At 73.9% G+C, this 55,302-nt stretch carries 52 protein-coding genes (1 of these 52 only partly in view); 28 read left to right on the top strand and 24 right to left on the bottom strand.

Translation table 11 applies throughout. The features are described from left to right. Both ABT084_RS00260 and ABT084_RS00255 read right to left on the bottom strand, forming a co-directional pair. Window positions 1–919, bottom strand: partial view of a thiamine pyrophosphate-dependent enzyme gene (locus ABT084_RS00260; protein WP_351037214.1) — the 5' portion only. It extends 809 nt beyond the left edge of the window; 919 of the gene's 1,728 nt are visible here — the first part of the coding sequence; it begins with the start codon at window positions 917–919; its stop codon lies off the left edge, out of view. A gap of 47 nt (window positions 920–966) precedes the next feature. Beyond that, window positions 967–2,550, bottom strand: coding sequence for an FMN-binding glutamate synthase family protein (locus ABT084_RS00255; RefSeq protein ID WP_351037212.1), 1,584 nt, complete (start codon window positions 2,548–2,550; stop codon window positions 967–969). A 131-nt stretch (window positions 2,551–2,681) separates the two neighbouring features. Here ABT084_RS00255 and ABT084_RS00250 point away from each other — a divergent pair, with 131 nt between their 5' ends. Beyond that, on the top strand, window positions 2,682–3,326 hold the full coding sequence (locus ABT084_RS00250) for a nucleotidyltransferase domain-containing protein (RefSeq protein WP_351037211.1): 645 nt from the start codon (window positions 2,682–2,684) through the stop codon (window positions 3,324–3,326). Window positions 3,327–3,328: 2 nt separating this feature from the next. On the opposite strand, the gene ABT084_RS00245 is transcribed toward ABT084_RS00250, so the two are convergent. The 3 genes from ABT084_RS00245 to ABT084_RS00235 form a co-directional block, all read right to left on the bottom strand. Further along, window positions 3,329–4,291 carry an anti-sigma factor RsbA family regulatory protein gene (locus tag ABT084_RS00245; protein ID WP_351037209.1) on the bottom strand — a complete coding sequence of 321 codons (963 nt, stop codon included), beginning with the start codon at window positions 4,289–4,291 and terminating at the stop codon, window positions 3,329–3,331. Beyond that, window positions 4,288–5,094 (bottom strand): MEDS domain-containing protein, encoded by an 807-nt coding sequence (locus ABT084_RS00240; RefSeq protein ID WP_351037207.1) that lies wholly within the window; start codon window positions 5,092–5,094, stop codon window positions 4,288–4,290. The genes ABT084_RS00245 and ABT084_RS00240 overlap by 4 nt, the downstream gene beginning before the upstream one ends. A gap of 98 nt (window positions 5,095–5,192) precedes the next feature. Next, window positions 5,193–6,656 carry an APC family permease gene (locus ABT084_RS00235; protein WP_351037206.1) on the bottom strand — a complete coding sequence of 488 codons (1,464 nt, stop codon included), beginning with the start codon at window positions 6,654–6,656 and terminating at the stop codon, window positions 5,193–5,195. Between the two features lie 178 nt (window positions 6,657–6,834). On the opposite strand from ABT084_RS00235, the gene ABT084_RS00230 reads away from it, so the two are divergent. Next, window positions 6,835–8,004 carry an ROK family protein gene (locus ABT084_RS00230; RefSeq protein WP_351037205.1) on the top strand — a complete coding sequence of 390 codons (1,170 nt, stop codon included), beginning with the start codon at window positions 6,835–6,837 and terminating at the stop codon, window positions 8,002–8,004. A gap of 32 nt (window positions 8,005–8,036) precedes the next feature. Here the strand turns inward: ABT084_RS00230 and ABT084_RS00225 are convergent, their stop codons facing one another. Then, window positions 8,037–9,005: an MBL fold metallo-hydrolase gene (locus tag ABT084_RS00225; protein WP_351037203.1), complete on the bottom strand. Its 969-nt coding sequence runs from the start codon at window positions 9,003–9,005 to the stop codon at window positions 8,037–8,039. Window positions 9,006–9,087: 82 nt separating this feature from the next. Here ABT084_RS00225 and ABT084_RS00220 point away from each other — a divergent pair, with 82 nt between their 5' ends. From ABT084_RS00220 to ABT084_RS00205, 4 genes are all read left to right on the top strand, one after another. Beyond that, a complete protein-coding gene (locus ABT084_RS00220; RefSeq protein WP_351037201.1) occupies window positions 9,088–9,945 on the top strand; it encodes a LysR family transcriptional regulator in 858 nt (285 codons plus the stop codon). 133 nt (window positions 9,946–10,078) lie between these two features. Continuing rightward, window positions 10,079–10,777, top strand: coding sequence for a 2Fe-2S iron-sulfur cluster-binding protein (locus ABT084_RS00215; protein ID WP_351037199.1), 699 nt, complete (start codon window positions 10,079–10,081; stop codon window positions 10,775–10,777). Further along, window positions 10,774–11,781, top strand: a complete 1,008-nt coding sequence (locus tag ABT084_RS00210) for an FAD binding domain-containing protein (RefSeq protein ID WP_351037197.1) — start codon at window positions 10,774–10,776, stop codon at window positions 11,779–11,781. Before ABT084_RS00215 ends, ABT084_RS00210 begins: the two co-directional genes overlap by 4 nt. A 59-nt stretch (window positions 11,782–11,840) precedes the next feature. Continuing rightward, window positions 11,841–13,943, top strand: coding sequence for a xanthine dehydrogenase family protein molybdopterin-binding subunit (locus tag ABT084_RS00205; protein WP_351037195.1), 2,103 nt, complete (start codon window positions 11,841–11,843; stop codon window positions 13,941–13,943). A gap of 14 nt (window positions 13,944–13,957) precedes the next feature. On the opposite strand, the gene ABT084_RS00200 is transcribed toward ABT084_RS00205, so the two are convergent. Next, window positions 13,958–15,010 carry a glycoside hydrolase family 26 protein gene (locus ABT084_RS00200; protein ID WP_351037194.1) on the bottom strand — a complete coding sequence of 351 codons (1,053 nt, stop codon included), beginning with the start codon at window positions 15,008–15,010 and terminating at the stop codon, window positions 13,958–13,960. A gap of 198 nt (window positions 15,011–15,208) precedes the next feature. On the opposite strand from ABT084_RS00200, the gene ABT084_RS00195 reads away from it, so the two are divergent. Next, on the top strand, window positions 15,209–15,775 hold the full coding sequence (locus tag ABT084_RS00195) for a TetR/AcrR family transcriptional regulator (protein ID WP_351037192.1): 567 nt from the start codon (window positions 15,209–15,211) through the stop codon (window positions 15,773–15,775). A gap of 161 nt (window positions 15,776–15,936) precedes the next feature. Next, window positions 15,937–16,845 (top strand): MBL fold metallo-hydrolase, encoded by a 909-nt coding sequence (locus tag ABT084_RS00190; RefSeq protein WP_351037190.1) that lies wholly within the window; start codon window positions 15,937–15,939, stop codon window positions 16,843–16,845. Between the two features lie 16 nt (window positions 16,846–16,861). Here ABT084_RS00190 and ABT084_RS00185 read toward each other — a convergent pair whose 3' ends face one another. Continuing rightward, window positions 16,862–17,755, bottom strand: coding sequence for a LysR family transcriptional regulator (locus ABT084_RS00185; RefSeq protein ID WP_351037188.1), 894 nt, complete (start codon window positions 17,753–17,755; stop codon window positions 16,862–16,864). A gap of 211 nt (window positions 17,756–17,966) precedes the next feature. Here ABT084_RS00185 and ABT084_RS00180 point away from each other — a divergent pair, with 211 nt between their 5' ends. Continuing rightward, window positions 17,967–18,440: a cupin domain-containing protein gene (locus ABT084_RS00180; RefSeq protein WP_351037186.1), complete on the top strand. Its 474-nt coding sequence runs from the start codon at window positions 17,967–17,969 to the stop codon at window positions 18,438–18,440. Here the strand turns inward: ABT084_RS00180 and ABT084_RS00175 are convergent. Then, window positions 18,434–18,835: a VOC family protein gene (locus tag ABT084_RS00175; RefSeq protein WP_351037184.1), complete on the bottom strand. Its 402-nt coding sequence runs from the start codon at window positions 18,833–18,835 to the stop codon at window positions 18,434–18,436. The genes ABT084_RS00180 and ABT084_RS00175 overlap by 7 nt on opposite strands. 109 nt (window positions 18,836–18,944) lie before the next feature. Between ABT084_RS00175 and ABT084_RS00170 the strand changes: the two genes are divergently transcribed. From ABT084_RS00170 to ABT084_RS00160, 3 genes are all read left to right on the top strand, one after another. Then, window positions 18,945–19,946 carry a helix-turn-helix transcriptional regulator gene (locus ABT084_RS00170; protein WP_351037182.1) on the top strand — a complete coding sequence of 334 codons (1,002 nt, stop codon included), beginning with the start codon at window positions 18,945–18,947 and terminating at the stop codon, window positions 19,944–19,946. A gap of 188 nt (window positions 19,947–20,134) precedes the next feature. Continuing rightward, window positions 20,135–20,593 carry a hypothetical protein gene (locus tag ABT084_RS00165; RefSeq protein WP_351037180.1) on the top strand — a complete coding sequence of 153 codons (459 nt, stop codon included), beginning with the start codon at window positions 20,135–20,137 and terminating at the stop codon, window positions 20,591–20,593. A 212-nt stretch (window positions 20,594–20,805) separates the two neighbouring features. After that, the gene (locus ABT084_RS00160) at window positions 20,806–22,392 is read left to right on the top strand and encodes an alpha/beta hydrolase (protein ID WP_351037178.1); all 1,587 of its coding nucleotides are present in this window, start codon (window positions 20,806–20,808) and stop codon (window positions 22,390–22,392) included. On the opposite strand, the gene ABT084_RS00155 is transcribed toward ABT084_RS00160, so the two are convergent. After that, complete coding sequence (locus ABT084_RS00155) at window positions 22,379–23,590, bottom strand: serine hydrolase domain-containing protein (RefSeq protein WP_351037176.1); 1,212 nt, start codon at window positions 23,588–23,590, stop codon at window positions 22,379–22,381. The genes ABT084_RS00160 and ABT084_RS00155 overlap by 14 nt on opposite strands. A gap of 117 nt (window positions 23,591–23,707) precedes the next feature. On the opposite strand from ABT084_RS00155, the gene ABT084_RS00150 reads away from it, so the two are divergent. After that, entirely contained in the window at window positions 23,708–24,133 is a 426-nt protein-coding gene (locus ABT084_RS00150; RefSeq protein ID WP_351037174.1) for a DUF3592 domain-containing protein, read from the top strand. 91 nt (window positions 24,134–24,224) lie between these two features. Beyond that, the gene (locus ABT084_RS00145; protein ID WP_351037172.1) at window positions 24,225–24,689 is read left to right on the top strand and encodes a PPOX class F420-dependent oxidoreductase; all 465 of its coding nucleotides are present in this window, start codon (window positions 24,225–24,227) and stop codon (window positions 24,687–24,689) included. Between the two features lie 37 nt (window positions 24,690–24,726). Here ABT084_RS00145 and ABT084_RS00140 read toward each other — a convergent pair whose 3' ends face one another. Next, window positions 24,727–25,116, bottom strand: coding sequence for a cupin domain-containing protein (locus tag ABT084_RS00140; RefSeq protein ID WP_351037510.1), 390 nt, complete (start codon window positions 25,114–25,116; stop codon window positions 24,727–24,729). Window positions 25,117–25,193: 77 nt separating this feature from the next. On the opposite strand from ABT084_RS00140, the gene ABT084_RS00135 reads away from it, so the two are divergent. From ABT084_RS00135 to ABT084_RS00120, 4 genes are all read left to right on the top strand, one after another. Beyond that, window positions 25,194–25,634, top strand: coding sequence for a MarR family winged helix-turn-helix transcriptional regulator (locus tag ABT084_RS00135; RefSeq protein WP_351037170.1), 441 nt, complete (start codon window positions 25,194–25,196; stop codon window positions 25,632–25,634). Between the two features lie 93 nt (window positions 25,635–25,727). Beyond that, a complete protein-coding gene (locus ABT084_RS00130; RefSeq protein ID WP_351037168.1) occupies window positions 25,728–27,047 on the top strand; it encodes an MFS transporter in 1,320 nt (439 codons plus the stop codon). Window positions 27,048–27,052: 5 nt separating this feature from the next. After that, window positions 27,053–28,291, top strand: coding sequence for an anhydro-N-acetylmuramic acid kinase (locus ABT084_RS00125; RefSeq protein WP_351037508.1), 1,239 nt, complete (start codon window positions 27,053–27,055; stop codon window positions 28,289–28,291). 239 nt (window positions 28,292–28,530) lie between these two features. Then, window positions 28,531–29,694 (top strand): agmatine deiminase family protein, encoded by a 1,164-nt coding sequence (locus tag ABT084_RS00120; protein WP_351037166.1) that lies wholly within the window; start codon window positions 28,531–28,533, stop codon window positions 29,692–29,694. 64 nt (window positions 29,695–29,758) lie between these two features. On the opposite strand, the gene ABT084_RS00115 is transcribed toward ABT084_RS00120, so the two are convergent. From ABT084_RS00115 to ABT084_RS00100, 4 genes are all read right to left on the bottom strand, one after another. Continuing rightward, a complete protein-coding gene (locus ABT084_RS00115) occupies window positions 29,759–30,187 on the bottom strand; it encodes a hypothetical protein (protein WP_351037165.1) in 429 nt (142 codons plus the stop codon). A gap of 80 nt (window positions 30,188–30,267) precedes the next feature. Next, window positions 30,268–30,483, bottom strand: a complete 216-nt coding sequence (locus ABT084_RS00110; RefSeq protein WP_351037163.1) for a hypothetical protein — start codon at window positions 30,481–30,483, stop codon at window positions 30,268–30,270. A gap of 117 nt (window positions 30,484–30,600) precedes the next feature. Beyond that, window positions 30,601–32,331: a PP2C family protein-serine/threonine phosphatase gene (locus tag ABT084_RS00105; RefSeq protein WP_351037161.1), complete on the bottom strand. Its 1,731-nt coding sequence runs from the start codon at window positions 32,329–32,331 to the stop codon at window positions 30,601–30,603. A gap of 179 nt (window positions 32,332–32,510) precedes the next feature. Next, on the bottom strand, window positions 32,511–32,882 hold the full coding sequence (locus ABT084_RS00100) for a ribosome maturation factor RimM (RefSeq protein WP_351037159.1): 372 nt from the start codon (window positions 32,880–32,882) through the stop codon (window positions 32,511–32,513). A 206-nt stretch (window positions 32,883–33,088) separates the two neighbouring features. On the opposite strand from ABT084_RS00100, the gene ABT084_RS00095 reads away from it, so the two are divergent. Continuing rightward, a complete protein-coding gene (locus ABT084_RS00095; RefSeq protein ID WP_351037157.1) occupies window positions 33,089–33,262 on the top strand; it encodes a CsbD family protein in 174 nt (57 codons plus the stop codon). 207 nt (window positions 33,263–33,469) lie between these two features. Beyond that, a complete protein-coding gene (locus ABT084_RS00090) occupies window positions 33,470–34,834 on the top strand; it encodes an NAD(P)/FAD-dependent oxidoreductase (RefSeq protein ID WP_351037155.1) in 1,365 nt (454 codons plus the stop codon). Between the two features lie 130 nt (window positions 34,835–34,964). Here the strand turns inward: ABT084_RS00090 and ABT084_RS00085 are convergent, their stop codons facing one another. Then, on the bottom strand, window positions 34,965–35,210 hold the full coding sequence (locus ABT084_RS00085) for a protealysin inhibitor emfourin (protein WP_351037153.1): 246 nt from the start codon (window positions 35,208–35,210) through the stop codon (window positions 34,965–34,967). A 344-nt stretch (window positions 35,211–35,554) separates the two neighbouring features. On the opposite strand from ABT084_RS00085, the gene ABT084_RS00080 reads away from it, so the two are divergent. The 4 genes from ABT084_RS00080 to ABT084_RS00065 all read left to right on the top strand — a co-directional run bounded on the left by ABT084_RS00080 (window position 35,555) and on the right by ABT084_RS00065 (window position 42,838). Next, window positions 35,555–37,003 carry a DUF11 domain-containing protein gene (locus ABT084_RS00080; RefSeq protein ID WP_351037151.1) on the top strand — a complete coding sequence of 483 codons (1,449 nt, stop codon included), beginning with the start codon at window positions 35,555–35,557 and terminating at the stop codon, window positions 37,001–37,003. A gap of 80 nt (window positions 37,004–37,083) precedes the next feature. Continuing rightward, window positions 37,084–39,234: a hypothetical protein gene (locus ABT084_RS00075; RefSeq protein ID WP_351037149.1), complete on the top strand. Its 2,151-nt coding sequence runs from the start codon at window positions 37,084–37,086 to the stop codon at window positions 39,232–39,234. A 77-nt stretch (window positions 39,235–39,311) separates the two neighbouring features. Further along, window positions 39,312–41,402 (top strand): DUF11 domain-containing protein, encoded by a 2,091-nt coding sequence (locus ABT084_RS00070; protein ID WP_351037147.1) that lies wholly within the window; start codon window positions 39,312–39,314, stop codon window positions 41,400–41,402. A 203-nt stretch (window positions 41,403–41,605) separates the two neighbouring features. Beyond that, window positions 41,606–42,838 carry a serine hydrolase domain-containing protein gene (locus tag ABT084_RS00065; protein ID WP_351037145.1) on the top strand — a complete coding sequence of 411 codons (1,233 nt, stop codon included), beginning with the start codon at window positions 41,606–41,608 and terminating at the stop codon, window positions 42,836–42,838. Between the two features lie 66 nt (window positions 42,839–42,904). On the opposite strand, the gene ABT084_RS00060 is transcribed toward ABT084_RS00065, so the two are convergent. After that, window positions 42,905–43,909 carry a BtrH N-terminal domain-containing protein gene (locus ABT084_RS00060; RefSeq protein ID WP_351037143.1) on the bottom strand — a complete coding sequence of 335 codons (1,005 nt, stop codon included), beginning with the start codon at window positions 43,907–43,909 and terminating at the stop codon, window positions 42,905–42,907. Window positions 43,910–44,083: 174 nt separating this feature from the next. On the opposite strand from ABT084_RS00060, the gene ABT084_RS00055 reads away from it, so the two are divergent. From ABT084_RS00055 to ABT084_RS00045, 3 genes are all read left to right on the top strand, one after another. Then, window positions 44,084–45,202, top strand: coding sequence for a DUF5954 family protein (locus ABT084_RS00055; protein WP_351037141.1), 1,119 nt, complete (start codon window positions 44,084–44,086; stop codon window positions 45,200–45,202). A gap of 117 nt (window positions 45,203–45,319) precedes the next feature. Next, on the top strand, window positions 45,320–47,407 hold the full coding sequence (locus ABT084_RS00050; protein ID WP_351037139.1) for an FUSC family protein: 2,088 nt from the start codon (window positions 45,320–45,322) through the stop codon (window positions 47,405–47,407). 532 nt (window positions 47,408–47,939) lie between these two features. Further along, a complete protein-coding gene (locus ABT084_RS00045) occupies window positions 47,940–48,332 on the top strand; it encodes a hypothetical protein (RefSeq protein ID WP_351037137.1) in 393 nt (130 codons plus the stop codon). Window positions 48,333–48,351: 19 nt separating this feature from the next. On the opposite strand, the gene ABT084_RS00040 is transcribed toward ABT084_RS00045, so the two are convergent. Genes ABT084_RS00040 through ABT084_RS00030 form a run of 3 tightly spaced genes read right to left on the bottom strand, consistent with a single transcriptional unit; the run spans window position 48,352 to window position 50,281 of the window. Continuing rightward, entirely contained in the window at window positions 48,352–49,005 is a 654-nt protein-coding gene (locus ABT084_RS00040; protein ID WP_351037136.1) for a phosphatase PAP2 family protein, read from the bottom strand. Beyond that, window positions 49,002–49,607: a phosphatase PAP2 family protein gene (locus ABT084_RS00035; protein WP_351037134.1), complete on the bottom strand. Its 606-nt coding sequence runs from the start codon at window positions 49,605–49,607 to the stop codon at window positions 49,002–49,004. The genes ABT084_RS00040 and ABT084_RS00035 overlap by 4 nt, the downstream gene beginning before the upstream one ends. Beyond that, on the bottom strand, window positions 49,604–50,281 hold the full coding sequence (locus ABT084_RS00030; RefSeq protein ID WP_351037132.1) for a DedA family protein: 678 nt from the start codon (window positions 50,279–50,281) through the stop codon (window positions 49,604–49,606). The genes ABT084_RS00035 and ABT084_RS00030 overlap by 4 nt, the downstream gene beginning before the upstream one ends. A gap of 244 nt (window positions 50,282–50,525) precedes the next feature. On the opposite strand from ABT084_RS00030, the gene ABT084_RS00025 reads away from it, so the two are divergent. Next, window positions 50,526–51,467 carry an NAD-dependent epimerase/dehydratase family protein gene (locus tag ABT084_RS00025; RefSeq protein ID WP_351037130.1) on the top strand — a complete coding sequence of 314 codons (942 nt, stop codon included), beginning with the start codon at window positions 50,526–50,528 and terminating at the stop codon, window positions 51,465–51,467. A 45-nt stretch (window positions 51,468–51,512) separates the two neighbouring features. Here ABT084_RS00025 and ABT084_RS00020 read toward each other — a convergent pair whose 3' ends face one another. From ABT084_RS00020 to ABT084_RS00005, 4 genes are all read right to left on the bottom strand, one after another. Next, window positions 51,513–52,751 (bottom strand): cytochrome P450, encoded by a 1,239-nt coding sequence (locus ABT084_RS00020; protein ID WP_351037128.1) that lies wholly within the window; start codon window positions 52,749–52,751, stop codon window positions 51,513–51,515. A gap of 25 nt (window positions 52,752–52,776) precedes the next feature. Next, window positions 52,777–54,168: an NAD(P)/FAD-dependent oxidoreductase gene (locus ABT084_RS00015; RefSeq protein ID WP_351037126.1), complete on the bottom strand. Its 1,392-nt coding sequence runs from the start codon at window positions 54,166–54,168 to the stop codon at window positions 52,777–52,779. Continuing rightward, the gene (locus ABT084_RS00010) at window positions 54,161–54,415 is read right to left on the bottom strand and encodes a ferredoxin (protein ID WP_351037506.1); all 255 of its coding nucleotides are present in this window, start codon (window positions 54,413–54,415) and stop codon (window positions 54,161–54,163) included. The genes ABT084_RS00015 and ABT084_RS00010 overlap by 8 nt, the downstream gene beginning before the upstream one ends. Window positions 54,416–54,540: 125 nt before the next feature. Further along, complete coding sequence (locus ABT084_RS00005; RefSeq protein WP_351037125.1) at window positions 54,541–55,188, bottom strand: hypothetical protein; 648 nt, start codon at window positions 55,186–55,188, stop codon at window positions 54,541–54,543. Window positions 55,189–55,302 lie beyond the last annotated feature (114 nt).

Here is a 55,302-nt window from a genome sequence, read left to right as displayed (position 1 = left end):
GGCCGACGTCCACGGGCGTCCGGCGCCCCAGGTGCTCCTCGCGCGCGTCGACCTGGACCACCTTGACGTCCTGCGGGTACCACTCGCGGTACGGGAAGTCGGTCCCCAGCATCAGCAGCGCCTCCCCGCTGTCGAGGGCGTGGACGGCGGCGGGGTTGCCGATGAGGCCGGTCTGGCCCACCTGGAAGGGGTTGTCGTCCTCGAAGCCCTCCTTGGCCTTCAGGGTGAGCACCATGGGCGCCGCGAGCAGCTCGGCGGCCTCCAGGACCTCGGTACGGGCCTCGCGGGCGCCCTGGCCGACGAGCAGGGTCACGCGGGACGCCTCGTTCAGCACCGCGGCGGCCCGGACGAGCGCCGGGTCGTCGGGGCGGGTGACGGCGCGGTCGAGGGCGAAGCGCGTGGGCCGGTCGTCGGTCAGCTCCTGATCCCCTAGGTCGCCCGGCACGGTCAGGACGGCCACTCCGCCCCGCGTCACGGCCGCGCGTACGGCGGATTCGAGCACGCGGGGCATCTGGTCCGGGGAGGTGACGGTGGCCCGGTAGACGGCCACGTCACGGAAGAGCAGGTCGTTGTCGACTTCCTGGAAGTAGTCACTGCCGATCTCGGCGAGGGGTACCTGCCCGCAGATCGCGAGGACGGGGGCGTGGCTCTTGGCGGCGTCGTAGAGCCCGTTCAGCAGGTGGACGGAGCCGGGCCCCACCGTGCCCATGCACACCCCGAGGGTTCCGGAGAGCTGGGACTGCGCCCCGGCGGCGAAGGCGGCGGCCTCTTCGTGGCGGCAGCCGACCCACTCCAGGCCGTCGGTGGTGCGGATGGCGTCGGTCAGCGGGTTCAGGGCGTCCCCGACGACTCCGAAGACGTGCTGGACGCCCAGCTCCTTGAGTGCGTTGACGATCACGTGGGCGACGGTGCGTGCCACAGGAGTGCCCTTCGGTCCGGTTCCGGCCGCTCGGTGCGCGTGCCGGGTCAGCTGCTGAAGCGGTCGGGATCGGCCGCCATCCAGTCGCCTGCCCAGCCTTCGGGCGGAGATGCGAGGAGTTGTCCGGGAGCGAGCCAGGTGTGGAGGTCGGCGTACGAACGGACGGTGTGCGGGTCGACCCGGTGCATCAGCATGTGGGGCCGCAGGTCACGGGGGCTCTCCGCGCCCATCGACGCCATGATCTGCAGGGCGCTCTTGACGGTGGCCTCCTGGTAGCGCCGGACGCGCTGCGACTTGTCCCCGACGTCCACGGCACGGGCGCGCCGGGCGTCCTGGGTCGCGACGCCGACGGGGCAGGTGTTGGTGTGACAGCGCTGCGCCTGGATGCATCCGATCGCGAACATCATGGCGCGGGCGGAGTTCGTGTAGTCGGCGCCCTGGAGGAGGCGTTTGACGAGGTCGCTGCCGGTGGCGACCTTGCCGGAGGCCCCGATCCGGATGCGGTCGCGCAGTCCGGCGCCCACGAGGGCGTTGTGCACGGTCATCAGCCCCTCGCTGAGCGGCAGGCCGACGTTGTCGGCGAACTCCAGGGGGGCGGCGCCGGTCCCGCCCTCCGCTCCGTCGACGATGATGAAGTCGGGTGTGACGCCCTCCTCCAGCATGGCCTTGCAGACGGCGAGGAACTGGCGGCGCGAGCCGACGCACAGCTTGAAGCCGACCGGTTTGCCGTCGGCGAGCTCGCGCATCCGGGCCAGGAAGCGGACCAGCTCGCGCGGGGTGGAGTACACGCGGTGGTACGGCGGTGAGATCACGGTCTTCCCCTGGGGCACCCCGCGCACCTTCGCGATCTCGGAGGTCACCTTGGCCCCCGGCAGGACGCCCCCGATGCCGGGCTTGGCGCCTTGGCTGATCTTCAGGGACACGCACTTGACCTGCGGGTTCGCGGCCTTTTCGGCGAACAGGCGCTCGTCGAAGTCCCCGTCGTCGGTACGGCAGCCGAAGTATCCGGTGCCGATCTCCCACACGAGGTCCCCGCCGGGCCGCAGGTGGTATTCGGAGAGGCCGCCCTCGCCGGTGTCGTGGGCGAAACCGCCCATCCGCGCACCGGTGTTGAGGGCCAGGATCGCGTTGGCCGACAGGGAGCCGAAGCTCATCGCGGAGACGTTGAGCAGGGCCATGTCGTACGGCCGGGTGCAGTCGGGGCCGCCGATCCGGACCCGGGGCGGGTCGGTCCGTACCGGGAGGGGGGCCATGGAGGGGGCGAGGTATTCGCTGCCGGGCCGGTAGAGGTCGAGTTCGGTGCCGAACGGCTCCTCGGCGTCGGTGCCCTTGGCCCGCTCGTAGACGATGCTGCGGACATCGCGGTCGAAGGGGCGGCCCTCGACGTTGCGCTCGATGAAGTACTGCTGGACCTCCGGCCGCAGCGTCTCCATGGCGAACCGCAGGTGCCCGAGGAGCGGGTAGTTCCGCAGGATGGAGTGCCGCCGCTGCAGGAGGTCGTGCACGGCGGTCAGCGCGAGCAGCAGCAAGGGCCCGGCCGCGGCCCACCACCAGGGGGAGAAGAGGACCGCGGCGAGCGATGCGAGCACCGCCACCACGCCGAGCAGGATCACCAGAAGTATCTTCAGCACACTCTGCGTGTGTCCGAATTACCGGGGTCCAATCGGCGGGGCCCGTACCGGTGGGTCGCCCCGCTCGTCCCACGCCTACCGGCGGGCCGATCGGCCCGGTGGGGCCCGGGGCCGCCCGGTAATCTGGCCGGATGACCCACGGATTGCCCTCGGGCGGAGTCGAGATCACCGAAGCCGAGGCGCAGGGCCGGTGGGCGGCCGCCTGGAGCCCGGCCGAGGTGGCGGAGCGGCTGGCGGGTGTCTCGGCTCCCTGGTACGTGGCCGGGGGCTGGGCCGTCGACCTGTTCCTGGGCGGGCGGACCCGCGCGCACAGCGACCTCGAGATCGCCGTCCCGGCGGCCCGGTTCGGCGAGGTCCGGGACCGGTTTCCCGGGTTCGTCTTCGATGTCGTGGCGTCCGACCGCGTCTGGGAACTCACCCCGGAGGTCGCGGACCTGACACATCAGACCTGGCTGCGCGACCCGTCGACCGGGAACTTCCTGGTGGACGTCTTCCGCGAGCCGCATGACGGCCCGACCTGGATCTGCCGTCGCGACCCGTCGATCCGGCTGCCGTACGCGGACGTCGTCCGCCGCACGCCCGACGGGATTCCCTATCTCGCACCGGAGCTCGCGCTGCTGTTCAAGGCCAAGGCGACCCGCCCGAAGGACCAGCGGGACTTCGACGGCGCGCTCGCGCTGATGGACGACCGCCAGCGGCGGACTCTCGCCGGCCTGCTGGCCCGGGCGCATCCGGGGCATGTCTGGCTGACGACCCTGCGGGCGCACGGCGGCTGACGCTACTTCGGGACGTCCATGTGGAGGCGGATGGTGGTGCCCTGCTCGCGGACGGAGCGGATCTCGACCAGGTCGCAGAGCTGGTGGGCGAGCCAGAGGCCGCGGCCGCCGATCTGCTCGGGGGTCGGGCGGGTGCGGCCCGTCATCGGGTTGGCGATGTATCCGGCGTCGCGGAACTCGCACAGGAACGTCGACTCCTGGGTCCAGGTGCGCAGCGTCCCGCGGCCGCCACCGTGGCGGATGCTGTTCGTCGCGATCTCCGTGACGGCGACGGCCAGTTTGGGCAGCCGGCCGGGCGCGACGCCGGCGTCGGACGCGCACTGGGACACCTTCGAGCGGATCGCGGCCAGGTCACCGTGCGTGTAGCTCAGCTCCTGGTAGGGGTCGCAGGGACCGGCGAGGGCGTCGAAGGCGTAGTCCTCGGCCGGGAGGTAGCCGTCGTTGCGTTCGTACCGGCCTTCCCGGCGGATCAGCGGGTGGCAGCGGGACATGGACTGCAGGGCGGCCGGGTCGTCGTCGGCGGCGTCGTAGGGGCACAGCATCGACCACGTGGGGCTCTGCGCGAAGGCCCGGTTCAAGAGCCATTCGTGATAGCGCAGTTCGGAGAGGTGCGCGGCGCTGCGTGCCCGGCGCCAGTCGGTTTCGCCGATGCCCCGTACCGGCCTGTCGCCCTCGCCCCGCTCCTTCATCCAGTCCGCCCAGGCGGCGATGAGCCGGCCGGGGTTGGAGCCGGCGGCGGTCGTGTCGACGAAGGTGACGGCGGGGTCGTCGGAGAGCTCGCCGCGCAGCAGGGACGTCTTGTGCTCGGGCACGGCCACGACCACCGCCTCGCCGCAGTCCAGGGCCTCCTGGATGAAACCCAGAGTGCCGGACAGGAACTGTGCGTCACCTCGGTAGGGGTACAGCTCGTGGCGGAAGGCGGCCTCGTCCTGGCCGGGCGGCGTCGTCGGCACGGCCTCGGTCATGCGCTCATCACCACCGGAAGTCCGGCGGTCGAGTAGCCCGCGAGTTCCCAGCACAGGCGCACGGTGTCGTTGGCGCCTTCCACCACGATCCGGCGGTCCGGCAGGTGGCGGGCCGCGTCGAGGAGCGCGTGCATGCCCGCGGCGTCGATCATGTCGAGGGTGTCGAAGCGCAGCGTCACCCGGGGAGCGCGTCGTACCGCTGCGCGGACGGCGCGGTTGAAGGCCGCCGCGCACTCAGAGTCGATCACTCCGTCCACGCTCCAGCTGTCGGCGCCCGTGCTGAACATCCGGAAGGCCGGACGTCCGGCGCGTGTGCCCATCTCCTGCGGATGCACACCTGCCACGTCTTCCAGCATAGGCGTCCGCCACTGGGCCGGTTTGAAGGCGCACACCACGATGGCGCCGGTTTCCGAGGCGAACTCGTCGAGCCCCATCTCCTGGGCCACCAGCTCCTCGGCGCCGCCGGGGGCCGTCGCGGGCATCCGCTCGGCGAGGACGCGCACCGACCGGTAGCCCTCGCGGGCCGCCGTACGCGCCTCGCGGCGCACGGCGGCGAGCAGGGAACCGGGATCCGTGGCACTCGGGAAGTCGAGGACCACCGAGGCGGAGGGCACGGCGTCGCGCCGGAGGCCGGAGGCGGCGCCGGTGGAACCGAGGACCACGATCTTGTCCCCGTACAGCGCCCCGTCCGCCACGTAGGCCCGCGCGTCCCCGGGGAACGGGGCGGCCGCCTTGACGAGCCAGCACACGTGGTCACCGAGCTCGACCTCGTCGAACGTCGCCAACGCCCGTGCCGTTCTCACCCGGCCGCCCCTCTCCTGCGCTACGGTCCGCGCCGCGGACACCCCCTGTCCAGCGGATACCGCAGGATACTGTGCCCCGGTCCGCCCGCCTCACTCCCTCAGGGCGCGGGAGCGGGGGCCGCCGCGGCTTCGGCGGCCTCCACGTACTCCTCGCGGACCTCGCGCGGTCCGAAAGGCGACACCTTCTCGACGCGGGACCAGACGACGAAGGCGACGCAGCCGAGGGCGAGCCACGCCAGCGACCACTCGATGGGATGGCGGCCCGGCGCGTTGTGGTCGGCGTACCCGTAGATCACCAGCCAGCCGACGAGCGCGACCGCCGACGGCAGGGGGTACAGCCACATCCGGTACGGGCGCGGCAGGGTCGGCTGGCGCTTGCGCAGTACGGTCACGGCGGCGATCTGGGCGAGCGCCTGGACCAGCACCATCACGGTGGTCAGCAGCTGGATCAGGGTGACCAGGTCGGTGTGCCGGCCGATGAGGAAGCCGACGGCCGTGATGACGCCCATGGTGGCGAGCCCGAGGACGGGGAACCGGTGCCGGGGGTGCATCCGGGCGTACGAGCGGAAGAAGACCCGGTCCCTGGCGGCGTCGAACGGCACCCGGGACCCGCCCAGGAGGCCGGTGAAGACCGACGCGAAGGCGGTGATCAGGATGAGGACGGTCACCACCTGGGCGGCGCCCGCGCCCCAGGTCTCCTCCAGCACGGCGGAGGCGACCGAGGTGGCGGCGATGTCCTTCGGGTCGAGCATCCGGTGCCAGTCGATCACGCCGAGCGCGCCGACCTGGAGCAGCAGGTAGATGGCCATGATGCCGAGGACCGACCGGATGATGGAACGCGGCAGGGTCCGACCGGGGTCCTTGATCTCGGCGCCCATGTAGGCGGCGGTGTTGTAGCCGAGGTAGTCGTAGATCCCGATGGTCAGACCGGCCGCGAAGCCGGACCAGAAGGCGGTGCCGGTGACGTCGAAGGCGCCGGAGGGGTAGTCGAAGGCGCGCGCCGGGCTGAAGTGGGTGACGGCGGCGAGGATGACGAGCACCACCGCGGCGATCATCACCACCCACATCACCGTGGTGATCCGCGCGATGTGGGCGATGCCCCGCCACAGCAGCAGGACGACCAGGGCGATCACCCCGAGGCCGATGAGGTCTCCGGCCGTCTGGCCGAGACCGGGCGCGAGGTAGCCGAGGTACTGGACGAAGCCGACCACCCCGGTGGACATGATGAGCGGAATGAAGATCATGGCCGTCCAGACGAACAGGAACGGCATGAGGCGGCCGGTGCGGTACTGGAAGGCCTGGCGGAGGTAGACGTAGCTGCCGCCCGAGCCGGGCAGGGACGCCCCGAGTTCGGCCCAGACGAGTCCGTCGGCGAGGGCGAGGAGCGCGCCCGCGAGGAACCCGATGACGGCTTGCGGGCCGCCGAACGCGGCGACCATCAGCGGGATCGTGACGAACGGACCGATGCCGCACATCTGGCTCATGTTGATGGCGGTCGCCTGGAACAGGCCGATCCTGCGGGCGAACCCGCCGTTCACCTTCGGGGGTGGGGACACGGGCATGAGAGGGCTCCCTGGGCGGGTGGTGCGCAGGACGGGACGGCGTCCGTGGGGGCGCGCACGGAGACCGGTCCGGCCTCCTGGGCGCTTAAGTTAGGAACCTTTACTTACGCGCGTCAAGGGGTCGGGAGCGCCGGGACACGGGGAGTCGGCCGGTCGCGGGGGATGCCAGAATGATCCCGTGACGGTCGTCGGTGGCGGGAGTGCGGAGCGGCCCTGGAATCCGCAACGCCAGCGCAGCGCCAACGAGCGTCTGCTGCTGGACCGTCTGCGTACCGGCGGACCCGCCTCCCGCGCCCAACTCGCCCGCGACACCGGCCTGTCCAAACCGACGGTGTCCAGCGCCCTCGCCGCCCTGGCCCAGGCCGCCCTGGTGCGCGAAGCCGGCACCCACTCGCCCGAACGCGGCCGGACCTCCGTGCTCTACTCCCCCGACCCCACCGCCGGATACGCGCTCGGCATCGACATCGGCCGGGGCTGGGTACGGGTGGCCCTCGCCGACCTCGACGCCACCGTGGTCGCGCGCTCCGCCGTGCGCAACGACGCCCGCGGCTCCGGTGCGCTGGCCGACCTCGTCGTGGGCGCGGCCCGCGGCCTCGTGGAGCGGTCGGACGCCGACCCGGCCAAGGTCACGCACGCCGTGGTCGGCACCCCCGGCGTCTACGACGAGGCGTCCCGCCGCGTGCGCTACGCCCGCAACCTGCCCGGCTGGGGGCGCCCCGGCCTCGCCGACCGGATGGGCGACGGGCTCGGGCTGCCGGTGGCCTTCCACAACGACGCCAACCTCGCCGCCCTCGGCGAGTACACGTTCGGCGTCGGCGCGTCGAGCCGGGTCTTCCTCTACCTGATGATCGGAACGGGCCTCGGCATGGGGATCGTCACCGACGGCCGGATCTTCACCGGGGCGCACGGAGGAGCGGGGGAGATCGGGTTCCTGCCGTGGGCCGGACGCCCTCGCGGCACCAACGCCGAGGCCGTCGCCTCCGCGGAGGCCGTGGTCGCGGCCGCCCGCGAGCGCGGGATGACCGGGCCGCTCACCGCCGCGGACGTCTTCGACGCCGCCCGCGCCCGGGTGCCCGCCGCGGTCGAGGCGGTGGAGGCCGAAGGCGAGCACCTCGCCCTCATCGTCTCGGCCGTGTCCGCGGTCCTGGACCCCGACCTCGTCGTCCTCGGCGGCGGCCTGGGCCAGAGCGCCGACCTGCTGCTGCCGACCGTACGCCGCGCCCTGCGGACGCTCACCCCGCTGCGGCCGAAGGTCACCGCCGGTGTGCTGGGCGAGGACGCCGTCCTCATGGGCGCGGTCGCCACCGCCCTGGACGCCGCGCGTGACATGGCGTACCAGCGCCGCTGATCCCCCGGCGGGGAGCGAGGTCGGCCCGGGCGTCACGCGCCGTGCTCGGCGCACAGGCACCCCACGCCCCGCTCGATCCACTCCTGCCCGGTCCACTCGGGATGCCGCTCGGTCAGCAGCGCCCGTACCTCGGCGACGATCGCGTCCGGGCCCATCGCCGCGTCACGCCGCCGCCAGGTCTCGTCGCGCAGCTCGCGCAGGTAGTCGGCGACGGCGGCGAGCACGCCGGGGCCGCCGAGGTCGCCGTGCCCCGGCACCACCACCCGGGGGCGGCGGGCGGCCAGCCGGTCCATCACGGACAGCCAGCGCACCCCGGACACGTCCGTGTCGTACGGCGGGAACCACGGGAAGATGGCGAACTGCCCGGTCTCGGCCAGGTCCCCGGTGAACAGCACCTCGGCGTCCGGCACTTCGACCACCTGGTCGCCCCGGGTGTGCCCCCGGCCGGTGGGACGCAGCCGTACGGTCCGGCCGCCGAGGTCCAGGTCGTACCCGGCGTCGTCGTAGACCACGTCCGGTGCGGGCACCGGTACGCCGTCGAGGTGGCGGGCGACGGGCCCGCCGAGGCCTCGGAACATGTCCAGGTACCCCGGCCCCTTCGCCGCGAGGTCGTCCGCCTGGGCGCGGTTGACCAGGTAGGTCGCCCGGCCCGCGAACACGTGGGCACCGAAGGCGTGTTCGGGGTGGAAGTGCGTCGTCGTCAGGTACAGCCGGCGGCCCTTCGCCACCTCGAGCGCGAAGGCGAGGAGCCGCTCGGCATTGGCGGTGCCCAGGCCGGTCTCGACGACCAGGACGGCCCGGGTACCGCCGATGACACCGATGTTGGGCACCAGCCCGACGCGTTGGTTCGGGATCACCAGCAGGCCGGGGGCGATCTCCTGGGCGCCGGACGGCTGTACGGCGGGGTCGGGCATCTCGGCGTGCCCCGGGGCGTCCATCGGCTCGGACGTCGGGTCGGACGTCGGGTCGGACATCGCGTCGTACATCGGTTCGTCGGTCATGCTCCGATTCCACCGCCCGGGCGCGGCCGCCGTCCAAGACCGCTTGGGGCGCGCCGATGCCGTACGGGTATCGTCACCGGTCATGGAGCTGCGGACGCTGCGCTATTTCGTGGCCGTCGCCGAAGAACTGCACTTCGGCCGGGCCGCCGCCCGGCTGCACATGAGCCAGCCGCCGCTGAGCCGCGCGATCAAGCGGCTGGAGGCGGACGTCGGCGCCGTCCTGCTGCACCGCTCCCCCGCGGGCGTCGCCCTCACTCCGGCCGGGACCGCGCTGCTGGAGGGGGCGCGCACCCTGCTCGACCAGGCCGATCAGGTGCGCGTGCGCGTCGCGGCGGCGGCCGGCCCGGCGGCCCTGACCGTAGGGATCCTGGGCGACGGCTCCGACGGCGGCGCGATCCGGCTGGCCGCCGCGTACCGCCGCCGGCACCCGGGCGTCGAGGTCCGCGTCCGCGAGACCGACCTGACCGATCCGACCTGCGGTCTGCGCGCCGGTCTCGTCGACATCGCCCTGACCCGCGCGCCGTTCGACGAGAGCGGCCTGACGGTCCATGACCTGCGGGCCGACCCGGTGGGCGCCGTGCTGCGCGCGGACGATCCGCTGGCCCGCCGCGGCCGTCTCGAGCGGGCCGACCTCGCGGACCGGCGCTGGTTCCGGTTCCCGGACGGCACCGACCCGGTCTGGCAGGCGTACTGGAACGGCGGCGAGCCCCGCGAGGGCCCGGTCGTGCGCGCCGTCCAGGAGTGCCTGCAGGCGGTGCTCTGGAACGGCACGGTCGGGATGGCCCCGCTCGGACACCGGCCGCCCGAGGGTCTGGCCGTCGTACCGCTGACCGACATGGCGCCGAGCCGTGTGGTGGTCGCGTGGAACGAGGGCGAGGCGGACACGAATCCGCTGATCCGCTCGTTCGTCCGGATCGCCACGGCCTCCTACCGCCGCTGAACGGATCGGGCCGCGGCGCGTGACGGCGCGCCCAGCCGCCCGCACGTGTGGAATGCCGGAGGGTGGGCAGTCGACGGGACACATCCTGTAACGGACATTAAGGACAGTCGTGGCTGCGAGCGGAAATCATTCCATGCCCCGGGCAGGCGCCGGAAGTCCCGCCGGACCCGACCCGGGCGGCCGGCCGCCCGGCGGACCCGAGGGCGACGGTTTCCGCTCGCGCGTCGCGCTGCGCGTCAACGGCACGGACCACCTGCTCGACCTGGACCACCGCGTCACCCTCCTCGACGCCCTGCGCGAGACGCTCGACCTGACGGGGTCCAAGAAGGGCTGCGACCACGGCCAGTGCGGTGCCTGCACCGTCCTCGTGGGCGGCCGGCGCGCCAACAGCTGCCTGCTGCTCGCCGTGGCGCAGGACGGGGCCGAGGTCACGACCGTCGAGGGTCTCGCCGACACGTCCACGGACGCCGACGCCGACGCCGGGACCGACACCGACACCGAGACCGACACCGACGCCGACGGGGCGCTGCACCCGCTCCAGCGGGCCTTCCTCGCGCACGACGCCTATCAATGCGGCTACTGCACTCCGGGCCAGCTCTGCTCCGCCGTCGGCGTGCTCGGGGAAGCCGCCGCCGGGCACCCCTCGCACGTCACCGACGTGGCGGCGGCGCACGGCCCCGTCGCCCTGACCCGCGAGGAGATCCGCGAGCGGCTCAGCGGGAACCTCTGCCGCTGCGGCGCCTACAACGGGATCGTCGACGCCGTCGCCGAAGTCGGCGCCCGGTCCGCGCCGACCGCTCCCTCCGCCCCGAGCCCGGACGTGATCGCGTGAAGCCCTTCGCCTACGTACGGGCCACCAGCCTCCAGGAGGCCGTGGCCGCCCATGCCCGTCACCCGGGCTCGCGCTACCTCGGCGGCGGCACCAACCTCGTCGACCTCATGAAGCTCGGGGTCGAATCGCCGGGCACCCTCATCGACCTCACCCGGCTCCCCCTGGACCAGGTCGAGGAAACGGGCACGGGAGGCCTGCGCGTCGGAGCCACCGTCGCCAACAGCGACCTGGCCGCGCACCCCCTCGTACGGGCCCGCTACCCCGCGCTCTCCCAGGCCCTGCTCGCCGGGGCGTCCGGGCAGCTGCGCAACATGGCCACCACCGGCGGGAACCTGCTCCAGCGCACCCGCTGCCCGTACTTCCAGGACGTGTCCAAGCCGTGCAACAAGCGCGAGCCCGGCACCGGCTGCGCCGCCCGCGACGGCGTGCACCGCGACCTCGCCGTGCTCGGCCACTCCGCGCACTGCGTCGCCACGCACCCCTCGGACATGGCCGTGGCCCTCGCCGCCCTGGACGCCGAGATCGAGCTGTACGGGGACGAGCGCGGCCCGCGGCGCGTCGCGGCCACCGGGTTCCACCGGCTGCCCGGGGACCACCCGGAGCGGGACACCGTCATCCGGCCCGGGGAGATCATCACCGCCGTGGTGCTGCCCCCGGCCGCCCCCGGCGCCGTGTCCCTCTACCGCAAGGCCCGCGACAGGGCCTCGTACGCCTTCGCCCTCGCCTCGGTCGCCGCCGTACTGCAGCTCGCCGACGGCCGCGTGCGGCACGTCGCCCTCGCCTTCGGCGGCCTCGCCCACCGGCCCTGGCGCGCCACCGTCGCCGAACAGCTGCTGGCGGGCTCCGCGCCCACCGACGAAGCCGTACGCCGGGCGGTGGACGCGGAGCTGGAGCAGGCCCGGCCGCTGCGCGACAACGCGTTCAAGGTCGGCCTCGCCCGCAACCTCGCCCACGACGCGCTCACGGCCCTCGTCCGCGCCGCGGGCGGCGAGCCTCCCGCGTAACCGGCGGGACCCGAATGAGACGTCCTGGCCGCCCGCACCGATCAGAAAGGGAGCCCGTCATGCGCCCCACCACCGCCCTCGGCAGCCCCGTGCCCCGCCGGGAGGGACGCGAGAAGGTCACGGGAGCCGCGCGCTACGCCGCCGAGCACACCCCGCGCGGCTGCGCCTACGCCTGGCCGGTCCCCGCGGAAGTCGCCCGCGGCCGCGTCGTCTCCGTCGACGACACCGCCGCCGTGGCCGTGCCCGGGGTCGTCGGCGTGCTGACCCCGTTCAACGCGCCGCGCCTGGGCCCCTCCGACGACCCCACGCTCCAGCTGCTCCAGGACCCCCGCGTCCCGCATCGCGGCTGGTACGTCGCCCTCGCGGTCGCCGACTCCCTGGAAGGCGCGCGGGCCGCCGCGGCCGGGGTGCGGGTCGCCTACGCCGGCGAACCGCACGACGTCACCCTCCGCGCCGACCATCCCGGCGCCTACACCCCGGAGCAGGCCAACGGCGGGCACCCCGCCCACCGGGAGCAGGGCGACCCGGACACGGCCCTGGCGGCCGCGGCCGTGCGGGTCGACTGTGCCTACGCGGTGGCTCCCCTGCACAACCACCCGATGGAGCCGCACGCCGCCACGGCCGACTGGGACGCCGAGGGCCACCACCTGACCGTGCACGACTCCAGCCAGGGGGCGGGGCCCGTCCGGGCCGCGCTGGCCTCCCTGTTGAAGCTTCCCGAGGACGACGTCACCGTCGTGTCCGAGCACGTGGGCGGCGGCTTCGGCTCCAAGGGCACCCCGCGCCCCCACGTGGTGCTGGCCGCGATGGCCGCGCGCCACTTCGGCCGGCCCGTCAAGCTCTCCCTCCCGCGCGGCCACCTGCCCGCGACGGTGGGGCACCGCGCCCCGACCCTGCACCGGATCCGGCTCGGCGCCCGCGCCGACGGCACCCTCACGGCCCTCACCCACGAGATCACCACCCACACGTCGCGCGTCCGCGAGTTCGTCGAGCAGGCCGCCGTGCCCGCCCGTGTCATGTACGCCGTACCGGACATCCGCACCACGCACCGCGCCGTCGCCCTGGACGTACCGACCCCGTCGTGGATGCGCGCGCCCGGGGAAGCGCCCGGCATGTACGCCCTGGAATCGGCCATGGACGAACTGGCCGACGCCCTCGGCATCGACCCCATCGAGCTGCGCGTACGCAACGAACCCCCGACCGAACCCGACAGCGGCCGCCCCTTCAGCAGCCGCCACCTCGTGGAGTGCCTGCGCGAGGGCGCGGACCGGTTCGCCTGGAGCGCCCTGCGCACCCCGCGGCGTGAGGGCCCGTACCTGCTGGGCACCGGTGTGGCCGCCGCGACCTATCCCGTGCTCGTCTCCCCCTCCACGGCCCGCGCGCACGCCCGGCCCGACGGCGGCTTCCTCGTCGAGATCAACGCCACCGACATCGGTACGGGCGCCCGTACCGTCCTGGCCCAGGTGGCCGCGGACGCCCTGCGGGTCCCGCTCGACAGCGTTTCCCTCGCCCTCGGGCACACCGGGCTGCCCGCGGCGGCGCTCGCCGGCGGGTCCGCCGGCACGGCGTCCTGGGGATGGGCCGTCCACGACGCCTGCACGGCGCTGACCGCGCGCCTGGAGCGCCACCACGGGCCGCTGCCGGCCGAGGGCCTGTCCGCCTCGGCCGACACGACGCAGTCGGCCAAGCAGAAGTCCCCCTACGCCCGGCACGCCTTCGGCGCGCACTTCGCCGAGGCCCAGGTCGACACGGTCACCGGAGAGGTACGCGTCCGACGGCTGCTCGGCGTCTTCGCGGCCGGCCACATCCTCAACCCGCGCACCGCACGCTCACAGTTCAAGGGCGCCATGGTCATGGGACTGGGCATGGCGCTGACCGAACACAGCACCATGGACCGGGAGTTCGGCGACTTCGCCGAGCGCGATCTGGCCGCCTATCACGTGCCCGCGCACGCCGACGTGCCGGACATCGAGGCGCACTGGATCGACGAACACGACAAGCACCTCAACCCGATGGGCAGCAAGGGGATCGGCGAGATCGGCATCGTCGGCACGGCCGCCGCCATCGGCAACGCCGTCGCCCACGCCACGGGGCGGCGGCTGCGCGAACTGCCCCTGACACCCGACCGCGTGCTCGCCGCGCTGCACCACCGGAGCGGCTGAGCGGGCGGGCCGCCTCAGCCGCGCCCGGGGTGCACGCCCGGGAGGTTCCCGGCCGCAGGACGTACGGACCGCGCGCGGCCGTGTTCGGTGGACAGGAAGTCCCGGAACACGCCCGCGGAGCGCGGGTTCTGGGCGCACTGCCACACGCCGTGCGGGCAGTAGTCGGTGATGCTGTGGTAGAGCGGCCTGTGGTCGGCGATCCACGCCAGCATGTCCCCCATGAACTCGGGGTTGTCACCGTTGCGGAACAGCCCCCACTCGGGGTATGAGATCCGCTTGCCGTGCGCCCGCGCGAAGTCCACCTGGTGCTTCAGTCCGTAGGGCTGGGTGACGTAGTCCGCGAAGCTCTCGCCGGGCGGCTGGTCGTAGGAGTCCATGCCGACGATGTCGACCACGTCGTCCCCGGGGTAGCACGTGGTCCAGGCGATCGCGTCACTGCCGCGGTTCGGGGCGAAGTCGAACCGGAACCGCTGCCCCTTCACCCCGCGCATGGCGGCCACGATGTGCCGCCAGTACCGCTTCCAGCTCTCCGGGTCGGGGCGGCACCGGTGGGTGTAGTTGAAGCCGTTCATCTCCCAGCCGAGCACGATGACGGTGTCCGGTACTCCGAGGCCGACCAGCCGCTCGGCCAGCCGGCGGAAGTGGTGGTCGTTGCGGCCCTGCGCGCCGGCCCGCAGCAGCTCGGCGACCTGGGCGTCGGGGACGCCCCCCTCGTTGTGGTCCAGCATGGGCACGTTCAGGACGAACAGCCGGTCGCCCCGCGCCCCGCGCCACCGCGCCCAGCTGCGCAGGGACTCGGGCGCCCCCTCGATATTGGCCCAGGTGTCGCCCGGCAGGTAGGTGTGCCCGGCGCGCAGGTCGGCGCCGCCGAGCCAGCGGGAGAGTTCCTGCATCCTGTCGACGCCGACCGAGTCGTAGTGGAGGTAGGCGCCCACCGCGACGTCGGGCCCGGCGTTGTGGCCGGACGCCTTCCGCGGGGGCGTGGCGAGGGTGCTCCCGGTGGCGAGCAGGACGGCAGCGACCGTACTCAGGCAGGCGGCCGCCAGCCAGCGGCGTCGATGGGGCATGCCGTCTCCACACGTTGCGCGAAAGGAAAGGATGCGTCTGCAGCGACGATGGCACCGATCCCGGCCGACGGCCTGCCAAGTACACGAATGATGAGCCATTCGCGGCAACCGACCGACCCGCGACGGCTTTCGATCAGGTCGGAGCCCGGCTCGGCCGACCCGGTTCGAAAGCTCATTCGTAGCGTTAAGGTGAATGCCATGAGTGTCAGGCCCGCAGCGCGTCCCGGGGGCCGCAGTGCCCGTGTCCAGCAGGCCGTGCACGCGGCCGTGCGGTCCCTCGTCGAGGAGCGGGGGCGCGAGGGGCTGACCGTGCCGATGGTCGCCTCGCGGGCCGGGGTGACGCCGTCCACGGTGTACCGGCGCTGGGGTGACCTGCAGGAACTGCTGGCGGACGTGGCGGTCGAGAACCTGCGGCCCGACGGCCCTCCGGCCGATCTCGGGTCGCTGCGAGCCGACCTCGACGCCTGGGCGCGGCAGTTCCTGGAGGAGATGTCCTCGCCGCCCGGCCGCGCCTACGTCCGGGACGCGCTGAGCGGCGCTCCGGACGGGCGCGGCGCCGACCAGTGCTCCGCGTACGCCGCCGAGCAGCTCGCCGTGATCCTCGAGCGCGGCGAGCGGCGCGGGGAGCGGGCACCGGGGCTGGAGGACGTACTGGACCGGGTGGTGGCTCCGATGATGTACCGCATCCTGTTCCGCCCGGGACCGCTGACGGCCGATTACGCGCGCGCCCTCGTCGCCGCGGCGTGCCGCGAACCCGGCGCCTGAGTCCCGTGAGCAACTAAAGCTAAGAATTTGCGTTTTGGGGAGCTGTCTGATGATCTATCTGTCAGCGAAGCGACTCAGCGCGACTCACCGTCGTGGAGCGAGCGGCCCCGTCCCCGCACCGGGCGGCGCCGCCGCCCGCGCCCACCCTCAGGAGCGTCCACGTGTCCCACTGGCAGATCGGTGACATCGCCGTCCACCGCATCGACGAGCTCACCCTTCCCCCCGCCACCGGACCGTGGCTGCTGCCGGACGCCACTCCCGAGACGGTCGCCGGGATCGACTGGCTCCGGCCCTCCTTCGCCGGGCCCGACCACGGACTGCGCCTGGCCGTGCACACCTTCGCGCTGGAGATCGCCGGTCTGCGCGTCCTCGTCGACACCGGCGTCGGCAACGGCAAGACCCGGGCCAACCCGGCCTGGAACGACCTCGACACCGACTACCTCGCCCGGCTGACCGCGGCGGGCTTCGCGCCCGAGGACGTCGACTACGTGATCCTCACCCACCTGCACGCCGATCACGTGGGCTGGAACACCCGCACCGGTCCCGACGGCACCTGGCGGCCCACCTTCCCGCGCGCCCGCTACCTCACGGCCCGCGCGGAGGACGCCTACTGGTCCGGGGCCGAGATGGAGGAGAGCCGGCGCCTGATGCTGGACGACTCGGTGGAGCCCCTCCGCGCGGGCGGCCAACTCGACCTGGTGGACGTGGCGGAGGAGGGGACTGAGGTCCTGCCCGGGCTCACCCTCATTCCCACCCCCGGGCACACGCCGGGGCAGATCGCCGTCGCGCTCGACAGCGGCGGGCACCACGCCGTCATCACCGGCGACTGCGTCCACCACCCGGTCCAGCTCGCAGATCCGGCCATCTGCAGCTGCGTCGACATCGACCCGGCCGCCGCCGTCCGGACGCGCACCCGCCTGCTGGAACGTATCGCAGACACGGACACCCTGTTGCTCGGCAGCCACTTCCCGCCCCCGACCGCCGGGTTCGTGCGACGGGACGGGGACGCCTTCCGCCTCGTCCCCGCCCCGGATCCGTCCGGCGCCGTCGGCGCCGGGGCGCGTCCGTGACCGTGACCGGCGGTCTTCAACTCCCCGTCGGTGCAGGGGCCGCAGCCGCGAGGAGCCCGCGCAGCGCGGGGCCCGGCGGGCCGGGGAGGACGGCGAGCGAGGTGGTGACGGCCGGGGACGCCAGCGGGCGGATGACCGTACCGGCGACCTCCGGAAGGCCGGTGACCTGGTAGAAGACCGTCCAGGACGGCGCGCGGTCGCCCTCCGCCCCGATCGCGGTGAGCGTGTCCTGGAGGTCGGTGAACGGCGGACCGGCGGGCGCGTCGGCGCCGGCCGCCGCCCTGACCGCGCCCGTCACCAGGTCGTGGAACGGCGCGTTCCGGGCCCGCTCGGCCAGCCGCAGCGGCAGACCGGCCAGGTCCCGGAGGGCCGGCAGGGCCAGGGCGGCCGCCGGGTGCCGGGCGGGCAGGGCGACGTACAGCGGGTCCTCCCAGAGCGGGATCAGCTCCAGCCCGGGAGCGGCCGGCAGGGCCCGGACGAGCGCGGCGTCGAGCGCGCCGGCGCGGACGGCCGCCAGCCGGTCCGCGACCGGCAAGCCGCGCACGCGCACCCGGAGGCCGGGGGCCGACTCGGCCAGCCGGGCCAGCAGCCGGTACACCCGGTCCCCAGGTCCCCGCACGGTGCCCAGGCGCAGCGTGGCGGTGTCGCTCGCGGCGATCTCCGCGGCGATCCGCCGGGTCCGGTCCGCGGCGGCGAGCACCTCCCTCGCCTCCGGCAGCAGCCGTTCCCCGGCCGCGGTGAGGGTGACGCGGCGGGTGGACCGCTCGAAGAGGGTGAGGCCGAGCTCGCGTTCGAGACGGCGCACCTGCTGGCTGACGGCGGACTGCACGATGTGCAGCCGCTCGGCGGCGCGCGAGAAGCCGCCCTCCTCCACCACGGCGACGAAGTACCGGAGTTGTCGCAGCTCCATCCCACTCCCATTCATCACGACCGGTGATCTCTGTAGGTCGCGAACGGTTCTGGTTCGCCCGTTCTTCCCCGGGTCGAATGGAGGTGTCGGATCGGCACGGAGGACGGGAGCGTCAGCGATGGCAGCGGACAGGGCAGGACAGCACGCGGGTACGGCGGCGACGAGGGTGACGGGGGCGACAGGAGCTACGGGTGCGACGGGAGCTGCGGCGGTGGTCGTGCGGGCCGAGGACGCCGAGTACGTACCGCTCCCGCACGGCGGTGGTTTCACCCTGCTGACGGACGGCGGCCCGCTGGGCGCCAACCGGCTGACCCTCGGGCCCGGCGCGCCCGGGGCCCGGCCGCATTTCCACGCCCGCTCGGCGGAGTTGTTCCACGTGCTCGCCGGGACGGTGGAGTTCTGGCTGGACGGCGCCGTCGAGGCGGTCGACGCGGGAGGCGTGGTCCTGGTCCCGCCGGGCTCGCCGCACGCCTTCGGCGCCACCGCGGACGGCCCGGCCGAACTGCTGGCCGTCCTCGGCTCAGGGGTGGCGCGGTTCGACTACTTCCGGACCCTGGGCCGCGTCCAGCACGGCCTGCAGCCCTTCACCGACCTGCTGCCGGACCAGGACCGCTACGACGTCCACTTCCTCGACCACGCTCCCGGTCACACACGAGACGCCGGGCCCGGGGCGCGGACCTACTGAGCGGCGAACTTCGCCATCGCTGCCGGGGTGACCGGGGTGAAGAAGTTGACGAGGTTGCCGTCGGGGTCGCGGAACAGGAGCGCCCGGTTGCCCCAGGGCATCGTGGTCGGCTCGTTGACGAAGTCCGCCACGAAGCCCGTGAGGTTCCGGTACACGCCGTCCACGTCGTCGACGAGGAACTCCAGGATCACGCTGCGGTTGTCGGCCGGCCGGGCGGAGCCGGGCGCGAACAGCGGGACGGTGCGGGTGCTCGCGAGGGCGAGGGTCGCCGCGGGGGTCCTGAGCTCGGCGAAGTCCTCGGTGGCCCAGTGCGCCCGCACTCCGGTGGCGCGCTCGTAGAAGTCGACGAGGCGGGCCACGTCACCGGTGATGATGCGGAGGGATACGAAATTCATGGGGATATCTCCTGCTTGGTCTGTTCTCAGCGTCTTCATCGCCTTCTTGGTGCACGCTACGACCCATACCGGACAGAACCTGCCCGGTATGTGCGAGAGACTTCGCGACATGCCCCGCCCCGTCGCCCGCGTCCTCGCCCTGCTCGAACTCCTCCAGTCGGGAGGGATCCGGACCGTGACCGAACTCGCCGACCGGCTCCAGGTCGACGAACGCACGGTGCGGCGGTACGCCGCCCACCTCGTCGACCTCGACGTGCCCGTGGAGTCGGTGCGGGGCCGCTACGGCGGCTACCGGCTCGCCCCCGGATACCGCATGCCCCCGCTCATGCTCAGCGACGACGAGGCGCTCGCCGTGCTGCTCGGTCTGGTGGCCGGTCAGCGGGCCGGCCTGACGACGGCCACGGGCACGGCGAGCGACACCGCGGCGGCCAAGATCCGGCGCGTACTGCCGGAACGGCTCGGCCGCAGGCTGGACGCGGTGCTCGCATCGCTCGCCTTCACCGCGCCGGGCGGCGGGGCGGCCGTACCGCAGACGGCGGTGCTGCTCTCGATCGCCGATGCCGTGCGCCATCACCGGCCGGTCGCGATCCGGTACGTCGCCTCCGACGGGCACCGCAGCGAGCGCACCCTGCATCCGTTCGGGCTCGTCGCGCACGCGGGCAAGTGGTACGTGACGGGGGCGGATCCCGCGATCGGCGAGGACCGCACCTTCCGGCTGGACCGCGTCACCGACGCGAGGACCCTGCCGGGCTCGTTCGAGCCGCGCGCCGGGCTGGATCCGGCCCGGCACGTCCTCGCGGGCTTCGCCACCGCGCCGTACCGCCATGAGGTGACCCTGCGCGTCATGGGGACGGCCGAGCAGGTCGGCGCCCGGCTTCCGGCCGGAATCGCGGTCGTACGGAACCTGCCCACGGCGGGCGGCGCGGAGGCGGGCCCCGAACAGTGGTCCCGCGTCGAACTGCGCGCGGAGCGGCTGGACTGGGTGCCCGCGGTGCTCGCGGCCATGGACCTGCCGTTCGTCATCGAAGGGCCGGACGAACTCCGCGGCCTCGTCGAGGGTCTCGCGGACCGCCTCGCCCGGTCGGCCCGGCGCGGGCCGGATCACGACTGAGGGCGAGGGAGGACCCCGGCGCCCCAGGGCGGGCCCCACTCGCCTCGCCCCGGGGCGAGATGGCCATGGGGCGGACGGGAAGCGTTCAGGTCTTGATCAACTTGCGTTTGAATGACATGTGAAATATCACATGTCATGCACACCGTCCGGACAACCCTTGGACGGTGATCCACACCATGGAGGACACCATGAACCGCTTAGCGCTGCTCGCCGCCGGGACCGCCGGTCTGGCCGTTTTCGCGATCACCCCCGCCGGCGCCACCGCGCAGCCCGCCGATACCGTCGCGACCGTCACCTCCTGCGGCCACTCGGGCCTCCAGGCGGGGCTGTCCACGCGGCTGTGTGCCGCGGTCACGGGTAACACCGTCGAGTTCTACGGCACGGTCGGCCTCGCCGGCCCGCCCTCCCCGGGCAGCCCGGCGCCCACGCCGAAGGAGCTGATCACGACCCTGTCCGCGGAGGTGATCGGCGCCGGCGCCGCGCCCGGCACCCAGACCAAGTGGGTCACCTTCACCGCGGCGAACCTCGAGGTGCACGGCCCGGTCAGCACCGTCCCGTGCGGCTCGACCATCCGCGGCACCTTCGGCGTGGCCTCGTTCCCGCACCCGGCCCGCCCGGTGGTCCACGAGGTCACCATCACCTGCTGAGCCCCTGACGCGCGGGCGGGGCCGCGGTCCGGGCCGGGGCCGCGGCCTCTGCCGGGGCCGCGGTCCCGGGCGGGGCGGGAGGGGGAGCGGGGTCCTCCTGCCCGTGGGCGATGTGCCGTGCCGGGCCGGATTCCTAGCCTCGGGACACGCGCTCACCCGCAGCGGTCGACTCGTACGAGCGCACGCGCCGACCCCGCCCGCCAAGGAGACCCATGACCGCCCTCAGCCCCGCCGCACGCCTCGCATCCGCCGTGGGCCTCGCCCTCACCGCCTGCCTCGCCGCCTCGCCCGCCCCCGCCACGGCCGCCGCCCCCGCCACGGCCGCCGGCCCCGCCGCCCCGGGCGCCGGGTCCGGGCTCGACCGGTACTACCAGCAGCGCCCCGGCTGGGGCACCTGCGCCACGGGCCCCGCCGACACCGCGGGCCGGGCTCTGGACGAGGCCGGTGTGCGGTGCGCGGACGTGACCGTACCGCTGGACTACGCCGACCCCGGGGGCCGGACGATCACGGTGGCGGTGTCCAGGCTCCAGGCGACCGACACCCGCCACCGGATCGGTTCGATCCTGCTGAACAACGGCGGCCCGGGCGGACCCTCGGTCCAGTCACCGCCGGACGTCCGCAAGGCGATGAAGGAGGTCGGCCCGCGCTACGACATCATCGGCTTCGACCCGCGCTTCGTCGGCCGCAGCACCCCGCTGGACTGCGGCTGGACCGTCGGCACGTCCTGGTTCTCGGCGGGCGCGGGCCGGGCGGGCTTCGACCGCCAGGTCGCGCTGCAGAAGGACCTGGCCAGCAAGTGCCGCGCCACCGACCCCTCGGTGCTGGCGCACATCAGCACCCGCAACACGGCCCGCGACATGGACGTCATCCGCGGCGCCCTCGGCGAGCGCAGGATCTCCTACCTCGGCTACTCGTACGGCACCTACCTCGGCACCGTCTACACCCAGATGTTCCCCGGCCGCTACGACCGGGTCGTGCTCGACGGGGCCATCAACCCCGCCGACTACGGGCCCCGGTTGCTGAAGGGATCCGAGCGCGAGAGCGAGCGGGCCCTCTCGGACTGGGCCGCCTGGGCGGCCCGGCGGCACGACACCTACGGTCTCGGGCGCACCCGCGCCGAGGTGCTCGCCACCACCGGGCGGGTGGTCGCGGCGGCCGCGCGCGCACCGCTGACCGTGGGCGTCGGCACCGACACCTTCCGGATCGACGACAGTCAGGTGCCGGTGCTCCTCTACAGCGCCATCGGAGACGACAGGGACCCGACGCGGGCGTTCCTCGGCGAGCAGATGTCCGTACTGGACAAGGCCGCGCGGGGCGCGGCGCCGAGCGCGCTGTCGCCGGGCTTCGCCGCGACGCTGCGCTACCTGCTGCACGGCGGGGCCGAGCCCTCGGGCGTACAGGCGGCGGTCCTCTGCGGGGACGTGGCCGCCCCGCGCGACCCCGAGGTGTACTGGCGCGACATCGAGCGCGGCCGCGCCGCGCACCCGCTGTTCGGGCCGATGAGCAACAACATCGGCCCGTGCGCCTTCTGGGACCGGCCCCGGGAGGAGCCCACCCGCGTCAGCCGTGACGCCGCGGTGCTGATCGTCGCCGCCACCGGTGACCCGCGCACCCCGTACAAGGGCAGCGCCGAACTGCGCCGCCTGCTGCCGAGTTCCCGGATGGTGACCCTCGAGGGCGCCAACCGGCATGCCCTCTTCGGGCGTTACGGCAACGGCTGCGTCGACGATCGGGTCACCGCGTACCTCGCCACCGGAAAGCTCCCGGCGAAGGACCAGACCTGCGTCAACGCGGCTTGAGCGCGTGCCCGGGGGCCAGGGCCGCGGAGATGCGTTCGGCGATGGTCTGGGCCGAATTGCCCGCGGGGCTCTTGGGGCCCTGCGTCACGGTGACGGAGATCGCGAGCTTCTGCGCCGGCAGGTAGGCCTGGATGCCCGCGTAGCCCGAGAAGGAGGGGTTCGTCAGGATCCAGCCGTCGGCGATGAGCACGCCCAGGCCGAAATGGTGGGTCGCCGTGTTGGCCAGCAGGCAGACACTCGCCGGGCAGGAGGACGTGGCGTGGCCCAAGCCGATGGTGCCCGGGTCCAGTTGGGTCTTGAAGGACTTCGCGGAGAGCAGCTCGCCGGTTCCGACGGCGTGCGCGGACCGGTCGAGATCGCAGATGTTCTGCACGAGGACGGCGCCGGGAGCGGTGGTCCACGAGGGGTTCCAGTAAGTGGACTCCTCATAGATGCCGCGTTCGGAGGTGAAGGCGTGCAGGGCCGGTTCGGGGATGCGCGGTGTGGACTGGTTGCTGGTCTGGGTCAGTCCGAGCGGTCGCATCACCTGCTCCGAGAGCAGCCGGTCCAGCGGAAGCCCGCTGATCTTCTCGAGCGCGGCGCCGAGGAGCGCGAAGTTGGCATGCGAGTAGCTCCAGTTGGTCCCCGGCTTGTAGAGGAGCGGTTGCCGCGTCGCGTAGCCGGTGATGTCGGCGGGCGTCCACGCGCGGAACGGCGCCGCCTCGAGTTCCTTGAGGAAGGCGGGGTCCGTGACGTAGTCGTGCAGGCCGGAGGTGGAGTCGCCGAGCATCCGCAGGGTGATCTCCGAGCCGTGGGGTACGTCCGGCAGCCAGCGGGACACGGGGTCGTCGAGGGAGGCCTTGCCCTGCTCGACGAGGCGGAGCAGGGCGACGCCCATGTAGACGATCGCCACGGAGCCCGTGCGGAAGTGCATCGCGGGGTCGGCCGGGACACCCGTCATCGACTGTCCCAGCGCCGTGGTGAGCACCTCGCGGTCACCGGAGGAGACGCGCAGGATCACCGCGTTCAGGCCCAGTTCCTTCTGGGCCCCCTGGGCGATGGACAGGACCTTGGCCGCATCGCCCCGGGCGGGGCCGGGCGAGGTGACGCAGGCCCCCGCCGCCGGCGCGGCCGACGCGGAGCCCGCCGCGGTCCCGGCCGGAAGGGCGGTGCCCAGCAGGCCGGCGATGCACAGCAGGACTGTACGAGGACGCCTCACCGCTTCAGTATGAGCGGGCCCCGAACGCCCGCAACCGGGGTCCGCCGCGACGGCCGGGGCCGAGCCGGCGGCCCGCCTCGGCGCAACCAAAACCCCTGCTCAGGCGTCGCACACCGTATGCGACGCGAATGGCTCTTCTCTCTCATCCCCCTAATGATCGGCGTGGTCTTCCTGCCCCTCGGCGTGTACGGACTCCGCCGCGCCCGGACGATCCGGCGCTCGGGCGTCACCGCGAGGGCCCGGATCGTCCGCCACGACGTCAGGCGGGACGACGACGGGGCCACCTACCACCACCCGGTCGCCGCGTGGACCACGGCGGACGGCCAGGAGTGCGAGCACGCGTCCCGCCTCGGGCGCGGGCGTGTCCGGGCGGGCTTCGGCGTGGGGGCCGCCGTCCTCGTCCGCTACGACCCGCGGGCGCCCCGGCGGTTCGAGATCCAGGGCTGGGACGCGCCGACGGTCGACCGCGTGTTCACCGCGGTGGGGTCGCTGCTCACCGGGGGCACCCTGATCGTGCTGCTCGTCCGGGTGCTCACGCTCTGACGCCCCCGAACCGGTGAACTCCCGCCGCTGTGGCCGCAGTCGCAGATCGGGGCCATGGAATGACGGGCTGTTCAACGGGGTTGACCGTTCCATGAGCCAAGGACCCGCACCCCGGACCCTGTCCGACGAGGAACTCTCCGCGCTGCTGGGCGCGCACCAATTCGGGACCCTCGCCACGAACAAGAGCAGTGGCCACCCCCACCTGACCACGATGCTCTACAGCTGGGACCCCGCGGCCCGCGTCGTGCGCTTCTCGACCACCGCCGACCGCGTGAAGGTCCGCCAGCTGCGGCGCGACCCGCGCGCGGCGCTGCACGTGCCGGGTGGCGACGTGTGGTCGTTCGGTGTCGCGGAGGGCGAGGCCGAGGTGTCCGAGCCCACCACCGCGCCGGGTGACCCCGTCGGCCGGGAGCTCCTCGCGATGATCGCGCAGGACGCCCGGCCGACGGGAGCGGCCGAGGAGGAGTTCCTGGCGCGGCTGGTGGCCGAGCGCCGGGTGGTCGTCCGGCTCACGGTGAACCGGCTGTACGGGACGGCCCTGGACGTCTCCGGCTGACCTCCCGGCGGCGGCCGTCCGACCGGGCAGGGCGGGCCTACCGGACCTGGGCCCCGTTGGCCCAGGGCGGCGTGAGAACGCTGCCGTCGGCCAGCTCGGCGGTCAGCCCGACGCGGGTGGTCACCCACATGTGGGCGGGCTGGTCGGCCGTGTTGGCCAAGGACAGCTCGCAGCCCGCCGGAGCCACCGCCGCGTCGCCCGCGCCGAGTACGGCGCTCTCGCCGCCGATGGTCATCCGCAGGCTCCCGGAAAGGACGTAGAACGTCTCTTCCTCGCTGATCGTGTGGGCCGGGCCCACCATTCCGGCCGGGATCTCGGCGCGCCACGCGGCCAGGTCCCGGCCGCCGGAGTCCGGGCGGACGTAGGACACGAAACGGCCGCCGTGAATCTCGTACACGACGGCCTCCTCACGGTGGATGAACGGCATGACTGCCTCCATGGGCTCGATATAGACAAGAAGCTTGTCCATGAAGACAAGCAGCTTGACCAGTTATAGTCAAGCCCATGGATGACGCTCTGGCCTTCTCCGCACTCGTGCTGGCACTCTCCGGGCAGTTGGTGCAGGAGATCCACGCCCGCGTGTCCCAGCAGGGGTTCGAGGACCTCCGGCCCGCACACGGCTTCGCCTTCGCCCGCATCTCCCCGGGCGGCGCCACCACCGCCGACCTGGCCGAGCACCTCGGGGTGACCAAGCAGGCCGCGGCGCAGCTGGTCGAGGAGCTGGTCCGCAAGGGGTACGTGGAGCGGCACCCGCACCCCCACGACGCCCGCGCCCGGCTCCTGGCGCTGACCGAGACCGGCCGGGCCGCCACCCGCGCCGCCGACCAGGCCGCCCGGGACGCCGTCGCACCCCTGCGGGAGGCGCTGGGCGAGGCCCGCTTCGGCGAGCTCGTCGCCGACCTGACCCGGCTCACGCCGCCGGGGCCGATCCGCCCCACCTGGTAGGCCCGCGCGGGAGGGGCACGCGGGCCACCGGGCGCGTACGGCATACGGGGGACGGGACTTGTGGAGCCGGTGCGCGCTCCGCACGCTTGCTCCATGACCACACCCGCCCCCGGTCCGGTGCGGCCCGCTCCGACGGTCCGGCCGGGCAGCGTCCGCCGGGCCCTGGTGGCCGGGTCCGTCGGGAACTTCATCGAGTGGTACGAGTTCGGCGTCTACGGCCATGTCGCCACCCTGATCGCGGCGCACTTCTTCACCCCCGAGGGCGGGAGCGGCGCGGAAGGGCTCGTGAAGACGTACGCGTCCTTCGCCCTCGCCTTCTTCTTCCGGCCCGTCGGGGCCGCGGTGTTCGGCCGGCTCGGGGACCGGATCGGCCGTCGCCCGACGCTCATCCTGGTGATCTGCCTGATGACCGGCGCCACGACCCTGATCGGCCTGCTGCCGACGTACGCCACCATCGGCGCGGCCGCGCCGTGGCTGCTGACGATGCTGCGCGTGCTCCAAGGGCTGTCGGCGGGCGGGGAGTTCGGCGGCGCGGTGTCGATCATGACGGAGTGCGCACCGCCGGGCCGCAGGGGGCGGTACGGGGCGTGGCAGTCGTTCACGGTGGCGCTCGGCCTGCTCGCGGGGGCGGGGGCGGCGGCGCTCCTGGCGACCGTACTGACCGCGTCGCAGCTGCACGACTGGGGGTGGCGGCTGCCGTTCCTGCTGACGCTACCGCTGGGGCTCGGCGCGCTCTGGCTGCGGTTGCGCCTGGACGAGACCCCCGCCTTCGCGGCGGGTGCGGCCCGGGAGACCGGGCCCGGGCGGCGGCCGCCCGCCGGGGAGACGGTCAGGGCCGTGGCGCTGGGCGTCGGGCGGCTGACGGGGTGGTCGGCGGCGGGTTACACCTTCCTGGTCGTGCTGCCCTCGTACCTCCAGACCACGCTGCACGCAACGTTCCAGCAGGCGCTCATCGCGACCGCGGTGGCCAATCTGGGGTTCGCCGCGTCCATCCTGCCCGCCGGTGCGGCGAGCGACCGGCTCGGGCGGCGGGCGGTGATGCTGACGGGGGCGCTGCTGGTCGCGGTGCTCGCGCTGCCGCTGTTGCACCTCGTACGGGATCCCGGCGCGCCGGTGTACGTGAAGGGGGCGGCGCTCTTCGGCGCGGGGGCCGCCGTCGGGCTGATGGCGGGGCCGGGGCCCGCCATGCTGGCCGAGATGTTCCCGACGACGGTGCGCTACACGGGGCTCGGGCTGGCGTACGCGCTGTCCAACGCCGTGTTCTCGGGCTGCGCGGGATTGATCATCACCGAGGCCGTCGAGCGGACCGGGGACGCCGACATTCCCGCGTACTACGCGGCGGCGGCCTGCGCCGTCAGCGCCCTCGCACTGCTGACGCTGCGCGGCGGCGTCCACGAGCGGGCGCTGCGGTGAGCGCCCTGCGGGTGGTCGGGCTGATGTCGGGCACGTCGTACGACGCCATCGACGCGGCCGCCGCCGACCTGGCCGTGGACGGGGACACGCTGGTGCTGACCCCCCTGGGCCTGATCAGTACGGCGTACGACGAGGAGCTGCGGGCGGAGCTGGCCGGGGCCCTGCCGCCCGCCGGGGTGGATCTGGCCACGGTGTGCCGGCTCGACACGCGGATCGGGCAGGCCTTCGCCGCGGCCGCCGTACGGGCCGACCGCGAGCTGTGCGACGGACGCGCCGACCTGATCGCCTCGCACGGGCAGACCGTCTACCACTGGACCGAGGCCGACCGGGTGCGCGGGACGCTCCAGATCGGCGAACCGGCCTGGATCGCCGAGGCGACCGGCCGCCCCGTCGTCTCCGGGTTCCGCACGCGGGACGTGGCCGCCGGAGGGCAGGGCGCGCCCCTGGTGAGCGTCGTCGACGTGATGTGGCTGCGGGGACGGCCGGGGGTGCCCGTGGCGCTGAACCTGGGCGGAATCGGGAACGTCACGGTGGTTCCCGACGGGGCGGGTCCCGACGGAGCGGGTGGCGCACCGCTGGCCTTCGACACGGGGCCCGCCAACGCGCTGATCGACGCGGCGGTGCGCGAGCTGGCGGGGCGCGACGCCTCGGCCGGCGCGGCGTACTCCATGGACGTGGACGGCGCGCTCGCCGCGCGGGGCAGCGTGCACGCGCCCCTGCTGCGGCGGCTGCTGGACGAGCCGTACTACGCGCGGCCCGCGCCGAAGACGACCGGCAAGGAGCTGTTCCACCTGCCCTACCTGCGGACGGCGCTGGACGCGTTCGGGCCGCTGCCTGCCGAGGACGTCGTCGCCACGCTGACCCGGCTCACGGCGCGGACCGTCGCCGACGCCGTGCGGCCCTTCGGGGCGACGGAGGTGATCGCGTCGGGCGGCGGGACGCGCAACCCCGTGCTGATGGGGTGGCTGCGGGACGAACTGGGCGCGGGCGCGCCTGGAAGCGCGGGCCGAGGCGATCGCGTGGCGCTGCGGACATCCGACGAACTCGGGCTGCCGTCGGGCGCGAAGGAGGCGTACGCCTTCGCCGTGCTCGGCTGGCTCACCGCCCACGGCCTCCCGGGCACCGTCCCGTCCTGCACCGGCGCCCGGCACGCGAGCGTTCTCGGCTCGGTCACGCCCGGCGGGCCCGGTCTGCGCCTGCCGGAGCCGCCGGCGACGGCTCCGACCCGCCTCGTCGTCGCGTAGCGCGCCCGGGGGCGCCGGGCCGCGGCTCGGCTGCCCGACCTGACACGGCCTGGCCCGGCCCGGCTCCGCCACGGCTCCGACACGGGCCCGGCCGCACCCTCCGCACCTTGACTGAATTTCCAGTCAGTGCAAGACTCGCCTCGGCGTGGAGTCCGTTTTGTGGGCCTACGCCTCACCTCCGTACCTGCACCTGCCCTGGCCGGATGCCTCTTCCGCCAGCCCACGACCGGAGTCCCCCCATGCCCTTCCTCCCCCTCAGCCGTCGGACCGTCCTGCGCGGCCTCTCCGGAGTGGGCGCCGCGCTCATGGGCGCCTCGGCCTGCGGTTCCTCCGGGTCCGGAGCCCGGGCCGGAGCCACCGCCGGGCCCGCCGGATCCGCCACGGCGGTCGGCGCGCGACGCCTCGGCGCCGAGTGGGAGAGCCACACCCGCACCTTCATGGCGTGGCCCGCCCTGAACTCGGTGTGGAAGCAGGACCTGTCCTCCGTCCGCGAGGACATCGCGCGCATCGCCCGGGCCGTCGGAAAGTACGAGGCGGTCGTCATGATGGCCCGGCCGGATCAGGTGGACGCCGCCCAGCGGGCGTGCGGCTCCGCGGTCGAGGTCATCCCGCTGCCGGTCGACGACCTGTGGGCGCGCGACATCGTCCCCGTCTTCGTCGAGGAGGGTGGCAAGGTCGTCGGCGTCGACTTCAACTTCAACGGCTGGGGCAACAAGCAGGAGCACGAGAACGACGGTGCGGTCGGCCGCACCCTGCTCCAGAAGTACGGCATCGCCCGGGTCCAGGCCCCCCTCGTCGCCGAGGGCGGCTCCTTCGAGACCGACGGCGAGGGCACCCTGCTGATCACCGAGAGTTCGATCGTCAACGACAACCGCAACCGCGGTAAGAACCGCGACACCATCGAGGCGGAACTCAAGACCACGCTGGGCGTCCAGAAGGTGGTCTGGCTGGCCGGGGTGCGCGGCCAGGACATCACCGACGCCCACGTGGACAGCCTCGTACGCTTCACCGAGCCCGGTGTGATCCTGCTGGACCGCGCGCATCCCACCACCCCGGCGGACTCCTGGTCGCGCTCGGCCGACCAGGCGAAATCCGTCCTGTCGAAGGCGACGGACGCCCGCGGCCGGCGCTTCGAGGTCATCGACCTGCCGCAGCCCGACCTGGACCGGATCACGGGCAGGGGCGACGACTTCGTGTCGACGTACGCCAACTTCTACGTGGCCAACGACGCCGTGTTCATGCCCACGTTCGGGGACGGCAAGGCGGACGACCGGGCCCGCGGCATCCTGCGGGAGCACTTCCCCAAGCGGGACGTCGTACCGGTCTCGATCGACACGATCGCCTCGGGCGGCGGCGGCATCCACTGTTCGACCCACGACCAGCCCGGCAAGCCGGCCGCCTGACCGCACGCATCCCGCCCGCGCCCCGCGGAGCCCCACCCACCGGCGGGGCCGCGGGGCGCGGCCCTCAGAGTCTTGCGCGCGTGACGGACTGGGCGGCCCGTACGGCGACATTGGTCGCGTCCTGCAGGACCGGAGCGGCGGGCTGCCCGCCCCCGGTCAGCGTCCACCCGCAGACGGCCGCCCAGGCGAGGGCGGCCGAGGCCGCCTTCGCGCGCTCCCTGTGGCGGGCCAGGAAGGTACCGAAGAGCAGCGCGTCGCCCGTGTCGACGGCGACCCGGCAGCAGACGGCCGCTCGCAGTGCCGCGCCCGTGGGGGCCGTCACCATCGCGGCGCCGATGACGGCGTCACGCACTCCCAGGGCCCGGATCAGCAGGGCCGAGGAACCCCGGTCCGGCAAGCCGCAGGGGCGGGCCAGGAGACCGGGGCGGCAGGCGACCGCGACGCCGTATCCGAGGGTGGCCACACCCATCGCGCGTGCCGCCGCTGTACGCATTCAGCTCACTCCGTCCACTGGTCCGGGCGATCCGGGCCCGCGCGGGCTCTTCCCGGGGCGGGCGGTCCCGGATCGCGCCGTCACTGGTCCTCGCCGTCCGGGCGGGCCTGTTCCTCGCGGCCGATGCCCGGACGCTGACGCTTGGCCTCGTGGCCCCCCGCGTCCGCGGAGCCGTCGTCCGAGCGGCCCACGACGGCGTCGTCCGCCTGCTTGCGGGCCGCGCGGTCGCCGCTCTCACCCTCCGCCTGGGACGGAGTGGTGCGCGGGTTGTCCTTGGCCTTCTCGTGATCGGTCATCTGGTCCTCCCTCGATGGTGCCGGTTTCCAGCCACTACCCCGCCCTGCCGGTCTCAGACGAAGCGGCGGGCACGGGCGGAGCGCTCCCGGCGCGATCGTGCGGTCCGCGGGCCCCCGTCAGTCGAACCCCAGGGCCACCAGACAGGTGTCGTCCTCGTGGTCCTCCACGACGAAACTGCCCATGACGCGGTCGAGCGTCTCCTGCGGGGTGAGCCCCGCGCAGGAGACGAGGACGGCCATCAGCGCGGCGATCCCCTCGGTGATGTCCTCTCCCCGCCGCTCGACCAGTCCGTCGGTGTAGAGCAGGAGCAGGTCCCCGGGCCGCAGCCGCACGGTCGCGGTGGCGTAGGCGTGGCCCGGTACGAGGCCGAAGAGGGGCCCCCGGTGTCCGGTGTCGAGCGCCTCGGCCCGGCCGTCGCGGAGCAGCAGGGGGGCCGGGTGGCCCGCGCACGCCCAGCGCAGGGTGTGCCCGGCGTCGATGTGTCCGATGATCCCGGTCGCCGTCTCCGCCGCCGGGTCGGCGCACAACAGTTCGTTGAGCCAGGTGGTCAGCTGCCCGGCGTCGGTCCCGGGGGCGTGGGCGAGCCCCGCGAGGGCGTGCCGCTGCTGGGCCATCCGGGCCACGGCGCGCAGCCCGTGACCGCAAGCGTCGCCGACGGCCAGGAGAATCCGGCCGTCGGGCAGCCGCCGGCACTTGTACCAGTCGCCCCCGACGGCCTCGGACTCGGCAGGCAGGTACGCCGTCGCGAGGGAGAGCCCGAGCTCGGCCAGCTCCGCGGAGTGCGTGGGCAGCAGGGCCTCCCGCAGGACCGAGGCCACCCGGCGCTCGGCGGCGGCCTCTTCCTCGAGCAGCTCCCCGTAGCGCCTGCTGGACGCCAGTCTCTGGCGGCTGCGCACCTGGGCCGTCAGGTCCCGGGCGATGAGGTGGACGGCCCACGGGAGCCCGTCCGTGGCGATGACGGGGTGCCCCACGAGGTGCACCGTACGGACCTCCCCCAGCACGCTGAAACGGATCTCCCCGCCGGGCGGCTCCTCTCCGTCGAGCAGCCCCGTCAGCAGTCGGCCGAAGCGCCACACGTCCTCCAGGAGGACCGCGTCGCACAGCTCGGCCAGCGACAAAGGCCGACCGGTCTCCGCCCGGAAGATGGCGGCCAGCCCCTCGGACCAGGCGACGTCACCGGAGAGCAGGTCCCAGGTGCCCCAGCCCATCGAGGCGATGTACTGCGCGTCGAGCGAGAGCAGCTCGGTGCGGTTGCGGGCGGGCCGCCAGGTGGCCAGGACGTTGCCCCCGCAGGACGCCGCGTCGTAGAGGAGCGGGGTGCGGTGCAGCCCGTCCGTCCGGTGCTCCGTGTAGTCCACCGCGTACGCCCGTAGCGCGCGGCCGCTGCTGAGCACCTCGGACAGCGCGCCGATCAGCCCGCCGGCCGCCGCCCCGGGCTGGACCTCGAGGAGGCGGCGCCCGGCGTGACGGTCGGGGGCCTCCAGCCATTCGGCGGCGCGGACGTGGTTCCCGGCGCGGACGGTGAAGTCGACGGTGCGGCCCGTGCCGTCCCGGACGGGGACGAGCAGCGCGGCGGAGACCGGGATGGCGGGGAGCGTCGCGCAGATGCACCCCCAGGGATCGTGCTCCGCGCCCTCATCCCCGGCCGCTCCCCCGGTCCCGTCTCCGCAGGAGTGCGCGCGGTCCGGGCTGCCGCCGCACGCGCACGCCGTGCCCGCCTCCTCCGGGGCGCCGGCGCCCTCGCCCGTCCGTACGCCCGCGTGGCGCCGCGCGGCGCTGCGCAGCCCCTCCACCTCGCGCGCGATCAGCTGCTTGAGCACCTCGGGGTCCCTCGGGGTGAAGGGCATCGTCAGTCAGTCCTCGGCGTCGGAAGGCGCGGGCCGTCCTGCGGGTGCAGCGTGGCCGTGCGTAGTCCCTGCCAGCATTGCGGGTCGGTATGCGCGAGACCCGCATTTGAGCTGGTCGGGAGTTCCGCGCCGATCGTCCCGGGCGGTGCGTCGGGCGGTGCGTCGGGCGGGCGGGCGGATCAGGCGGCGGGGCGGCGGGCGAAGGACGCGCCGAAGCCGTAGTACGTGCTCAGCTCGGAGCGGTAGTCCGCGGCGCCGAGGTGCTTCTCCCGGTCGAACTCGGGGGCGTCCTTGATCTCGGACTTGGTGAGGTCGACGTAGATCCGCCGCGCGTCCTCGTCGACCTTCGTGATGGCACGGACCGGGAGGAGGACCTCCTTGCCGAAGATCCACACGCCGGTGTCGACCACGAGGTAGGACGACCCGACTTCGTCGGAGTGCTTGTCGACCTTGCCGATCGGGCCCTCGGTCGCCTCGACCTTGTAACCGGTCAGGTCCATCCCCGGGCGGAAGCCCGAGGTCCGCCGGTACGCCCACACATTTCCGTTCACGAAAAGCAACTCCCTCATCGAGACATGCGGTACATGCGGTCCACCTGTGCCCGGCTGCCCCCTCTGATCATGCGGAAACCCCCCGCGTATGAGGGGCGATGAAGGACGCTCCGGTGGAACGGGGGCGTTTAGCGTCCGGCGGACGGGTCAGAAGCGCTGACGTAAGACGTTTCCTCACGCACAGCACGCATAGGGAGTGATGACCGGTGTCGGGTGAGCAGAAGAGCGAAGCCAAGACCGAGCAGGCCAAGGGCAAGATCAAGGAGATCGCGGGCCGCACCGTCGGAAACGAGCGGCTGGAAGCGGAGGGCCGCGGCGAGCAGGCGAAGGGCGACGCGCGCGAGGCCAAGGAGAAGATCAAGGACGTCTTCAAGCACTGACCTCCTTGATTCCCTCGACCGCTTGACCTTTGACCGCTGACCGCACCGACGGGGCGGAGTCCGGACCGGCTGACGGTTCGCCTCCGCCCCGTCGGCGTTCGTGCTGTTTCCGGCCTGTTCCGGCCCGTTCCCGCCCCGCGGGTGCATGTCGCCGCGGACGGGGCAGGCGGGCGGATGACCTGGCGGCCCTGAGAAAGGACGGACACCGTGGCGCGACCGAGGATCCTCGTAGTGGGCGCGGGCTTCGCAGGAGTGGAATGCGTCCGACGTCTGGAACGCAGGCTCTCCCCCGACGAGGCCGACATCTCCGTGGTCACACCGAACGCGTACCAGCTGTACCTGCCCCTGCTCCCCCAGGTGGCCTCCGGCGTCCTGACGCCGCAGTCCATCGCCGTCTCCTTGCGCCGCAGCAGCCGGCACCGGACCCGGATCATCCCCGGTGCGGCGATCGGCGTGGACACCCGGGCCAAGGTCTGCATCGTCCGCAAGATCACCGGTGAGGTGACCGACGAGGCCTACGACCACCTCGTCCTGGCGCCCGGCAGTGTCACCCGCACCTTCGACATCCCCGGCCTCCTCGAGAACGCGCGGGGCATGAAGACCCTCGCCGAGGCCGCGTACCTGCGCGACCACGTCATCGCGCAGCTGGACCTCGCGGACGCCAGCCAGGACGAGGCGGAGCGGGCCGCCCGGCTGTGCTTCATCGTGGTCGGCGGCGGCTACGCGGGGACCGAGACGGCGGCGTGCCTCCAGCGGCTGACCGACAACGCCGTCAAGCGCTACCCGCGGCTGGACCGACGGCAGATCAGCTGGCACCTGCTGGACATGGCGCCCAAGCTGATGCCCGAGCTCGGCGACTCCCTGGGGCGGGCGGCCCTGGACATCCTGCGGCGCCGCGGCATCCAGGTGTCGCTGGGGGTGAGCGTCGCCAAGGCGGGACCGGAGGAGGTGACGCTGACCGACGGGCGGGTCCTGCCCAGCAGGACCCTCATCTGGACGGCGGGCGTGGCCGCGAGCCCGCTGATCGGCACGATGGACGCGGAGACCGAGCGCGGGCGCCTGGTGGTGACACCGGAGATGACGGTGCCGGACGCCTCGGGCGTCTTCGCCCTGGGGGATGCGGCGGCCGTACCCGACCTCGCCAAGGGCGAGAGCGGCGCGATCTGCCCGCCGACCGCGCAGCACGCCCTGCGGCAGGGGCGCACGCTGGCCGACAACGTGATCGCCTCGCTGCGTCACCAGCCGCTGCGGCCGTACGTGCACAAGGACCTGGGTCTGGTGGTCGACCTCGGCGGTACCGACGCCGTGTCGAAACCCCTGGGCATCCCGCTGCGCGGCCTGCCCGCCCAGGCGGTGGCCCGCGGCTACCACTGGTCGGCACTGCGGACGAACGTGGCCAAGACCCGGGTCATGACCAACTGGCTGCTGAACGCCGTGGCCGGGGACGACTTCGTGCGCACCGGATTCCAGTCCGCGGCGCCGCGCACCCTGCGGGAGTTCGAGAGCACCGACGCGTACCTGACACCGGCGCAGGTGCGCGAGCACACGCGGGGCCTGCGCGCCGCCGGCTGAGCCGTCGGCCAGGGCGGCCGGGGGCGGTCGAGGGGGCGTCGTACGTCCGGCCGGGCTCGGCGCCCCTACGCGAGGGACCCGGCCGGGGTGGTGACCACCCCGGCCGGGTCCTTGTCGTGCACGGCGGGCGTCAGGCCCCTTCGGAGAGGACCCCGCGGATCAGTTCGCGCTGGTCGCCCGTCAGGCCGGTCTCATCCACTTCGAGCACCTGGTCGTCGACCGTGATCCGGTAGTGGAAGCCGTCCGCGACCGGCGGCGGCAGGACGCGCCGGGCGAGTCCTTCCCAACGGGCGGCGTCGGCCCGGGCCGAGGTGTCGACCTCCCGTGCCTTCTTCACGCCCGTGAGGCCTCCCGAGCGAGTGACGGTTATCAGCATGATCGTTCCCCTTCGGACGTCGGTTTCTTCCCCCACGGGCACGGCGCTCGGCCGGCCGCCCATCGGCGGCCGTGGCAGCGGCGGTCCGCGGAGCCTTGGTCCTGTCGTCGCCTGCCCCGGAATCGGCGGCCTTCCCGGTGAGCGGCGGCCGCCACGCGAAATGGGCCTGTTCGTGTCGGCACCTGGCCGATAAGGGCGCAAGCCCGGAACTTTCCGCCGACGGACTGAATGTGATCACCCATTAGCTACAAATGATCACTGCGCGTGCGCCACCGTCGCTATTTGTGTGAAGAGATGACCACACCGCTCCACTCCGGGGAGCCGGATTCTCCGAAGGGCGCCCGATGCGACGTGTTACCCACAACCGGTCCGGTGGCTCGTACGGGCGCGCCCTGACCGCGGTCTGCGCGGTGACGGCCTGCTGGTTCCTGCCCCTGGCTCCGGCGGTGGCGGCCACGGCGCCCGCGCCGGTACCCGTGCGGGGACCCGTACCCGTGCCGGTACCCGCGCCAGTGCCGGTCCCCGCGCCCGACACCACGACGGCCACCGCCCCGCGGTCGGCGGACACCGCGGACCTGGAGGTCTCCGGCGTGCTGCGGCCCGGCGCGTCCGGCGCACGGGAGCAGCGGCAGGGCGCCGCCCCGGCGGTGCGGGAGACCTTCGACTACGTCGTGACGGTGACCAACCGCGGGCCCTCGACCGCCCGCCAGGTACGCGTCACCGACCGGCTGCCGGCCTCCCTCGAGTTCGTCTCGTCCCGCGACGGCTGCACCGCGAGCGGCCGGACGGCGGTGTGCGGGCCGCTGGCCACGCTGCCCGTGGGCATGTCTCACGCCTGGGTGATCACCGTACGGCTGGCGCCGGGCTACGCCGGGGACGGCGCGGACATCGTCAACGAGGCCGTCGTCGACGCGGCGACCTCGGACCCCGATTCCCTCAACAACCACACCTCGCTGACGGGCCTGAAGATTCCGCCCAGCGCGCGGACGGCCGACCTGTCGCTCCGGAAGACGGCGTTGCTCGCGAAGGGCCGCGAACACGTCAGGCCCGGCGAGAAGTTCACGTACCTGATCACGGTGCGCAACCAGGGGCCCGGTACGGCCCGCCAGGTCAAGGTCACCGACCGCTTGCCGGCCTCGCTGACCCTGCTCTCCTCGCCCGACGACTGCGTCGTCGCGCCGGGTGAGGAGCGGCTGGTGGAGTGTCCGGCGCTCGACCGTCTGGCGGCCGGCGGGACGGCGGAGTTCAGGCTCACCGTCCGCGCTGCCGACGGGAGGCGGGCCAACCCCCCGGCGAACAGGTGCACACCCCTGCGGAACATCGCCCGCGTCGCCGGCGCCAGCTTCGATCCCGACCTGTCGGACAACGCCAACGACCCGGATACGACGGGTCCGACCGGTGGCCGGCTGTGCCTGGTGTCCGGCCGGGGCGAGGAGCACCACGGCGGACACGGCGACGATGACCACGGCGGCGACGACCACGGCCACGGCGGGCACTGCGACGACGAGCACGGCGACGACGGGGGCGAGGACCAGCACGGTGGCCACGACCACCCCTGGGACCACGACGACCAAGGCGACGAGGGCGGCCAGAGCGACCAGAGCGACCAGAGCGACCAGAGCGACCAGAGCGACCAGAGCGACGATAAGGGCGGCCCGGACCACCACGGCGGTCGCGGTGACCTCGCCGACTCGGGCGCCCACGTCCCGGAGTGGCTGCTGTGGGCCCCGGCCTCGCTCGTGACCGGTGGAGCGGCGCTCCGGACGGCCTTCCGCAGACGATCGCGAGCGTGACCGGGTTGCGCCGGGCCTTCCGCAGCGGACGTCCTCCGGTGGGCGTGCCGCGGAGCGAGCAGATGAGGAACCACACGGGTATGACAGTGTCCTGGAGCACCTGGTGGCGAAAGGCCGCCGTGCCGCTGGCGTGCGCGGCCGCCCTGCTGCTGCCGCTCACGACGTCGGCGGTCGCCGCGGGCGGCGGGCACGCGGGCGGCGGGCACGCAGGCGGCGGGCACGCGGGCGGCGGGCACGCGGGCGGACACGGACCCCGGGCGCTCACCTTCCCCGTCAACGAGACCTTCGACAGCTCCACCAACCTGGGCACCACCAGCGGCAACGCGAGCTACCCCGGCGGGGGCTGGCTGAGGCTCACCTCGACGAGCTCCTCCCAGGCCGGGACCTGGAAGATGAAGGACTCCTTCCCCTCCAGCCTCGGCATCGTGGCCGAGTTCAGCTACGCCACCTACGGGGGAACCGCGTTCGAGGGCAAGCGCGGTGACGGCCTGTCCTTCTACCTCACCGACGGATCGGCCAAGGACGGCACCGGCCCCTCCGGCGGCAGCCTCGGCTACGCCTGCTCGGGCCTGGTGAACCGCTGTACGGGCTCGGGCGTTCCCGGCGCCTACCTCGGCGTCGGGCTGGACGAGTTCGGCAACTTCTCCTCCAACACGGTCGGCAACGGCGGTCCGGGCGCCCAGTCCAACAAGATCGTGGTCCGCGGCGGCGGGGACGGCACCTCCGGCTACCGTTACGCCACGGCCGCGGACGGCCCCGGCTCCACCGTCGAGACGGGCAGCCGTGCCAAGGAGCGCAAAGTCCGGATCTCGCTGCTGCCCAGCGGTTCGAAGATGCTGCTGTCGGTCTGGTCGGACAGCGGACCGGGCACGACGATGAACCAGCTGGTCACCGACTACGACGTCACCGCCATCGCCAACCAGCCCGCCCTGCCCGCCACCCTCAAGGTCGGCTTCTCCGCGGGCACCGGCGGTGCGACGAACAACCACGAGATCGACGACCTCCAGATCAACGTGCCCGCTGATCTCACCCTCACCAAGTCCGGTTCCCCCACGCCCGTTCCGGCGGGCGGCGGACCGGTGACCTACACGCTCACCGTCACCAACAGCCAGGCCAACGAGGTGACCGGAGCGGCCGTGCGCGACACCGTGCCCGGGCTGACCGACGTCACCTGGACCTGCCGCGCCGGGACCGGCGGAACCTGCGGCAAGGCCTCGGGCAGCGGCAACACCCTGGACACCACCGCCGACTTCAAACGCGGCGGCAGCGTCACCTACACCCTCACCGGTACGGCCCCCGCCCAGCCCACCTCGCTGAGCAACAGCGCCACCGTGACCGCGCCCGCGGACCGCACCGACACCAACCCCGCCGACAACACCGCCACCGCAGCCGACATCGTGGTGACGGCCCGCGCCGACGTGGCCGCCGAGAAGGAGGCGCTGGGCAGCGGCCCGGTCGTCCCGGGCCAGGAGTTCGAGTACCGCATCACCGCCCGCAACCTCGGCCCCTCCTCCACCCCCACGGTGCTGGTCTCCGACACCCTGCCCGCCCCGCTGCGGTTCGTCTCCTCCGTCTCCGGCTGCACCGCCGACGGACAGCGGCTGTCCTGCCCGGTGCGGGGCCCGCTGATCCCCGGGGCCAGTGGAGTCTGGGCGGTGCGCGTCCGACTCGATCCGGCCTATACGGGCGACGGTTCGGACCTCGGAAACGTCGCCGCCGTCCGGCACCCGGTCCCCGACCCGCAGCCCGCGAACAACACCAGCGCGGCCGCCCCGCCCCCCGGCGGGGTGGCGGCCCCGCAGGCCGACCTCGCGCTCACCAAGACGGCCCAGGACCGTACCCCGGTCGCACCGGGCGAGACCTTCACCTACACGGTGACCGTGCGCAACGCGGGCCCGTCCGTGGCCCGGAAGGTCACCGTCGGCGACCCGCTGCCCCCGTCCCTGTCCTTCGTCTCCTCCGCCGACGGCTGCACGGCCACCGGCCGTGACGTGACCTGTGGGACCGAAGCCGCCATGGACCCGGGCGCCGCCCGCTCCTGGACGTTCACCGTGCGGCTCGACCCGGCCTACACCGGGGACGGCACGGCCCTGCGCAACACGGCGACCGCCCGGGCGGACACGGCCGATCCGAACCCGCTCGACAACAGCGGCTCCGCCGGCGCCCCGGGCGGCCGCGTCCGCCCGGCGAACGCCGACATCGAGCTCACCAAGCGCGCCGTCGCGGGCTGACCCGGCGCGACCTTCCCCCGAACTCCCGTACAGCCTTCTGTACGGTCCTCTCACGCACGAAACGGAAACGATGCGCGATGACGACGACTCCAGGCCGGAGGCCCGCGGCGTGGGCCCTGGCCCCGCTGCTCTGCGCCGCGGCCCTGTGGACCGGACCGGTCCCCGCGGCCGCCGCACTGCCCGGCGGGGCGCACCGGGTCGAGGTGACGGCACAGCGTGCCAAGGCTCCGGGTGACCTGATCACCTACACGCTGACCGCGAAGAACAAGGGCCCGTCGGTGGCCCGGAACGTCACCGCGACGGACAGGCTGCCGGCCGGGATCTCCTTCGTGGATTCCTCCGACGGATGCACCGCGATCGGACAGACCGTCACCTGCGGGCCCGAACCCCAGCTGGCGGCGAACCAGACGAAGAGCTGGAGCTTCCAGGCCCGGTTGAGCCCCTCCTACCAGGGCGACGGCTCCGACCTCGGCAACAGCGCCAAGGGCACCTCGGACGCCACCGATCCGGATCCGGGCAACAACAAGCCCGATCCGGTGCTGCCGCCGGGACCGTTCGGACCCGTCTCGGACCTGGCCACCGTCAAGACCCCGCTGGGCGCGGGACCGACGGTGCCGGGCCAGGAGTACGAGTACGAGGTCCGTACGACCAACAAGGGTCCCTCCGACGCGCGCAACGTCCAGGTGACGGACACCCTGCCCGACGGGCTGACCTTCGTGTCCTCGGCCGACCCGTGCACGGTGTCCGGCCGGACCGTCACCTGCGGTCCGCTGGCCCGGCTGGTCCCGGGCGCCGAGGTGGTGTGGACCTTCAAGGTGAAGCTGGACGCCGCCTACTCCGGTGACGGCAGCGACCTGCGCAACACCGCCACCTCCGCCTCCGCGTCCAAGGACCCGGAGCCCGCCGACAACACCTCGCACGCCGTACTGCCGCCGGGCGGGGTCACCGAGCCGCAGGCCGATGTGTGGACGACGAAGCGGCCGGCCAACGACACTCCGATCGCCCCCGGGCAGACCTTCGAGTACGTGGTGACCGCGCACAACGACGGCCCGTCCCGAGCGGTCAACACCACCCTCACGGACAAGCTGCCCGCGCAGCTCGCCTTCGTCTCCTCGCCCGACAACTGCTCGGTGACCGACGGTACGGTCAGCTGCGGTCCGGTGGCGGTACTGGAGCCGTCGGCGTCGAAGACGTGGCGTTTCATCGTCCGCCTCGACAGCGGCTACACGGGCAACGGTTCCGACATCCGCAACACCGCGACCGCCACCTCCCGGACGAAGGACCCCAAGCCGGAGAACAACACGAGCAGCCCGGCGGGCCTGCCCGGCAGCACCGTCAACAAGCCGACCGCGGACCTGGCCGTGACCAAGCAGGCCGTCGGTACCAAGCCGCCGGTACCGGGCGAGACCTTCGACTACCGGATCCGGGTCACCAACAACGGCCCCTCGGCCGACGCCTTCAACGTCAAGCTCAGCGACAACCTGCCCGAGGGCCTCTCGTACGTGACGAGCTCCCCCGCCGGATGCAGCGTCGCCGGACACCTGGTGTCGTGCAAGCGGAGCACCCCGCTCAAGGTCGGCGAGACGGTCGAGTACCTGCTCACCGTCAAGGTGGATCCCGCCTACAGCGGCGACGGCAGCGACCTGAAGAACACCGCCCAGGTGACGGCCGACAACATCGACCCGGCGAGCGAGAACGACACGAGCACCGCGACCGTGCCCGGCGGGCACGTCACGGATCCCGCCGCGGACCTCGCCATCACCAAGAAGCCCGTCCAGACCGCCCCCGTGGCGCCGGGCGAGACCTTCGACTACGCCCTGACCGTCATCAACAACGGCCCCTCGCAGGCCGAGCAGATCACCGTCTCCGACACGCTGCCGACCGCGCTCAGCTTCGTCTCCGGCGACGCCACGTGCACCTCCGGACAGACCGTCACCTGTGGCCCGCTGCCGAGCCTGGCACCCGGAGCCTCGATGACCTGGGTGATCAAGGTGAAGCTGGATCCGGAGTACACCGGTGACGGCTCCGACATCCGCAACACCGCCACGGTCGACGCCCTGACCCACGACCCCCACAGCGCGAACAACACCAGCGCGGCCGCCGGCCCGCCCGGAGGCAAGGTCAAGGAGCCGACGGCGGACCTGGAGGTCGGCAAGACGACCCCGTGACCCCGTAGCACCCCCGCAGTACCCCGCAGTACCCGGAGCGGCCGGCGGACATCCAGTCCGTCGGCCGCTCCCGTGCCCGTTCCCGCGCCCGCGCCCGCGCCCCGATGGCTCGCCTCGCGACCGGCACAGCGCGGGCCTAGGCTGTTACGGATGGTGGTCGCCTCGTGCTGTGCCCCGGTCCTCGGACGACAGGAGACCGTGCAGTGAAGCCAACCCGCATCCGGCTCGGCCGGGCCTGCGCGGCTGCCGCCGCCGCGGGCGTGCTCGTCATCCCGGCCGTCACGGGCTCCGCGTACGGGGCGACCCCGCCCCCGGCGCCGTCCGCCACCGCCGCACCCTCCCCCGGTACCGACGGGAACTTCCCGCAGCTCACCCCGGCCGTCGCGGCGCGCCTGGACGCCGCCGTGCGCCAGGTCATGCGCGTGACGGGGACGCCGGGAGCCGTCGTGGGGCTGTGGGCCCCCGGCAAGGGGAGCTACGTGAAGGCCTTCGGCGTGGCGGACAAGGCGACCGGCGCGCCCATGAAGGCCGATGTCCACACCCGCCTCGGCAGCGAGACCAAGACCTTCACGGTCACCGCCCTCCTCCGGCTGGTCGACCAGGGGAAGGTCCGGCTGGACGACCCCATCGGCAGGTACGTCCCGGGCGTTCCGAACGGGGACCACATCACCCTGCGCGAACTGGCGGGCATGCGCAGCGGGTTGTTCAACTACACCCTGGACCCGGACTTCGTGAAGACCTTCGAGGGCAACCCCGAACAGCGCTTCGTACCGCGGCAGTTGCTCGACTTCTCCTTCAAACACCCCGCGCAGTTCCCGCCGGACGCGAAGTTCCAGTACTCCAACACCAACCTCGTCCTGCTCGGCCTGGTGATCGAGAAGGTCACCGGCCGTCCCGTCCAGGACGTCATCACCAAGGACGTCATCGAACCGGCGGGGCTCCGCCACACGCTCTTCCCGACCGGGCCCGAATTCCCCGAACCGCACGCGCACGGCTACAGCGACGAGACGCCCTCGGGCGAGATCGAGGACGCGACGAACTGGAACCCCTCGTGGGCGTGGGCCGCGGGCGCGATGATCTCCGACATGCAGGACCTGCGCACCTGGGCCCGGGTGCTCGCCACCGGCACGCTGCTGACGCCCGCGACCCAGGCCGAGCGCCTGAAGACCACGCCGATGGACATCCCGGGCGCCGGTTACGGGCTGGGCATCTTCAACGTGCAGGGCTGGATCGGCCACAACGGCTCGCTGCCCGGCTACGAGAGCCTGACCGTCTACCTGCCGCAGGCGCGGGCCACCATGGTGATCATCCTGAACACCGACGTCGAGACCGACGGCCAGGAGCCGAGCACGCTCTTCGGCGACGCGGTCACCAGCATCGTGACGCCCGCGCACGTGTACCCCGGGCACAAGCCCCTGGTGCCGAAGCCCGGCTGAGCCGGCCGAACCTGCCGAAGCGGACCGGACCGCGGGGCGCACCGCGCGAGCGGCGCGCCCCCACGGCTACTTCCGCAGCGCGCCGACCGCCTGCTCCTCCAGCTCGAGGCAGCGGTCCACCCGCTCCGCGCACGCCTCGAAGAGCGCGCCGCGCTCTTCGGCGTCGGCGTCCGCGTCGGCGTCCCGGGCGAGCGCGGCCAGCTCCGACCAGTGGCGGGCGGACTCGCGGAAGAGCCCGGCGGCCTCGGGGCGCCCGACGAGGTCGAGGAAGTCCGCGTACAGCGGCCGCGTCGCGCCCGGCGCGGTCCACTCCTCCTCCAGGCAGGTGTACAGCCGGGCGGTACCGGCGCGGAAGGCCTCGGGCGAACCGCCGAACCGGTGCTCCCAGCCCGTCTTGGTGGTCCGGTCGCGCAGCTGCGCGGCGAACTTCTCCATGCCGGTGAAGCCGAAGTTCACGTCGAACTGGTTGCCCAGGACCGCCCCGGTGAGGTGGGTGACCGTGGAGGCGATCGCCCCTTCCACGTCCGGCTCGCCCTCCGGCGGCCCGGTGGGCACGATCAGCTGGTGGCGGCCCTTGCGGTGCGCGGTCCAGGCCGCGCCGAACTCCTCGCGGTCGATCCGGTACGGCGTCGCGGCGCCGTCCTCGATCAGCAGGTCGTCGCCGTCGTACCCGGCGATGACCACGGTGTGGGGGTCGGCGCCGGTCATCTCGGCGTCCGGGTCGGCCTCGTGCCAGGGCAGGGAGGACCGGTCGACGACACAGAAGGCGGGCTGCCCCTCGTCGAGCGCGGCGCGGACCCGGCCCCAGCGCGGCTTCATCGCGCGCGTGGCGTCGTACGGCACCCCCAGGCGGCCGAGCGCGACCTGGACCCAGGGCTCGGGGTGGGCCTGGGCCACGATGGTGGCGATGGGCGTGCGGCCCTCGTATTCGAAGACGAAGTACATGAAGCCGATCCCCCCGGCCAGGCCGGCGACGAGTTCCTCGTCGTGGGCGCTGCCCAGGGCATGCCGGATCAGGGAGGCTTCCCGGTGGCGTCCGGTACCGAAGTCTTCGTACACGAGCACAGTCATGCGATCAGCGTAACCGCGCCGCCGGAGCGTTCCGTCCACCTCATCGGCGCCACGGCACCGCCCCCGCTCCCGCCGGTGTCCGGCAATCGGCCATCCGTGCGGGACCGTCCGCGGGGCGAGGGGGGATCGGTGAAAGGCCCCGCGCGGAGTGGTCCCGGTCGGCAGGATGGTGGCATGGACCATGAGGATGCGGGGCGTGGCGGGGTACGGCCGATTGTGGTGCGGGTGCCGGTGGAACCGGTCGACGCGGTGGTGGAGGCCGATGCGATCGATGCCGCGGCGCGTGCGAGTGCCGTGGTCGTGCGTGGTCCGTTGTTCGGGGTCGTGGAGCAGTCGCCGGCGGACGGCCCGCGCTGGCGGGTGGTGGTCGCGGTGGTGAACGGCTGTCCGCAGCTCGCCCGCGACAGCCTCAACTCGCTGCTGTGGTTCCGCGCGAAGGACGAGGCGGGCGACCGGGCGCAGCGGCGCGACCTCCTGGCGGCGGTGGCCCGGCTGGAGGAGGAGCGGGTCGACGACCTCGTGGTGGGCGAGCTCCGCTACCGGGTGGTGCGCGCGGAGGAGTACGCGGCGGCGGGCCCGGAGGGCATCGAGGCGCCGCGTCCGAGCGATCCGGAGCCGCCGGTCCCGGACTGGTCGCGCGGTGTGAAGGGGCCCGGGGTCGACGACGGGCTGCTGCTGGACCCGGACGCGCCGGTCACTCCGGCGCAGGCGGCGGAACAGCTGGCGCTGCGCGACCTGTGTTACACGGGCGAACGGTTCCCCGGGGACGTACGGGCGGACTCGCGGCGGGCGTTGGACACGCACCGGGACGTCCTGTTGCTGCCCCCGACGTTCACGGTGGTGGAGCAGACGAGGGCCCGGGGCTGGAAGGGGGTCAGCGGTCCGCACGCCACCGCGCACGACGCGCGTGTGTCCCTGGACTTCGCCCTGACCTGGGCCTGGCCGCGGATGCACGGCCTGATCCCGATCGGCGCCGACCCCGGGGCCGACGCCCGCACCGTGGGCGCGGCGGGCAGCGGTGGGAGTGGCGCGAGCGAGGAAGGGGCGGGTGAGCTGGCCGCGTACGCCGAGGCCGCCGACGCCCTGCGGGCCGGACGGGTCAACCGCCTCGAATTCCAGGGCGTCGTCTACCAGATCGCCCGCACCCGGCGTCTGCTGCGCTGGGGCCCCGACGGGCCCGAGGGCCCGCGCCCCTCCGACAGCAACAGCCAGGACCCCTCGCGCATCCACCCCGTCCTCGACGAGGACGGCAGGATCGTCCCCCGGGAGGAGAGCGAGGACGACGAGGAGTGAGGGCGGGTGCGTCCCGGCCCGCTCGCGCACCGGTTCAGGGACCGGCGATGACCGCCCGCTGACTGAATCCTCCGTCAGTGGGTGGTGGGCCGTGACGGTCGGCCCGATGCTGGAGTCATGGGCGTCCCACGTGAGCGAGATGCCGGCCGCGGCCCCGGGAAGCTGACGCGGCGCGCGGTGCGGACCACCCTCGCCGCGTGTACCGGTTTCTTCGTGTGCCTGTACGGGCTGGACCGGCCGGTGGCGGCGACGTACGCCCTGTTCGGGGTGGTCTCGATGGCGGCCCTCTCGCACATCCCCGGCACCGGGCGGCAGCGGGCGGCCGTGCTGGTCCGGACGGCGCCCGTGGTCTGGGTGCTGGTGACGGCCGGCAGCTACCTCGCGGTGCGGACCTGGAGCGCCGTGGCCGGGATGCTGCTGATCGGTTTCCTCCTGGCCTACGCCGCGGCGGCCGGGCCCCTGGCGGCCGGGGCCGCGCCCGGGCTGCAACTGCTCTACATCCTGCCGTGCTTCCCGCCCTACCTGCCGGACACCCTCGGCGAGCGGCTCGCGGGGGTGACCTTCGGCCTCGCGCTGCTGGTCCTCGTCGAGTCGTGCGTCTGGCCCGAGCCGCGCGGGCCCTCCTACCGGCAGTTGACCGCCGAGGCCGCCGACACCGCGGCCCGGTGCGCCGCCGAGCTGGTCCACCGGCCGTACGCCCTCTCCCCCGAGGCGGCGCGGGCGGCCCGGGAGGCCGGGGAGGCGCTGCGGCCGCTGCGGGTCTCCGAGGCCGAGCGCCCCGCCGGGCCGGGCCTGCGCGACCGCGCCCTCGCGCACGCGGGCCTGGCCGTCCGCACGCTCCTCGGCCGCCTCGCGGCCCTTCCCGCCCCTCCCCCGGGCGACCCGCCGCAGGAGCGGGGCCCGGAGGTCCTGCCCGCGGTCGCGCGGGCCACCACCGAGACCGCGGCCCTGCTGCGCGGCACGGGCCGGACGGCCGAGGCGGCCGAAGCCCTGCGGCGCGTACGGGAGGAGGCCGTGGCCGCCACGGCGGACGAGCGGTACGCGACCGCGGCGCGCGGGCGGCGCCGGGCGGCGCTCCTGGAGGTGGCGGACGCGGCCGTCGCCTTCTCGACGGCGGCCCGGATCGTCGCCCGGGGGCGGCGCGCGCGCACGCCGCCGGAGACCGAACCCGGCCGGTTCTGGTACGCCGGGCAGCGCGCCCCCCGCCTCTGGTGGCACCGGCTGGCCGCGCACGCCGGGCCGCGGTCCGTGTACTTCCAGAACGCCGTCCGGATCAGCCTCGCGCTCGCGGCGGCCCGCACGGTCGCGGGTCTGGAGTCCCTGCCCCACGGCTTCTGGGCGATGCTGGCCGTCCTCAGCCTGACCCGGACCACGGCCTCCCAGACCCGGGCGACCGTGCGCCAGGCACTCATCGGCACGCTGGTCGGCGCCCTGGCGACCGCCGGCGTCCTGGCCCTGGTGGGCGGTCGCACCACGGTCTACGCGGTGGCGCTGCCGGTGGTCATGCTCGTCGCGTTCCGGGTGGGGCCCGCGCGGGGCGTGGGGTGGTCGCAAGGCATGTTCACCCTGGTCGTGTCCTTCGTCTTCGCGCAGCTGGCCCCCGTGACCTGGCGGCTGGCCGAGGTCAGGATCGTGGACGTGGTCGTCGGCAGCCTGATCGGCATCGTGTTCGGGCTGCTCGCCTGGCCGCGAGGGGCGCAGCAGGAGCTGCGGCGGGCGGTCGGCCTGATGCTGACGAGGGCGGCCGGAGCGATCGAGGGCGCCACGGCCGCCGTGGCGGCGGGCGGCCCCGGGACCGTCCCCGACGACCGGCCGCTCCAGCTCGCGCTGTCGCTGGCGGAGTCCGCGTTCGCGCAGCACCAGAGCGAGCCCGGGGGCGGCCCGGGGGCCGCGCGGGACTGGCAGGCGGTCATGATGACGGGCCATCACGTGCTGTGGGGCTCGCGGCGGTTGCGGGGACGAGGAGGTCCGGCCCTCGACCCCGGGGAGGCGGCGTGGCTGCGCGACCGGGCGGCCGGGGTGGCCGCCGCGCTGCGCCGGGCGGCGGAGGGCGCGGATCCCGGTCCGGTGGCGTACGGCCCGTACGCGTCCGCGGCCGGCTCCGGCGCCCCACCGGGCATCGCGCCGCCGCGCTTCTTCGCCGTTCTCGCCTGGCTCGACTCGCTCACCACGGACATCGAGCGCATGAGCGCGTCGGGAGCCTAGTGCCGTGGCTCCGGTTACGGCACCAGGTCCTGTCGGAGAGGACCCGGGGCAGCGGCTGCTCCGCGGTGGTGCCGAGGATGTGGACCATCCCCAGCAGGAGGGCCGCGGCCGGGGCCGTCCATCGGCGGACCCACCCTGTCGAGGAGTCGACCCGTGACCGCTTCCCGCCCGCTCGCCTCCTTCGGCGGCCTCGCTCGTGGCCGCCCGCGACGAGGCGCGGCGCGGGCTGCACGAGAGCCGGCTCCCGGGCGCGGTCCCCCGGAGCCGGGCCCCGGACTACCTGAGGGAGATCAGGCAGGGCCGGCCCGCGGGCCCACCGGACCCGCCTCCGGCGACGGATTCCGCGGGGGACGGCACCTGGGAGTGCGCCCTCAGCGTCGGCACGCGGCGGCGATGACCAGCAGCAGGACGATGACGCCCACGGCCTGCAGACAGCCCCTGGGCCGGGACGCCCGCGCCGGTGCGCCCGGCGCCCGGGGGGCCTGGATAATGACACGGGCCCGCACGCACCGATCCGAGAGATGAAGAGACCATGCCCCTCGAAGCAGGCCAGCGGGTGAAGCTCGCGGTGGAGACCCGGCTCACCGACTGGGTCGCGATGACCGCCGACTCCCCCGGGTCGGCGGGAACGCCCGCCGGGTCCCTCTCGCTGGCGGCGGGCACCCCCGGCACCGTGGAGCGCGTGGTCGAGCACGACGAACAGAGCCGCGAAGCCGCCGAGTACGCCCGGCTCAAGTCGCTCCTCGACTCCTACGGCCACGAGATGCCCACGGGGAGCAGGAAGCAGCTCGAGGAGAAGGTCGCCTCGTTGGAACCCCACTGGACCGCCTACGAGGAACAGCGGCTGCGCGCGACGGTCCGGGTCCGCTTCGACAACGGCTTCATCCTCGACGACGCCCCCGAGGACGTCTTCACCTCCGCCTGACGGGCCCGGGGCGGGTCCGTCAGGCCGCCGGGGGCCGGGGAATGCGCCACAGGTACACGCAGGCGATGAGGGAGAGCCACGCGGTGGCGAAGAGCCAGCCCCCGATCACGTCGGTGAACCAGTGCACGCCGAGGTAGACGCGGGTGAGGCCGACCGACGCGCCCCAGAGGCCGATGAGTACGACGGTGAGCGCGGGCACCTTCGCGTCGCGCCGCAGGAACAGCGCCGCGATCAGGAGCCCGGCGGTCATCGCGGCGGTGGATGTGTGGCCCGAGGGGAAGGACCAGCCCGAGGCCTGCGCGGCCCAGTCGGCGGCCGGGGGGCGCGGGCGGGCGATCAGCGTCATGACCGCGTAGCGCACGGTCTGCCCCGCGCCGAGGCACAGGAGCAGGGCGGCGGCCGTGCCCGCGCGCTGCCGGGTGGTGCGGCCCACGTAGCACCCGGCCAGCACGAGCAGGACGTACGGGAGGAACCCGGTGCCCGTGTGGGTGAGCGCGCGGGCCGATGCCGAGGCGACGGGCGGGCGGTGCTCCACGGACCAGCGGTGCAGACCCGCGTCGGCCGGCAGCAGGTGGTCCGGGGCGTGCAGGACCCACACCGCCAGCAGCGCGAACAGCGTCGCGCAGGTCAGCGCCAGCCACCCCGCACGGCGGGCGAGGCGGGTGCGGGTCACGCGGCGGCCAGCAGCGGACGCAGCGGGCCGCGCTTCAGCCGGTCGGCCCATGCGCTCTGGCGGCGCCGGACCGCCCAGGACGAGACGGCGGCGACCGAGGCCCCGACGAGGCAGCCGGCCAGCACGTCGTGCGGGTAGTGCACGCCGACCCACACGCGGGAGACGGCCATCAGGGCCGCCGCGGCCAGGGCCAGGGCGCCCAGTCGGCGCGACACGAAGCACAGCGCGACGGCCGCGGCGGCGGCGAGGGCCGCGTGGTTGCTGGGGAAGGACCAGTCGCCGGGTGCGGGGCACGCCTCGAGCGTCGGCGCCCGGAGGGTCTGGCAGGGCCGGTCCTCGCGTACGGCGAGCTTCAGCAGCGCGTCGGTGCCGAAGGCGAGGAGGGTGATCAGCGGGACGGCGAGGGCGGTGACTGCGACGGGGGTGCCCGCGCGCCGCGCCCGCCACCAGCCGGCGGCCATCAGTACCGCGAAGAGGGCCAGCCCGTAGCTCGACCAGCCCGCGACCAGGGTGTCCACCCAGCCGGGGGCGCGGTGGGCGAGGCCGGTCACCTCGAGGTAGGCGGGGCCGTCGAGGCGCGAGCCGTCGTACGTGGGGGTCATCGAACAGATCCGTTCTGGTGCTTCGCGGCCCGCCGGGAGCGGAGCATTTCGATCGCCAGGGGCAGGAGGGACACGAGGGCGATGAGAGCGACGATGGGCAGCAGGTACCGGTCGACGTCGGGTACGGAGGAGCCGAGGGCGTAACCGGCGAGCACCAGGCCCACCGTCCACACCAGCCCGCCGAGGACCTGCCACAGGATGAAGACGCGCGCCGGGATGTTCAGCGCCCCGGCGAGCGGGTTGAGGACCGTGCGCACCACGGGCACGAAGCGGGCCAGCACGATCGCCTTGGCGTGCCCGTACCGCTCCAGCAGTTCCTCCGCGCGCTGAGCGCCCTCGCGCAGCCGGGGGGACCGGCCGCGGGCGAGGAGGGCGCCGCCCGCGCGGCGCCCGATGAGGTAGCCGCACTGGGCGCCGGCCAGCGCGCCGACCACCGCGGCGGCCAGGACCGGCAGGAGCGACAGCGTCGCGCCCTGGTCCGTCGTACCGGCGCAGAGCAGCCCGGCGGTGAACAGGAGCGAGTCCCCGGGCAGGAAGAACCCGATCAGCAGCCCGGTCTCCGCGAACATGACCAGCGCGATGCCCAGCACGCCGAAGGCGGCCAGGAGCGAGTGGGCGTCGAGCAGGTTGACCGCGAGGTCGTGCGCGGCGGGGAGGGAAGCGGAAGCGGCCATGGACGCGCCTCTCAGGGGAATCGGACCGGGGGCAGGGCGGCGGGCAGGGGCATCGGGCGGGGACGGGTGGAGGGACGGGCGGCGGCCCGGCCCGGCACCCGGGCGACTACAACCACGTAGACGGTCTACTGCACTGTAGACGATGCGCGGCGGAGAAGCGGGCAGCGGCCCGGCCGGACGCCCCGGAAGATGCGCGCGGGTCGGGCAAGATCCAAAGAAACACGGCCTGGCCTAGGGTGCGTACGTGAGCCATTACGTCGTCGTAGGATTCGGGCCCGCCGGGGCCGCCACCGCTCGGCTGCTGGCCGGGCGCGGTCACTCGGTACGGGTCATCACCCGATCGGGCCGCGGTCCCGAACCCGGCATCGAGCACCTCGCGTTGGACGCGACGGACAGCGCCCGGCTGAGCGAGGCGGCGCGGGGTGCGGACGCGGTCTTCGGCTGCGCCGCGCCGCCCTACCACCACTGGACGCGCGCATGGCCGCCGCTGGCCTCGTCCCTGTGCGCGGCGGCCGGGGCGACCGGAGCCGTCCTGGTCATGCTGGGCAACCTGTACGGCTACGGGCCGGTGGACGGCCCGCTGACCGAGCAGCTCCCGTCGGCGGCGACGGGCCCCAAGGGGCGGGTGCGCGCGGCCGGGTGGGAGCAGGCGCGGACCCTGCACGAGGAGGGGCGCATCAAGGCGGTCGAGGTCCGGGCCTCGGACTTCTTCGGGCCCGGGGTGACCGACGGCGGGCATCTGGCCGCGCGGGTCGTGCCCCGCGTGCTGCGCGGCAAGCCGGTGTCCGTGCTCGGGAATCCGGACGCCCCGCACAGCTGGAGCTATCTTCCCGACGTGGCCCGGGCGCTGGCCGAGGTCGCGGGCGAGGAGCGGGCCTGGGGGCGGGCCTGGCACGCCCCGACGCTGCCCGCACTGTCCGCCCGGGAGATGGTCGGCCGTCTCGCCGTCCGGGCGGGGACCGGTCCGGTCGCGGTGCGCGGGCTGCCGCCGGCCGTGCTGGGCGTCGGCGGGCTCGTCTCCCCGCTGCTGCGCGAACTGAAGGAGGTCCGCTACCAGTTCGACCGCCCGTTCGTGGTCGACTCGGCGGCGTACGAGGTGGCGTTCACGGAGCGGGCCACGCCCCTCGACGAGCAGGTCGAGGCCACGCTGGCCTGGTGGCGCGAGCGGCCGGCCGCCGCGGAATGAGGTCCGCGGCGGCCGCCGCCCGGTGCGGGACCGGCCCGCGGGGCGTCAGTCGCGGATCCCGTCGCAGCTGATCCGCAGGTGACGGGGGCCCCGCAGGACCGCGTTCTGGCGGTAGGGCGGGGGGTCCTCGATCAGGCGGGGGTTCTCCAGGCGCCGGGCCAGTTCGCTGAGTGCGAGCTGCGCTTCCAGACGGGCCAGCGGGGCGCCGAAGCAGCTGTGGATGCCGCTGCCGAGGCCCAGGTGCTGGATGTCCTTGCGGTGCGGGTCGAAGCGGTCCGGGTCCTTGAAGCGGGCGGGGTCCCTGTTGCCGGAGGCCAGGATCAGCCACATCGAGGAGCCCTTGGGGATGGTGACCCCGCGGACCTCGATGTCGACGAGGGGGGTGCGCTGCGGCAGCAGCTGCACCGGCGGTTCGAAGCGCAGCAGCTCCTCGACGAGGGGAACGGCCAGCCCGGGCTCCTCGCGCAGTTCGCGCAGGACGTCCGGATTGCGCAGCAGCGTCAGCATGCCGTTGGTGATCAGGTTGACCGTGGTCTCGTGCCCGGCGATCAGCAGCAGGGCCGCTGTGCTGAGCAGCTCCATCGTCGACATGGAGTCGTCCGGGCCGTGTCCCACGGCCAGTTGGGAGAGCATGTCGTCGCCGGGGTTCTTGCGCCGCTCCTCGATCAGCCCGGCGAGGTACATGCCGAGCTCCATCCGGGAGTCGTGGGTGACCCGCTGCCGCTCCGCCGGGTCGGCGTCCGGATCGGGATCCAGGCTCGCGGCGAGGGTGTCGGCCCAGACGTGGAAGCGTGCCTCGTCCTCGCGGGGCACGCCCAGCAGCTGGCAGATCATCGTCACGGGGAAGGGGTACGCGAACTGGTCGACCAGGTCGATCCCGTCCGGGTCACCGAGGTTGTCGATGAGCCCGGTGACGATGTCCTTGAGGCCGCCGCGCATCCCGTCGACGCGGTGCGGGGAGTGCGGCGGGCCGAAGGGCCGGTGGGTCATGCGGCGCAGCCGGTCGTGTTCCGGCGGGTCCAGTTTCAGGAAGCTGGGCGGCAGCGTCATGGCCTCCTCTCCCCCCTCCTCGGCCAGCGGGTCCCCGGCGGTGGCGGCGAGGTTGCGGGAGTCGGAGCTGAGTCGCGGGTCGTGCAGCAGGCTCTGGATGTCGTAGTACGTGCTGATGACGTACGGCCCGGTCCCGTCGTGGAAGACGGGCGTCTTGCGCAGCTCCTCGTACAGCGGGTACGGGTTCGCGCGGTGGGCGTAGTCCAGGATCTGGCTCAGGATGCCGTGGGTCATGGCGGGTCCTCCGGGGGCGTGCGGGTCAGTGCCCGGCGGGGGTGAAGGTGATCCGGCGGTCGGCCGGTGAGTACCCGCTGAGGGTGATGGTCGGACCGTGCGTGGGCACGGACGGGTCCGGGAAGTCCGCCGGGATCGGGTGCTGTCCGTCGGGCCGGCGGTCGACCGTGGTGAACGGGAGCGGGAAGGGCGCGGTGGCCTCGATCTGCTGCTCGTAGAACTGCAGCCAGCGCGAGTTGTCGAAGGTGACCGCGCCGATGACCCGGCCCTGGTAGCCGTAGACCCCGGTGAAGCGGCGTTCGGCGCGCGAGCCCTGGGTGATCATGATCTCGGTGCCCATGGAGGGCACGCCGACGGATTTGATGTTCACCCCGAACTGGGAGGACCAGAAGGCGGGCACCCACAGGTGCGGGCGGCGGTCGGAGCTCTCGCTGAGCATGTTGTGGGCGGCGGTCTCGGCCTGGGCGACGGCGTTGCCCCAGTGCTCCAGCGACAGGAACTGGTAGCCGAACAGGGCGTGCGGGGAGCGGGCCACGTCGCCCGCCACGTAGATGTCGTCGGTGACGATGCCGCGGACGTCGAAGGCCCGGCAGCCCGCGTCGCAGGCGATGCCGCGCGGGCCCGCCCCGAGCCCGGATCCCATCAGCCACTCGGTGTTGCGCTGGGCGCCGAGCGAGACGACCACGACGTCGCATTCCAGCGTGGTGCCGTCGGAGAGGTGCGCGGCCCGCACGCGTCCGGAGGAATCGCCCTCCAGCCCGGTGACCATGATCCCGGTGCGCAGGTCGACGCCGTGTTCGCGCTGCATCTCGGCGGCGACGGCCCCGATCACCCCGCCCAGGGCGCCGACCAGCGGGCCGTCGGCGCGCTCGGCGACGGTGACGTCCAGCCCGCGTTCGCGGCACGCGGAGGCGATCTCGGAGCCGGTGAATCCGGCGCCGATGACCAGGACCCGGCGCGGTCCGGCGGCGAGCGCCCGGGCCAGGCCCGCCCCGTCGTCGCGGGTGCGCAGGGTGAACACCCCGGCCAGTTCGCCCTCGGCCTCGTTCGGCCAGGGCCGGGCCCGCACCCCGGTGGCGATCAACAGGCGGTCGTACGGCACCTCGTCGCCGTCGGCCAGCCTGACCGTGCGGGCCGCCATGTCGAGGCCGTCGGCCGGTACGCCGAGGCGCCACTCGGCGCCGAGGTCGCGGCGCCGGGGCAGCAGGGTGCGCTCGGCGTCGGCCCGGCCGAGCAGGACCCCCTTGGACAGCGGCGGGCGGTCGTACGGCTCGTACGGCTCGTCGCCGATCATGGTCAGTGAGCCGGTGAAGCCCTTCTCCCGCATGGTCTCGGCGGCGCGCAGACCCGCCAGGGAGGCGCCGACGACCACGATCCGGCCGGACGTCTTGAGCTGTTCCAGGGCGGTGTCAGGCATCGGGTGCCTCCCCGCCGCGGGCGCCGGCGTCGGTGCCCGCGGGGGCGGCGGCCGGGCCGACTTCGTCCGTGAGGATCGCCTGCACGGGGCAGGCGGCGACGGCCTGGGCCACGCGCTCGCGCTGGGCCTCCTCGGCCTCCGGGTCATAGAGCAGCCCCTCGTCCCCGTGCATCGCGAAGACATCGGGGGCGAGGAAGGCGCATTGCGCGTATCCCTGGCACCGGTTGAGATCGACGACGAGCCTCAGCAAGGTTGTGGTCCTTTCGGTGACCCCCGCGGCTTCCCAGACCAGCCTGCGCGCGGCCGCGGCACGGAGCCCGCCCGGCGCCGCCGTCCGGGTGACACCGGGGCGCGCGGCGGACCGTACGGGCGTCACGGCACGACCGGGCCCGGCCGGCCCAGCCGCGACTTCAGGACGTACACGCTCACCATCAGGGCCCAGGCCGGGAACACCAGCTCCGACCACGGCACCGAGGAGCCGACGACCAGGAGCACCGCACCGGCCAGGTATCCGGCCAGGACCAGCGGACGGGGGAAGACACCGAGCCCGCGGCCGATCGTCGAGGTGGCGAAGACGAAGACGGCCGCCATCCGCATCGCGTAGGTGGTGAGCAGCGTGTAGGCGAAGTGGCGGCCGAAGTCCTGCGGCTGGTCGGTGTCGAGCACCGTCCCGGCGGCCGCGGCCGCGCCGAAGAGGCAGGCCACGAAGATCAGGCCGCTGCCCAGGAAGACGGTGGAGACGAACCGGTCCTCGCCGTCCCCGCCGTGCTCCCGCAGCGCGCCCATGAACCAGAGGAAGGCGATGCCCGCGAAGGGTACGAGCTCCACCGCCGCGGTGACGGCGTCCCGCTGGCCCGAGGTGACCTCCACCCGGGCCGCGCCGCCCCCTTCGGGCAGGGCGATCCGGGCGAGCACGATCGCGCCGGCGAGCAGGACGGCGAAGAGGACCCCCGCCAGTCCCGCCATCCGTGGGGTGCTCAGGCTCGCTCCCGTGGGCGTCGCCTGGTGTCCTTGTCTCATGCCTCCAGCAAGCCGGGGGCGGCCCCGGGATGCCAGCGGAGCCGCGCACCCGGGTGACGGGGCCCCGCTCGGCGCCGGGCCCGGGCCGGTCCTCCGCCCCGGCCCGGGCCCGGC

It is taken from the genome of Streptomyces sp. NPDC002138 (genome assembly GCF_040296485.1).
In the GTDB taxonomy this organism is placed as follows: domain Bacteria; phylum Actinomycetota; class Actinomycetes; order Streptomycetales; family Streptomycetaceae; genus Streptomyces.
This window is presented reverse-complemented; position numbering and strand designations above follow the sequence as displayed.

What these genes read in the sequence shown, in the direction of transcription:
- ABT084_RS00250 (WP_351037211.1), top strand. Translation starts at nt 2,682, where the DNA reads ATGACCCACGGATTGCCCTCGGGCGGAGTCGAGATCACCGAAGCCGAG.
- ABT084_RS00245 (WP_351037209.1), bottom strand. Translation starts at nt 4,291, where the DNA reads ATGACCGAGGCCGTGCCGACGACGCCGCCCGGCCAGGACGAGGCCGCC.
- ABT084_RS00235 (WP_351037206.1), bottom strand. Translation starts at nt 6,656, where the DNA reads ATGCCCGTGTCCCCACCCCCGAAGGTGAACGGCGGGTTCGCCCGCAGG.
- ABT084_RS00225 (WP_351037203.1), bottom strand. Translation starts at nt 9,005, where the DNA reads ATGACCGACGAACCGATGTACGACGCGATGTCCGACCCGACGTCCGAC.
- ABT084_RS00220 (WP_351037201.1), top strand. Translation starts at nt 9,088, where the DNA reads ATGGAGCTGCGGACGCTGCGCTATTTCGTGGCCGTCGCCGAAGAACTG.
- ABT084_RS00215 (WP_351037199.1), top strand. Translation starts at nt 10,079, where the DNA reads ATGCCCCGGGCAGGCGCCGGAAGTCCCGCCGGACCCGACCCGGGCGGC.
- ABT084_RS00205 (WP_351037195.1), top strand. Translation starts at nt 11,841, where the DNA reads ATGCGCCCCACCACCGCCCTCGGCAGCCCCGTGCCCCGCCGGGAGGGA.
- ABT084_RS00200 (WP_351037194.1), bottom strand. Translation starts at nt 15,010, where the DNA reads ATGCCCCATCGACGCCGCTGGCTGGCGGCCGCCTGCCTGAGTACGGTC.
- ABT084_RS00195 (WP_351037192.1), top strand. Translation starts at nt 15,209, where the DNA reads ATGAGTGTCAGGCCCGCAGCGCGTCCCGGGGGCCGCAGTGCCCGTGTC.
- ABT084_RS00185 (WP_351037188.1), bottom strand. Translation starts at nt 17,755, where the DNA reads ATGGAGCTGCGACAACTCCGGTACTTCGTCGCCGTGGTGGAGGAGGGC.
- ABT084_RS00175 (WP_351037184.1), bottom strand. Translation starts at nt 18,835, where the DNA reads ATGAATTTCGTATCCCTCCGCATCATCACCGGTGACGTGGCCCGCCTC.
- ABT084_RS00170 (WP_351037182.1), top strand. Translation starts at nt 18,945, where the DNA reads ATGCCCCGCCCCGTCGCCCGCGTCCTCGCCCTGCTCGAACTCCTCCAG.
- ABT084_RS00165 (WP_351037180.1), top strand. Translation starts at nt 20,135, where the DNA reads ATGAACCGCTTAGCGCTGCTCGCCGCCGGGACCGCCGGTCTGGCCGTT.
- ABT084_RS00160 (WP_351037178.1), top strand. Translation starts at nt 20,806, where the DNA reads ATGACCGCCCTCAGCCCCGCCGCACGCCTCGCATCCGCCGTGGGCCTC.
- ABT084_RS00150 (WP_351037174.1), top strand. Translation starts at nt 23,708, where the DNA reads ATGCGACGCGAATGGCTCTTCTCTCTCATCCCCCTAATGATCGGCGTG.
- ABT084_RS00145 (WP_351037172.1), top strand. Translation starts at nt 24,225, where the DNA reads ATGAGCCAAGGACCCGCACCCCGGACCCTGTCCGACGAGGAACTCTCC.
- ABT084_RS00140 (WP_351037510.1), bottom strand. Translation starts at nt 25,116, where the DNA reads ATGCCGTTCATCCACCGTGAGGAGGCCGTCGTGTACGAGATTCACGGC.
- ABT084_RS00135 (WP_351037170.1), top strand. Translation starts at nt 25,194, where the DNA reads ATGGATGACGCTCTGGCCTTCTCCGCACTCGTGCTGGCACTCTCCGGG.
- ABT084_RS00130 (WP_351037168.1), top strand. Translation starts at nt 25,728, where the DNA reads ATGACCACACCCGCCCCCGGTCCGGTGCGGCCCGCTCCGACGGTCCGG.
- ABT084_RS00120 (WP_351037166.1), top strand. Translation starts at nt 28,531, where the DNA reads ATGCCCTTCCTCCCCCTCAGCCGTCGGACCGTCCTGCGCGGCCTCTCC.
- ABT084_RS00115 (WP_351037165.1), bottom strand. Translation starts at nt 30,187, where the DNA reads ATGCGTACAGCGGCGGCACGCGCGATGGGTGTGGCCACCCTCGGATAC.
- ABT084_RS00110 (WP_351037163.1), bottom strand. Translation starts at nt 30,483, where the DNA reads ATGACCGATCACGAGAAGGCCAAGGACAACCCGCGCACCACTCCGTCC.
- ABT084_RS00105 (WP_351037161.1), bottom strand. Translation starts at nt 32,331, where the DNA reads ATGCCCTTCACCCCGAGGGACCCCGAGGTGCTCAAGCAGCTGATCGCG.
- ABT084_RS00085 (WP_351037153.1), bottom strand. Translation starts at nt 35,210, where the DNA reads ATGCTGATAACCGTCACTCGCTCGGGAGGCCTCACGGGCGTGAAGAAG.
- ABT084_RS00080 (WP_351037151.1), top strand. Translation starts at nt 35,555, where the DNA reads ATGCGACGTGTTACCCACAACCGGTCCGGTGGCTCGTACGGGCGCGCC.
- ABT084_RS00075 (WP_351037149.1), top strand. Translation starts at nt 37,084, where the DNA reads ATGACAGTGTCCTGGAGCACCTGGTGGCGAAAGGCCGCCGTGCCGCTG.
- ABT084_RS00070 (WP_351037147.1), top strand. Translation starts at nt 39,312, where the DNA reads ATGACGACGACTCCAGGCCGGAGGCCCGCGGCGTGGGCCCTGGCCCCG.
- ABT084_RS00060 (WP_351037143.1), bottom strand. Translation starts at nt 43,909, where the DNA reads ATGACTGTGCTCGTGTACGAAGACTTCGGTACCGGACGCCACCGGGAA.
- ABT084_RS00055 (WP_351037141.1), top strand. Translation starts at nt 44,084, where the DNA reads ATGGACCATGAGGATGCGGGGCGTGGCGGGGTACGGCCGATTGTGGTG.
- ABT084_RS00050 (WP_351037139.1), top strand. Translation starts at nt 45,320, where the DNA reads ATGGGCGTCCCACGTGAGCGAGATGCCGGCCGCGGCCCCGGGAAGCTG.
- ABT084_RS00045 (WP_351037137.1), top strand. Translation starts at nt 47,940, where the DNA reads ATGCCCCTCGAAGCAGGCCAGCGGGTGAAGCTCGCGGTGGAGACCCGG.
- ABT084_RS00035 (WP_351037134.1), bottom strand. Translation starts at nt 49,607, where the DNA reads ATGACCCCCACGTACGACGGCTCGCGCCTCGACGGCCCCGCCTACCTC.
- ABT084_RS00030 (WP_351037132.1), bottom strand. Translation starts at nt 50,281, where the DNA reads ATGGCCGCTTCCGCTTCCCTCCCCGCCGCGCACGACCTCGCGGTCAAC.
- ABT084_RS00020 (WP_351037128.1), bottom strand. Translation starts at nt 52,751, where the DNA reads ATGACCCACGGCATCCTGAGCCAGATCCTGGACTACGCCCACCGCGCG.
- ABT084_RS00015 (WP_351037126.1), bottom strand. Translation starts at nt 54,168, where the DNA reads ATGCCTGACACCGCCCTGGAACAGCTCAAGACGTCCGGCCGGATCGTG.
- ABT084_RS00005 (WP_351037125.1), bottom strand. Translation starts at nt 55,188, where the DNA reads ATGAGACAAGGACACCAGGCGACGCCCACGGGAGCGAGCCTGAGCACC.